Origin of the sequence: Streptomyces sp. WI03-4A, assembly GCF_033792105.1 — a bacterium.
Lineage (GTDB): Bacteria > Actinomycetota > Actinomycetes > Streptomycetales > Streptomycetaceae > Streptomyces > Streptomyces collinus_A.
The window spans coordinates 57,209-114,070 of sequence record NZ_JARAUO010000004.1; the positions used below are offsets into that span (position 1 = coordinate 57,209).

The window sequence follows — 56,862 nt, forward strand, 5'->3', positions numbered from 1 at the left end:
GACGGTCACGTACACGTGAGCGTCGAGGTCGGGCCGGTTATCGGCGCCAGTGCGCACAGTGCGTTGCCGCGGCCGCAGGACCGGCAGCGTCTGCGCTCTGCGCGGCTGCGCTTCGCGGCGCGCTGGGATCCGCTGTCGCGGCGGGTCTGACCCATCACCGCTGCTCAGCGCGGATCCGGGTGCCGCGTCTGGTGTGCGGCTGGTCCATGGGGCGGGGTCTCCGTTCGGGGCCGCAAGGCACCCAACGCCACTCGCCGAACGCGGTTTACGGACCAACGGTGACGGGCGCGACGGACGGCATGACGCAGCCGGCCCCGCCTTCTCTGGTCGCAGAAGGCGGGGCCGTGGGATGAGGGTGGCCTGTCGGCAGCCGGTGTTCCGGGCCTGGCCCTCCGCTCCCGCCGGTCATGGGGTGGATGACAACTGCGCGCCGACCAGGTGGTCGACCGCAGTAAGCAGGTCGGTTGTCGGCATCGTTCCGTCGAGTACGAGATCGGCCCGATGCCGGGAGGGGGCGACGTGCGCTCGGCGGCGCTCCGAAGTGATCATGCAGGCATCGCCGGCGGCGGAGCAGGAGACACCGGTCCCCACCGCGGACTGACCGCACTGCCGCCAGCCGAGGATGATCTTGTCCTGTAACGAGGGTCGGCTCAGGTCCGGGACGGGCGCTTCGTAAAACGTTCAAAGTACAACGGTTCGATTTCTGTACGCGCCAGGGGCTGACACCGGGGTCCTGGTGCGCGATAACGTGCGCGCTCGGCCTGATCATCTTCTGTCCGGGGACTGTTATGCCTGATCCTTCCATGCCGCCGGACGACCGGCCGACGTCGCCCGTGAGGCCCTGTGTGACGGCCGAGTCGTCGGCCGGGTCCTTGAGACGGCGTCTGGTGCTGTCGTCCGTACTGCCGCCGAGCGTGGTCACCGTGACGGGTGCGGTGGCCACCGCGCTAGTCGGCGATGGCCGCCTTGACCAGGCGTACCAGGGCGCTGTGTTCGGTGGCGTCGTGCTCATCGGGACCATGGCGGCCGCGATCGCGGGCATGCGGGCTTCGGCGGAAGCACGAGCAGTCACCGAGCACTGGGCGGAGCTGTCCCGCGCAGCCGACCGAAACCGTGCCGAGCTGACCGAGTTGACCCGTGCCACAGCCGAGGGCAGAGCCGAGCTGGAGTCGCTGTGCCGTCGTCTGCGGGCCGGGGAGCGCCCTGTGCGGGGCCGGCCGCAACTCCCGCCGCAGACCGGCCCCGACCAACTCTCCCGCCTGGGATTCGAGATCGCCGTGGCCCGGCACGAGGCGGAGGCAGCCCTGCTGGAGACCGCCGCCTCCGCCATCGGCGCGGAACACCACTCCCGGCTGGAGCAGTTCGAGGTGTTCGCCAACCTGGCGCGCCGTCTGGAGTCCCTGGTGCACCGCGAGATCGGCTTGCTGGATGACCTGGAGAACGAGGTCGAGGACCCCGACCTGCTCAAGGGGCTGTTCCGGGTGGACCACCTGTCCACCCGGATCCGCCGCTACGCCGAGAACCTGGCCGTGCTCGGCGGCGCGAACACCAACCGCCAGTGGACCCGCCCCGTCAGCCTGACCGACGTACTGCGCTCCGCCGTCGCCGAGATCGACCAGTACGCCCGGGTCAAGCTGATCCCGCCCGTCGAGGGATCGGTCAGCGGCCACGCCGTAGTCGACGTCGTCCATCTGCTGGCCGAGCTGCTGGAGAACGCGACGGTCTTCTCACCGCCCCAGACCACCGTGCACGTACGGGTGGAGCCCGTCGCCGCGGGGGTGGCGATCGAGGTCGAGGACCGGGGCCTGGGCATGTCCCCGGCCGAGCGCGGTCAGATGAACACCGTCTTGAGCGCACCCGACAAGGTTGCGCTGGGCGAACTGCTGCAAGACGGCCGGATCGGCCTGTACGTGGTCTCCGTCCTGGCTCGGCGACACGACATCGCCGTGCAGTTGCAGAGCAACGTCTACGGGGGCACACAGGCCGTCATGGTGCTGCCCGAAGCACTGCTCGGTCCGCAACCGGCAGCTTCCGCGCCGGCGCCCCACACCGTCCCGGCCCCCGAGGCGGAGCCGCACGACCGGACGGAGACCGAGGCGGTGGACCTCCCGGCGACGGACAGGACCGTCGTCGCGGATCCGAGCGTGTCAGATTCCGCACCCGGGCCCGCCCCGGCCCCCTCCGACGGCGAGGACGACCGCCCGCGGCTGCCTCAGCGCCACCGTCAGGACCACGCCACCGAAGTGCCGCAACCGGTCCGCGGCGCCGGTGCTGCCCAGGACATCGAATACGACCCCGGCCTCATGGCCGCATTCCAGACCGGACTACGCAAGGCCGAGGAAGCGGAGACGCCCTGATGGCCGCAGCCGCCCTGAAGGCCCAGGGTCCGTACAGCGAAACGTTTCCTTCTGCCGAATAGGAGTACACGATCGTGGCGAGCGAAGACCTTTCCTGGCTGTTGGCGGGTCTGGTGAACCGGGTGCCGCACACCCGAAGCGCGTTGTTGCTGTCCTCGGACGGGCTGGTGAAGGCAGCGGAGGGGCTCGATAAGGACGCCGCGGACCAGTTGGCCGCGCTCGCCAGTGGCCTGTACTCGTTGGCGCGCAGCGCGGGCCGGCACTTCGACGACGGCGGTGACGTGCGACAGATCGTGACGGAGCTCAGCACCTCGCTGCTGTTCGTCTCGTCCGCCGGGCACGGCGCGGTGCTGGCGGTGCTGGCCGGACGCGATGCGGACGCGGCGGTACTGGGCTACGAGATGGGCATGATGGTGAAGAGCGTACGTCCGCACCTGGCCACACCGTCCCGGCGCCCGGTGGGGTGACCGATGACGCCGGTCCTCCCAGACGGACCGCAGCTCGACGAAGCGGCCGGGCGGCTGGTCCGTCCCTACACGGTGAGCGACGGCCGGACCAGGGCCACGTCCCACTTCACACTGGTGACCACGGTGCGGGCCACCGGCGCCCAGACGCAGGGCGTTTTCGGCCTGGAGCACGCGCAGGTGCTGGCGCTGTGCGAACAGCCCGTGAGCGTTGCCGAGGTCGCGGCCCGGATGCAGGTGCCAGCCGCCGTGGTCAAGGTACTGCTGTCCGATCTGGCCGAGGGAGGCGCGGTGGTCGCGGGTGATACCCGCCCGGCGCCCACGGGCCACTCCCCACGACATGATCGAGACCTCCTGGAAGCGATACGCGATGGCCTCCTCAAACGACTGTGACCCGCTGCCCGCCGACGTCCTGCCGGTGGGCGTCAAGGTGCTGATCGCCGGCGGGTTTGGCGTGGGAAAGACCACCTTCGTCAACGCGCTCAGCGAGATCGAGCCGCTGAGCACCGAGGAGATGCTGACCGCCGTCAGCGCGGCCACGGACCGGCTGGACGGAGTGGAGAACAAGGCCACCACCACGGTGGCCTTGGACTTCGGCCGGATCACGCTCAGTCCGTCCCACATCCTGTACCTGTTCGGCACGCCCGGGCAGGAGCGCTTCTGGTTCATGTGGGACGAACTCTCCGAGGGAGCGCTCGGGGCGGTGGTTCTCGCCGACACCCGCAGGCTGGAGCACTCCTTCGCGGCGGTGGACTTCTTCGAGCGGCGCGGCATCCCCTTCGTCGTCGCCGTGAACGAGTTCGACGGGGCTCACCGCTACCGCGGGGAGGAGGTGCGGACCGCACTCGACCTCAGGCAGGAGGTGCCGGTGGTGCTGTGCGACGCCCGCGTAAAGAACTCGGGCATACGCGTGCTGCTCGATCTGGTTCAGCATCTGATCACGACAAGGAGTTCCCATGGCAGCGACACAGACCAACCCACCGTCCGGGCCTGAGTCCGGGATCGCCCTGCGCCATCTGCTCCTCCCCCCGGAGGACCCACAGGTGAGCGCCCGTTCCGAGCGGCTGCGCGAGCTGGGCATCGATGCTCGTCCGGACGCCGAACTCGACGCCTTCGCACGGGAGCTGGCACAACGCACCGGCGGCTGCTACGCCGGGGTCAACTTCTTCCTCGACGCAGACCGCCAGTACTTCGCGGGGCTGTACAGCGCCGCGCAGGACACCACGGCTCATGTGGGGCCGCCGTTGCTGGAGGAACCGGTACCCGGCCGCGTCATGCCCCGCGACATCGACATGGGCATCTGCCCGCACGTGGTCAAGCGCCGCCGGGCGCTGGTGCTGGAGGACATTCGGGACTTCCCCCGGTTCGCCGGCAACCCGGTGGTCGACGCGATCGGCGTCCACTCCTACCTGGGCGCACCGCTGATAGACAGTACCGGCGTGGTGTTGGGCACCATCTGCGTGGTCGACCAGGACCCACAGCCGTGGGGGCGCGAAGGGCTGGAAACCATCAAGGCCATGGCTGCCGAACTGGTCGGGCGCCTGGAGGAGTCGGCGAACCACCGCGGCTGACCGGCGCACTGCCGGACGCGCACGTGGCGCCCAAGCCGGTGACGGTTGCCCGGCGCCACGAACCTCCGCCGGACATCGAGCGTCTACAGGTGCGTGGGTGCGCACTGACCTCGCGCACCGAGTCGTATTCGAGGGGAACCGAACACGTCATGAAGACCAAAATGGCCACCGTGGCCCTTGCGGCGATCGTCGCCGCCGGCACCGCCGTCGCTGCCGTCCCGGCCTCGGCCGCCACCGCCAAGGCCGCGCCGACGCGTTGCCACACCGCCGATCTGAAGGCCGGTTTCGCCACCGGGGACGACGCGAAGCCGGATATGGGGCGGACCGGGAAGCAGACGCAGGCGTTCATCTGGTTCACCAACAAGAGCAACCGCACCTGCACCCTGTCCGGCTTCGCCGGTGTCGACATGGTCGGCGCCCAGAGGACCGACGGCACCTGGTCCCTGGTGCGCTCCTCCAAGAGGCCCACGAAGATCACCCTGGGGCGGGGGGACACGACGGACTTCAGCATCAACCTGCTCCCCGTTGCCAGGTCCACGCCGCAGAAGGAGAAGTTCGTGCCCGCAACGTTCCTGGTCACCCCGCCGAACGAGACAAAGCACTTCACCCTGAAGTGGCCGTTCGGCGGCCAGATCCTGAAGCAGGACGGCGCCACCCACCCGGGCACCTACCTCAACCCGGTCGGACAGTAATCCCCCGCGGCCGCGCGGTCGGGGCTCCAGGAGGGCTTTGACCGCGCGGCGCTTGTCCATCACCCGGTAGCCCTCGGCGACCTGTTCAGGAGCAGGGTGAGGTCGAAGACCCTGCCCGGCTGGATCCGGCCGGGCAGGACGCGGTCGATCAGGTCGGGCAGGAAGCGGCGGACGGGTGCCGGGCCGCCGCGCAGGCCGACCTGGGAGAAGAACAGCTCGTGTCCGTCGACGGCCACGTCGTGCGGGACGCCGACGTTGCCGCCGGGGCGGGACGAGTGCGGGGCCTGCCGCGCGGACTCGGCTGTGCCGACGCACTCCAGGGCCGAGTCCGCGACGATACCGCCGGTCAGGGCTCCAACCCTTCGGGCGAGCGGCTCGGGTCGGCGAGGTGCTCCTTCCCCCTCCCCCAGGACTGCCTCGGCCACTGCTTTGGCGCTGACGGACGCCCGCCCGCGCCGGCGCGGGTACCGACGGGGCGGCCGTCGTGTACCCCGGCCGCCGTGCCAAGGCCGCGGAACAGGACGGCATGTCCAGGGTGGGCTGGGGGGACGTTTCGGTTGCTCACCGGAACGCACGATTGCCGGTGTGCCGTCATGGGTGAGGTGACCGGACGGAGGCGTCGATCGACCTCGTGGTAGCTTCGCGGCGGAGGCTCTCAAGTGCCGGCCCCGGACGAGATGTGCGCCGTACCCGGTCTGCCAAGACGACGCACTCAGGAGACGTCATGTCCGCAGACACACCCTTCATGGATTTCGACCGCCCGGTTAGCCAGCTTCGCGAGTTGGACGTCCGCTGGATCCACGGCTCACCATCGTCCAAGCACAACACCGACCCGGACATCCAGGTCTACGCCTACGACGAGCACACCGTCATCCTGCGGCAGAACATGGCGATCGACTACGAGGCACCGTTCCTGTTCCTTCTGTTCGGCACCACACAGGCGGTGCTGATCGACACCGGAGCCACCGCGTCCGCCGAGTTCTTCCCCCTGCGCCGAGTGGTCGACGAGCTGGTCGACGGCTGGCTCGCCCGCCACCCGCAACGGGACTACCACCTGCTGGTGCTGCACACCCACGCCCACGACGATCACATCGCGGGCGACCGCCAGTTCGCCGACCGTCCTCAGACCACGGTGGTCGACGCAGACCTCACCACGGCCTGGAGACACTTCGGATTCGATAAGGACCCCAACGCCGTGGCGCGGGTCGATCTGGGAGGCCGCGTGCTCGAGTGCCTGGCCACCCCCGGGCACCACGAGGCAGCGGTCACGTTCTACGACCCATGGACCGGATTCCTGCTCACCGGCGACACGGTCTACCCCGGCCGGCTCTACGTCCAGGACTGGTCCGCCTACGCCCAGACCATCGACCGCCTGATCGAGTTCAGTGAACACAGACCGGTCACCCACGTGCTGGGCTGCCACATCGAGATGACCACCGAACCAGGCATCGACTACCCGGTCCGCACCACCTACCAGCCCCACGAACCCCCGCTCCAGATGACCACCGGCCACCTGCACGACATCCGCGCCGCGCTCAACGAGATCGGCGACCAACCCCGCCGACTCCCCTACCCGCTCTTCATCATCTGCCCAGGCGACTGAGCCACTGGCCCGACCCGGGGCCGGTCATGGAGACGGGGCCGGCGCCCGTCCTCGACGGGTGGACTGTCCGGATGGCCTCCCGGAGGAGCGAAGCCGATACTTGCGACAGGGCCGTGATCGTCGCCGTGGGCGCGTTCTTGATGACGCTGATCGGCGGCGTCGTCGCGCAGCGTATCGGCGACCGCCGACACCTCGTGCTGGGGCTGGCCGCCGGGCTGATGCTCGGCGTGGTCGTCTTCGACCTGCTGCCGGAGGCGCTCAGCGCCCAGCCGCATCAGATCTTCCATGTGCCCACCGCACTGGTCCTGATGGCCTGCGGCTTCCTCGCCATTCACGTCGTGGAGCGGTCGGTCGCGATACACCGTGCGCATGAGGGTGAGTACGCCAGCCACGAGCACGCTCACGCCGTCGGCCGCCGCCACGGCCACGACACGCCCAGCCCTTGGCGTGGCGGCGGCCGGCGCGCTCATCGTGCACAGCCTGCTCGACGGCTTCGCCATCGGCGCCGCCTTCCAGGCCGGCTCCGGGCTCGGCGCGGTGGTAGCCGTCGCCGTCATCGCGCATGACTTCGCGAACGGTTTCAACACCTATACCCTCACCCGGCTGTACGGGAACGAGCGACGCAAGGCGATCGCCCTGCTGGCCTGCGACGCCGCCGCACCGGTGGTCGGTGCGGCACTCACCTTGGCTATCACCATCCCCACCGGGGTGCTCGGCCTGACCGGCTGATCGTCGGGTCGGCTATGCCTGAAGGAACTCGAGGATGACGGGGTTGAGGACGTCCGGGTGGACGGACAGCATCCCGTGCGGATACCCCTCGTAGGTCTTCAAGGTCGCGTTCTGCAGGATCTCGGCGCTCTTCGGTCCCGCGTCCGCGTAGGGCACGACCTGGTCGTCGGTGCCGTGCATGACGAGCACCGGGACATCGATCTTCTCCAGGTCCTCGGTGAAGTCCGTCTCGGAGAACGCCTTGATGCACTCATAGTGCGCGTTCGCGGCGCCCATCATTCCCTGCGCCCACCACCGGTCGATGAGTCCCTGGTTCATCTCGGCGCCGGGCCGGTTGTAGCCGTAGAAGGGCCCGGACGCCACGTCGATGTAGAAACACCTCCACCGGGGTCCCCTCGGGGTTGCTCTCCTTCTTGACCATGACGGGCGGCACCGCCGACGCGATCACCGCCCTGGAGACGCGACCGGGCTCGGCCCGCGCCACGTAGTGGACCACTTCGCCGCCTCCGGTGGAGTGTCCGATGTGCACGGCGTCCCGCAGATCCAGCGCGTCGGTCACAGCGGCCAAGTCCGCGGCGTAGGTGTCCATTTCGTGGCCCGACGACGGCTGGCTGGAGCGCCCGTGACCACGACGGTCGTGCGCGATGACCCGGTAGCCCTTGGAGAGGAAGTACAGCAGCTGGTTGTCCCAGTCCACACAACTCAGGGGCCAGCCGTGGTGGAAGACGAGCGGTGTCGCATCTCTCGGCCCCCAGTCGACGTAGAAGATGCTCGTACCGTCCGCGGTGGTGACCGTGCTCATGGAGTATCCCTTCCGAGGGGTTGGTTCGGTTTCGTCCGCGTGTCTGCCGTACGCCTCGCGCTCTGCCGGTGGGCAGGCAGGTGTCCGGAGCCCGGACCGGTGCAGCCTGGGTACGGGAAGGCGCGCCGCGTGTCGTCTTCATCCGCCGAGCTCGTGACCCGAGTGCGCCGTGACCTGACCCAGGCCGGGTACCGCCTGGCCGATGACGACGACTACCACTCCGGGTGTGCGGATCATCACGAACGGTGTGCTGATCACCTGGGCGAAATCGGACGGCTTCACCGCCATGGCCGCCGAGCAGCACATGCTTACGAGTCCGTGAGATCCTCTCCCGGCCCGCGATGATCGCCAGCCGAGTAGCCAAGGTGCCGTGCCGCGCGGCGCACATCCCTTGCAGGTGCCGCACGGTGCGGCGACGCCAAGTCAGCGCCCTCCGTGGCCGCCTCCGTAGCCTGCTCTGCCTCCGTGGCCGCCGTAGCCGCCGTTATCGCCGTAGCCGTCGTGGCCGCCGCAGTCATCCCAGCCGCCCCAGTTGTCGCAGCTGCGGCTGTGATGGCTGTCGCTGTGAGAGTCGCCGGCCGAAGCACTTCCTGCAACGCCGATCACGGAGCCGCCGGCAATGAAGATGCCCGCCGCCGTGAGGACGCACAGACGCTTCCCGCGTTGTGCTCGCATGAGTAAACCCTTCCGTGCGGCCGCTGTGACTTCGGAGAGTCCACGGCAGGTCCTCTTAGCCGCCTACCTCGCGCGCACACGAACCGGACGCTGAGGATCATGAGGAAGAAGACGAACCCCAGCCGACTCCGCCTACGTACTGCGGCCTTTGTTATTCGACTCCGTACGTCATTCGTCTTCCGCCGTGCCAGTGGATGCATCCCAGTCGTCGACGAATCCTCCAGCCGGCTGCTCAGTGCTCGGCGACCCCGAGAAGATCACCGCCGCTCGACACAGCGGCGGCTCGCGCACGGGCCGGCCGTGCCGCGGCAAATCCGCAGGCGGGGCGCGAGCCGCGAGCTGGTGAGACCGTGGACGGGGGCGGCGCCGACGGGGCTCCGCCCACGGTGTCGTCGGCACCGTTTGACGACCCCAGATGTAACAATTATGGTTACTTCCAAGGAGGTGGTGATGTGGCGGGCAACAGTCAGCTCACCGTGGCGGCGCACGCGCTGACCTGGATCGAGCTGCACCGTCGGATCGGGGACGGAAACGCAACGTCCGAGGGGATCGCGGGCAGCGTGAACACCAACCCCGTCGTGATCCGCCGACTGCTTGGCCGGATGCGCGATGCCGGACTGGTGCAGTCCCGACGAGGCGCCGAGGCGGGGTGGGTGCTCGCCAGACCGCTGGAGAACATCACCCTGCGGGACGTGTACGAGGCGATCGAGCCGCCACCGCTGTTCGCCATGCACCGCTCGGACCCCAACCTCGGCTGTCCGGTCGGTTCCGGCATCCAGCCCGCAATGCGCCCGGTGTACGCCCGCGTCGAAGAAGCCGTCCGCACCGAATTGGACCGGATCACGCTGGCCGACGTCCTGCGGGACGTCCTGGCGTCGCGGTAACCCTCGGAAATCCCTTCCCCCCTTCGAGACGGCTCAGCACCCCGCCGGCGAACCCTCCCGCGTCGGGCCCTGCCGGACTGCGACGTATTCGACCTTCGAGGTCAGCCATGGCCCTTATAGAACTGGAGTTCCTATCATGGGACAGCTTGACGGAAAGACCGCCGTGGTCACCGGCGGCAACAGCGGCATCGGACTGGCCAGCGCCAAGCGCTTCGCCGCCGAGGGCGCGCACGTGTTCATCACCGGCCGACGGCAGGAGGCACTGGACGCCGCACTGGCCGAGATCGGCCCGAACGCCACCGCCGTCCGCAGCGACGTCTCCGATCCGGCCGACATCGACCGGCTCTACGCCGCCGTCGCCGACCAGGGACGGCACGTGGACGTGCTGTTCGCCAACGCGGGCGGCGGTGAGTTCTCCACCCTGGAGCAGGTCACGGAGCAGCACTTCGACACCACCTTCGGCATCAACGTGCGCGGCACGCTCTTCACCGTCCAGAAGGCGCTGCCGCTGCTCAACGACGGTGCGTCGGTGATCCTCACCGGGTCCACCGCGGCGACCTCCGGTGGCGAGGCGTTCGGCGTCTACGCCGCGTCCAAGGCCGCCATCCGCTCGTTCTCCCGTACTTGGGCCAACGAGCTCAAGCACCGGGGGATCCGCGTCAATACCCTCGTTCCCGGCCCCATCGAGACACCCGGGAACGCCGGCCTCGCCCCCGACGCCGACGATGCCGCCAAATTGTGGGGCTTCTTCGCCAGCCAGGTGCCACTGGGCCGCATGGGCCGCCCGGACGAGGTGGCCGCCGCGGCCCTCTTCCTCGCCAGCGACCAGAGCAGCTTCGTCACCGGCACGGAACTCTTCGTCGACGGCGGCCTCAACCAGATCTGAAGCAGATACACGATCTCGGTGCGCCAGTAAGTCCATACCCCGACCGGCCACCGCGCCTGTGCCACCCGAGTGACCGCCACGGCCGAAGGACGTCCTGCGCATGCGGGTGCGCTGAAGGTGGCGACCGCGACGCAGGCCGGATTGCTCCCCCACACCCGGAGACGGCCCCCGCATACTCACCGTCGCACCGGGCCCGGACCGGACCTGACCGCCCACCATCGCACACAGCGTCCCCGCCCCGGATCCGTCCGGCCGCTATCCAGGCGCTGGTACTGAGGGAACCCACGTAGCCGGACAGGTGAGTCGCTTCGAAACGGACGCTGGTGTCGGTGAGGCAGTTCGAGAGGCTCTGCATGCTGCGGCTGGCTTCGGCGCGCGCTTCATGGCCGGTGCCCACCAGGCACATACAGACGGCGTTCTCCGGTCTCGCCTGCCGCTCGCCTTCCTTGTGGTGCCGTGTCCGACAGTGGCCGGGACGGTCTACCGTGTCGCGTCATGACGGTCTTGGTCATCGGCGGCAGTGGCTTCCTGGGCACCGAGTTGATCCGGCAGGCGGCAACGGCCGGGCACGCTACGGCCGCGACCTTCGCGACCAGGCCCGGCACCGCTTCCCACGCCGCGTGGTACCCACTTGACCTGCGGGATCCTGGACGCGTGGAGGCCGTCATGGCCGAAGTCGGGGCAAATCTTGTCGTCAACGCATCGAGCGGCGACGCCGACTGGGCGGTAACGGCGCAGGGGCCCGTCCGGCTGGCGATGGCAGCGGCGAAGTACGGAAGCCGCCTGGTCCACGTGTCCAGCGACGCGGTGTTCTCCGGCGCCCGAGTCCACTACGACGAGTCGTGCCTCCCTGACCCCGTCACCCCCTATGGTGCGGCGAAGGCGGCAGCGGAGACCGGGATCCTCCTCGTGCATCCGCAGGCCGTCGTCGCCCGCACGTCCCTGATCATCGGCGACGGGGATTCCGAGCATGAGCGCCTCGTGCATGAACTGGCCGCCGGTACCCGCGACGGCGCCCTGTTCACCGACGACATCCGCTGCCCGGTACACGTCGCCGACCTGGCCGCCGCCCTTCTGGAACTGGCATGCGGCGACGCGGCCGGCGTCCACCATCTCGCAGGGCCCGACGCCGTGAGCCGTCACGAACTCGGCATCCTCGTCGCCAGACGTGACGGCCTGGATGCCTCCCGGCTGCCCACGGGCCTGCGGGCCCACAGCACACTGCCCGGCGCCCTCGACGTGCGCCTCGACAGCCGAGCCACCCAGCGGAACCTACGCACCACACTGCGCGGCGCCCACCAGTTCTGCACCACACCAGCGTGACCCCTCAGCCGGCACACGTGCACGTCCGCGTGCCGGAGCGCGGCACGCCGGTGCCGTCCGGCACCGGCGTGCCTTGCCGGGAAGGGTTTTTGTTCCACGACCGCGGAGACGGCGGTCAGCGAGACAAACTCGGGAGCATGGATCAGCAACCAAAGATCCAGAACCGCGACACTCACGGCGCCGTGCGCGGTCTGCAGGCGTTGGTGACCATGCGCCGTGCGGCATGTCGTCGAGAGTGACCGTCAGCTCCGGGGTGGAGAGTGCAACCACCCAGCTGACCCTGCTGTCCTAGGAGATATGACTCCCCCCTGGCCGCCGCCCTGGGATCACTGCGACGTAGCGACGCCGGACCCGTGCTCTGGCGCGCGGATCGGCAGTCACACGAAGTGCCTGGCCCACCTCGCACCCGCCGACCGTGCCACCTACCTGGCCGGCCTCGTCCCCGGCGCCGACATCAACCTCTGTGGCACTCGTATCACCGCCGCGCTTCTTGGCCAACTTCTTGCCGCGGTCCGCCTTGACGGGCGTCCCCGGTTAGGGGAAGTCGACTTCAGCCATGCTGACTTCCCCGACGGTGCGGACTTCATCAACGTCGACTTCACGGGAAGCAACGCGAACTTCTATCTGGCTTCCTTCGCAGGCTTAGCCTGCTTCAACGGCTCCCTCTTCACCCGCGGCGTCAACTTCCACGACACGACGTTCTCTGAGGCTGTCTTCCTCGGCATGATCGTCAACGGAACCGCCTCCTTCGTGGGCGCGCGATTCAGTGGCGACGCCCGCCTTGAGAGCGTGACGTGCAGACATGTCCTAGCCCTCTCGACCGCGAAGTTCGAGGGACCGGCACGAATCGATGCGGCTGCGGAGCGCGTGACGTGCCAACAGACACGGTGGGATGCGACCGCCTCGCTGACTTTGCGATACGCGGATCTCGACCTCACCGGCGCCATCATCACCCAGCCCTTCGCCGTCTCGGTCAGTCCCTTCGCCCGCCCCGCAGAAACCGCCTGGTTCAGCACAAGAACTCCGAAGGTCCGTGTCGTATCCCTGGCCGGTACCGATACGACGCACGTGCTCCTGACCGGAATGGACCTACGAAGCTGCCGATTCGCCGGTGCGATGCATTTGGACCTGTTGCGCCTGGAAGGGAGCACACTTTTCGCCCTCCCGCCGACCGGCGTCCACTGGCGACGTGGGGTGCCGCGATGGTGGTCCCAGCGCCGCGTACTTGCCGAAGAACACGCGTGGCGCGCCCTCCAGCAGCCGCCCGTCAACCCGGATGCTCCCACGACCCACGAGTGGCAGCCAGGACCACGCCACACCACGCATCCAGCGCGCACGCCCAACCCCGACGTCTTGGCCCCCCTGTACCGGGCGCTGCGCAAGGGCTCCGAGGACGCGAAGAACGAACCGGACGCGGCCGACTTCTACTACGGCGAAATGGAGATGCGCCGTAACGACCCCACGCGCCCCCGCGGAGAACACATCCTGCTCATCCTGTACTGGGCGCTGTCCGGCTACGCGCTCCGTGCCTCGCGCGCCCTGTTCTGGCTCATTCTCGCCATGACCTGCAGCTTCTTCGCCCTCATCCTGTGGGGCCTGCCCAATGCTGACCCCAAGCCGCAGATCACCGGCAGACAGACCGCCGTCGGCCAAGATGTCCAGCTCACCGTCGACAACCCCGACCCGACGCTCACCACCGGTTACAGCGACCGCATCACCTGGAAACGCGCCGAGAAAGCCCAACGCGTCCTCCTCAACAGCGTCATCTTCCGCTCCAGCGGCCAGAACCTCACCACCGCCGGAACCTATGTCGAAATGGGCTCGCGAATCGCCGAGCCCGTCCTCCTCGGCTTCGCCCTCTTCGCCTTGCGCGGCCGCATCAAGCGATGACGTGTGGTGGCAGCGACTTCGGCCCGGGGGGTGCCCCGATCCGCGCGACCGTGTCCGGCACCCGGCATGATCGTTACCATCACGGCCCGAGCACACCGGTGCCGTCGCTCTTCGCCTTCGTCAGCTAGCCGACGGCCTCCCTAGTGCTGTGACCGAAAACGATCACCGGCTCAGGATGGTGCCCCCGGTGACAGCCCGCAGTGGGGCGACGGCACAATGACGCTGTGGATTCGACCAGCCAGATCATCGTCGCCTTGGACTGCGACAACCGCGCAACCGCCGAAGCCGTCGTCAAGCGGCTGGGCGACGAGTGCCGTTTCTACAAGGTCGGCCTGGAGCTGCTCACGGCTGTCGGCCCGGACATCGTCGAGTGCCTCGTAGCGCAGGGCAAGGAGGTCTTCTTGGACCTCAAACTCTTCGAAATCCCGAACTCGGTTGCTGGTGCGGTGCGCGCCGCGGGAGCACTGGGCGTGTCCATGGTGACCGTGCACGCCATGGGCGGCAGGGGCATCCTGTCCGCCGCGGTCGAGGCCGCACGAGACTTCCCCGGACTGCGCGTTCTTGCCTTGACCGTGGTCACCAGCATGACCGACGCGGATCTTGCCGACATCGGCATCGACGATGCGACGGATGGGCAGGTGCTGCGGCTGGCCCGTCTGGCGCAGAGGGCCGGTTGTCACGGGGTGATCGCCTCGCCGCTGGACGTCACCGCGCTGCGGAGCGTCCTGGGTCCCGATGCCCTGATCGTCACTCCGGGCGTCACGTTGTCCGGCGAATCCCCGGCCGAGCATGCCCGGCCCGACACACCACGTGCCGCCATCACGGCCGGGGCCTCACATGTCGTCGTCGGCCGGTCGGTCACACGCGCCGTGGACCCGGCATCGGCATTTCGTCGCATCCGCGCTGACCTCGTACCGTAACCGGAGACACTCCAGGAAGAATCAGGCCGGAGTGGCGAGGGGGCGGCCACCCCAGCGGATGCCTTTCTCACTGCGGACGCGGGCGCGTTCACGTCGCTGGCGGCCAGCACATCCGGGTGACGGGCATTCTTGTTGCGCCAGCGCAGATAGTGGTGCAACTGACCTGTCTGGACGGTGTGGTTGGGGTGGTTGGAGTTGGCGAGGGTGAACTGACGTAGAAGCCCGAAGTGCGCCTCGATCGGGTTCGCCCAGGACGCGTTGGTCGGCGTGCAGCACAGTTCGACCTTGTTCCTCGCCGCCCAGCGCACGATGCGCCGGTTCTTGTGGGCGGACAGGTTGTCCAGGATCACGTAGATCGGGGCGCCGTCCGGACGGGCCGCGCGGAGCGACTTCAGGGCGGCCCAGGTGGGACGGATGCCCTTGCGACGCCGCACCACGCCCCAGAGGGTGTCGTCACCGACCGAATAGCATCCGTGGAAGTAGCGGGTCCCGTGGGTGCGGTGATACGTGGCCGGCAGCCGCTCGGGGCGGCCCTGCTCAGCCCAGCACGATCCGGTGGTCGAACGGATACCGAGCGGCCCGAACTCATCGAAGGCGAAGGTCCGGTCGGGCCGCTCGTTGATGGCGTACTCGATCCGGTCGAGCTTGGCGTCGAAGTCGGCATCGGATGATTCCTTCCAGGTCTTTGTGCGTTGGAAGGTCACTCCGCGGCGGGCCAGCAGGCATCGCAGGGCCTCGCGTCCGATCTGTATCGGGCGTGCCATGTTGCGGCGCAGATGGTTGGTGAGTTTGCGTATCGACCAGCCGGTGAAGGGTTTGCCGAGCTTTGTCGGGCGGGTGGTGGCCGTCTGGATGACGAAGTCTTCGTCGTCAGTGCTGAGCAGGCGGGGACGGCCTCCCGCCCACCGAGGGTCCAGACAGGCCAGGCCGATCTCGTTGAAGCGGTGAATCACATCGCGGACGGTGTCCTCATCGGCCTGCACCTGCTGCGCGATCACCGGCACCCGGTTCCCGCCCGCCGGGGCCAGCAGCATCATCGCGCGCCGATATCGCACCGAACTCGTACTGCCGCGACGCACGATCCGCTGCAACTTCTGCCCCTCCTGCTCGGTTAGCCCGCGCACCCTGACCGGCTGTGCCATCCCGCCCCCCGCGACGATCGGACGTGTCGTTACATCCAACCGAGGCGGTGTGGATCGGCACCAACAACCGGTGATCGTTTTCGGTCACAGCACTAGCCGGTGACCGCGATGCCACAGCAGGCGGCCTCTGTGGACTTTCCCCCACGGCCTCGGAGGCCGCCCGCCCCAGAGCAGCCCGCCCCCTTGAGCGAGCAGACACCAGCGCAGATGGCGCCCGCCCGGGATGACCCGGCGCAGCGTGGGCAGGTACGACGTAGCCCAGCGAACCCCCGCCCACCGCCCAAGCACCCCTCAGATGGCTTCCCAGACCGCTCGTCGAAGCCCCGCAACAGCCAGCGGCACCCGACCGTGCCGAGCCGCGACGAACATCTGACGCAGCTTGAAGAGGAAGTCACTCGACTCCGCCAGGCCGTCGCTCCCACGCCATCACCGATCAAGCCATCGGCGTCCTCGTCTGCCTGCACCAGCTCAACCCCGCCGACGGCTTCACCGTCCTGCGCGTGACCTCGCGGCTCGCCAACACCAAACTCCACACCGACGCCGAAGCCGTCATCACCTAGGCCCACAACCCTTGCCCACACCCCTCAAAGAAGCCCTCGACGAGGCCCTCAAGGCATAGCCGAGCGCGACACTCCCGAGAACTGATCCCTCCACCCGCCCGGGAGGGCGAGCCCGATCCCCCCTCCGCCCCGACAGGCTCCGTGCTGGCCGACCGGACTGGACTGGCGGGCGCAGCAGGCGTTCTCCGGGTCTGCGCGCTGACGGCAACCAGCGCCATGGGTGCGGACGCCCTTGAAGGCGGCCAGGGCGCGGCGTAGCTCTGCCTCGCGGTCGCCATTCAGCAGGTGGCCCGGTCGGTGGCCGGGCGGCTCGCCGACACCGTGCAGCCGGCCCTTGGCCAGCGGTCCCCGCGCGGCTAGTCCGCGTTCACCTGACGCCGCTGTTTCCAGAAGTGCTTCTGGGCCAGCAGCGTCAGTGTTCCTGCGACGACGATGCCCAGCAGGTTCAGCAGGAGCTGGTTGGTCGAGCCCAGGGTCTGGCTCGTGTCGCCGTAGGCCAGGGCCACCGCCGCGTTGGCGGCGGCCGGTACCGTCGTCACCGAGATGGCCACCCCCACCAACGCGCCCGACTTCGCGGAGGTCAGGGAGAGGGTGCCGGCGATGCCGGCCAGCACTGCCACGATGAACGAGAAGGCGTCGGGGGCGTACACGAAGGCGGTGTTGGGCCTCGCGCCCTCCAGGCCGGATTTGTGGAACAGTCCGGCGGCGTCCATGAACAGGCTGAATCCGACCGTCAGCGCCATGGCCGCCGCGAAGCCCACCAGCAAGGCGATGATGGAACGCCAGGCCAGCCGGGGATGACGCTGGACCAGGGCCGTGCAGATGCCCGCCAGCGGACCGAATTCCGGACCCACCGCCATCGCGCCCACGATGAGGATGGCGTTGTCCAGCACCACACCACAGGCCGCGATCATCGTGGCCAGGGTGATGAACGCGACGTAGGTTACCGACAACGTCGACTCCTCGTGTGTCGCGTCCGTCAGGCCCTCCCAGAGCACCGCGTCGGCGCCCTCGCCCGGTGCCTCCTCCTCAGCCTTGTCGGCGCGACGGGACAGCGAAAGGTCGACGTTCTCCACGGCGATCGACCCAGTCCTGTCCAGCTCCAGCTCGCGCAGTGAGGCGAGGAGTCCGTCTCCCGCCTCTCGCGCAACGTCGCACAGCACCAGGTCTCCGGCGGGATTGCGGGCGGCTCCCGGCAGGACCACGAGGTGGGCGGTGCCGACCGTGTTCTCGATCTTCCGCACCACCTCGTCCGTCTTCTCGGCCGGGGTGATCAGGCGCAGATGCAGCATGACGCCTTTCTAACAGACCGCCAGGTACACGTCACAGCTTGGCAGCCTCAGACGCTGGACCTTGTGGTCCGCGCCCTTGCGGACGATCAGGGTGGCCCGGCCGCGGGTGGGGGCGATGTTCTCCAGGGGCGCAGTTCGGCGGCGGTGACCACGTTCAACTCGCCGGTGACGGGCACCACGCGCGTGACGGGTGCCGGCTGACGGCGGCAAGCGCGGTCGGTGGCGCACGCCCGCGTACGGCCACGGTTCCAGCGAGTGGTGACGGCACCTACACGCTGACCCTCCACGACATCCATGTCCGTGTACGACCAACGGAGCGGACAACGGGGACATCGACGTGGAGCCCTTCTCGGTCGCGGCTTCCGGCTGCTGAACCTGCATCGGCTCGAGGAATGCGCGCCTGCGCGGCATTTGACCGGCCCGGATGCGCGCGCAGCAGCGGTTGATGATGCGGGAGACGTGCATCTGGGAAATGCCGAGTTGCTGGACGGAGATGTGCTCCGGGTGACGTTGGACCCTTCCTCGTTGGACGCAAGGCCTTGCTGCGGGCGCCGGCGGTCGACGTGGCACGCATGCGCGAGGTGCTGCCGCGCATCCTGACGTACGGGCGTCCAGGTGCCCGCCCGAGACTGATCAACCTGTAGCGAATACAGCAACCAAGCCAGGCTGCTCAACGACGACCAACGCGTACAAACGCCGATGGCTCCGCCTCTGATCAGAAACTCCCCCAACCTCAGTTACCGGAGGTCTGAGAGGCATCAAGTCGAAACGCCTGGGCAGCGTCGGGGCCCGACCCGATCACGTCCGCCGTCATGATGTAGCGCGCCCCGGTTCCCTTGGGTGTGATGGGCTCCCGCAGCCGGCTGAGCGGTATCCACATGACCTCGCCATCAGCGGGACCCCCTACCAGCTTGATCCTCACTTGGATCGTGCTGGGAGCCATCAGAGGAGTCGCTTCTGGTGTCGTGGTGCCAGCCCCCGATGGGCTCGAAAGCCGGGTGCCAGGCTCTTGCGTCGGGCCACCGCACGCACTGAGTGCGACGAGTACCGCGATGCCAACCAAGACCTGACGTGAGTACATGACCGAACTGTCTCAGCGCCGAGATACCCAGCCGAGGGCCTTGATCATCTTGTGACCAGGCAAAGCCGTGCCACTCTCGCGCCAGAACGGACGGGGGCTCACGGGGAACCATGGTTCGCAGGAGGAGTTCGCCAGCCTCAGCCCGAGGTAGCGATCAGCGGGTCACGGGCATGGTCGCCCAATCTCACTCCTGAAGCGGTGGTCCGGGTCAAGAGTGTGCCTGCGGCCTGCCAGTACGTTCGCAGCGCAGCAGTTTCCGGCATTGTGCCCCGTGGTTGAGCGCCGAGATCATCGTGGCGAGTGCCTGGGAGAGGGCACCGGGGAGGGTCGTGTGTCGTCCATCGTTCTTGCGATGATTGTCGTGATGGTGTTGCTCCTGAGCGTGACCGGTGTGTTGGCCATGACGACTGGGCGCATCGCGCTTCCTTGGGTGCGCAAGGGGGTGAAACGGCCTCGCCTATGGGGTGCTGGGGCGCTGCTGATCGCGGCGAGCCTCACGATGGCGTGGCTGGTGCCCTTCCGTGGCCAGAGCCTGCTCATGCTGGCTGGTCTCCTGCTGACTTGGCGGGCCCAAGGCTGGCGGCATCGGGAGACGCGCCCCCGGGAACTGATCCGTCAAGAACAGCGCCGACAAACCTGACGCCAACGGCTGACACCAACAGCGGCGAACACGACCGCACGAGAGCCACTCTCAGCGGTTGGTGAACCGTCTTGGGGCTGGGATCCATCCAGCCCTCAGGCCTTCCGTGATCGACCTGAAAAGGATGAGACCAGACCTCAAAGCATTGGCCTCCGGGCGCCGGCCACACCATCGGCCGGCGCCCGTCGCGTTGTCCCGGTCGTTGAGGCTTTCGATCAGGTTTCGCCGTCCTGCTCGGGATGGTGTCCGTCGTCAGTTGGCCAGTGGGCGGGAGCTGACACGAGCGCTTCCTACGAGACGCTTGCCCGCAGTGCTAACTGTGCTGCCGGTGCGGGGGCGGACGGCGAGGGCATGGACGAACAACGCGAGCGCGGCGCAGGCGAGGGTGACCAGGCCCGCGAGGGAGGGCGGTCGCGGCGCCGCCGAGGCCGACGAGCGGGGCAGCGATCCCGCCGAACGCGAAGCGCGCCATGCCCAGCAGCGACGAAGCGGTGCCCGCGATCCCGGGGTAGTCGGCGAGAGCCAGCGAGGTGGAAGGCGGGGTGGTGGTGGCCACGCCGCCGACCATGACAGCAGCATCCCGAGGACGGTCGTGACCAGCTCCACCGCCTGGTTTTCGACGAGCTCGGTGCCCGCGGCGATCTGACTCGTGTTGTGCGGTTGCTGCGGCCGGTTATCACCACGCTCCCTGCGTGAAGATCGCTCCGCCCGTCTCGGCCCAACGAAAGCCACCTTTCGACGGCAGCATGGGCCGGGCTGCATCCATGAGCGCATCGAAACCCGAAGAGGTACGCAGCTGAACTAGCAAGCCATAGACATGGGCGGAGCTGGCCGGGTTCTTCATCTCGTCCCCTTCTGACGCGCTCCCATCAACGCGCGCCTCCATTCGGTGACTGTGGGACATGCCGGTGGGCTCGCCGAAGTCAAAAGGACAGCACAGCAACGCAGTTGGAAGGATTTACTCATGCGAGCACAACGTGGGAAGCGTCTGTATGCCATTACCGCGGCTTGCATCGTCATTGCCGGCGGCGCCTCGATCGGCGTGGCAGGTAGCGCCTCGGCCAGCGAGTCTCACAGCGACAACCATCACAGCCGGAGCTGCGGTGACTGGGGTAGCTGGGACGACTGCGGCGGCCATGGGGGCTACGGCGGCTACGGAGACGGCGGCGGCCACGGGTATGGGGGCTACGGCGGCGGCCACGGCAACGGGGGGCACGGCGGCTACGGCGGCCACGGAAACGGAGGGTACGGCGGCGGCCACGGAGGGCGCTGAACAGGCATCGTCGCGCCGCGCGGCCTAGGGGCGTCGCGCGGTGCGACGGGTCGACGGGCCGACGGTGGATCAAGTGACGCAGAGGGTCAGCGCGGCCGTAGACGCTTGCGAGGGTGTCGGCAGGCGTCTTTCGCCAGCAACCGCATCTCACTGGCCCACCACAGCAGCTCACGTCGGGGAGGTGCCTCTCGCCGAATCACGGGCTCCGCTCCTGATGAGCCGAGCCTCCCATCGTCTCAACCCTGGAGATGGAACGATGACCGAGTCCCTGCGCCCTCCCGAAGAAACACCCCCGGTCGAAGGATCGATCGCAGAGGCCCATCCAGAACGACCGGACGGCGGGGTGTGGGAACACCCCGGGATCTGGCTGACCTTGATCGTACTGGGCTGTCTGATCATCGCTGCGTTCTTCGCGATGCGCATGGTCGACCTGTGAGCCGGCGGACCGAAGGGGAGTCGTTCCGTGCGGGGCACGAACAGTAACCGGAAGCGATTCGCCCAGTGCGGCCAGCGTCCGCAGTCGGCCTCTGTTCCTGGGCAGGCCCGCATCCGGCCCCGGGTGCGGAGGGGAAGTGCCTCAAAAGTCGACAGACAGAAAGAGGACGTAAGGTGCCCCGGACGACTGGAGGATGGACCTTCCTCACATGCCACGCCCGTGTGCTCCTGGCCATCGCCCGGGAACCCCATCTGAGACTCCGTGACATGGCAGCTCTCTGTCACATCTCCGACCGCACCGCGCAACGAGTCGTCGCCGACCTCGATGCGGCCGGCTACCTCAGCCGACAGCGCGAAGGACGCCGCACGCGTTACACCCTCCACCTTGACGGCACCCTCCGTCATCCAGCGGAGACTCACATATCGACACGAGATCTGGTGGCGGCCTTCACCGAGAACACAGTGAGCACTCCCCACCACGAGCAACCCGCAGGATGTTTCCGGCACGGCCAGTGTTGACCGGGGCCCAACCCTACGAGCTGTGGCGCCGGTCAGCGCCTGACGTGCGGCGCTGCCCGCGCAGCGTCTCCAGAAGGCGGAGCCAGATCTCACTCGCGGTGGGGTAACTCGGCACGACGTGCCAGAGGGTGGGCACGGGGACGCGGCCCACGATGGCGGTGGTCGCCGAGTGCACGAGTTCGGCGATGCCGGATCCGACGAACGTCACCCCCACCACCACGTCGCCACCGCGGTCGACGACGAGCTTCGCCCTCCCGCGGTAGCCCGAGCGCATGACGTACGTGCCGGCCAGCGCCGCGAGGTCGTACTCGACGGTCTCCACGTCCAGACCTGCCTCGCGCGCCTGCTGCTCGGTGGCACCGGCGCTGCCGACCTCCGGCGTGGTGAAGACGACCTGCGGTGCCCCGACGTGACCAGCCGCGGCGGACGGCAGGTCGGCGCGGCCGGCGGCGCGGGCCGCGATGGCGTCCCCGGCGATCCGCGCCTGATACTTGCCCATGTGCGTAAGGAGGGCGCGCCCGCACACATCCCCGATGGCGTAGAGCCAGGTGCCGTCCGCCGCCCGTACGCACTGTTGGTCGTCGACGTCGAGGAAGCCGCCCGGGGGCAGCCCGACGGTTTCCAGGCCGATGTCGTCGGTGTTCGGGGTGCGCCCGGCGGCGACGACGACCTCGTCCGCCACGATGATCGTCCCGTCGTCCAGCGTCACGCTCAGCTCACCCCCGTGCACCCGCCCCTCGCCCGTGTCACGGGGGTCCGACCGCTTCACCTGGGCCATGCTCTGCCCTGGGAGCAGACGGACCCCCGCGCCCCGCAGTTCCTCGGCCACGAGCGTCCCCGCGAACGGCTCGTTGCGGGCCAGCAGCCGCTCGCCGCGATGGACGACCGTGACCTCGGCCCCCAGGGCGTGGAGCCAGGTGGCCGCCTCGCAAGCCACCACGCCCCCACCGAGGATGACCACCCGGTGCGGCACTTCGCTCATCGTGGTCACATCCCGAGAGGTCCAGGGAAGCGCTGCGCGCAGCCCCGGCACGTCCGGTGCGGCCGGACAGGAACCGGTGTCGATGACCACCGCGTGCCGGGCCGTCAGCGTTCTGGTCGAACCGTCGGGGCGGCTCACCACGACCAGGCGCTCACCGGCCAGTCGTCCATAGCCGCGCACCACGTCGATTCCGGTGCTCAGGGCCCATTCCACCTGGGACGTGTCGTCCAGTCCGTTGATCACGCGGTCTCGTCGGGCGAACACTCCGGCGGGATCCAGCCGTGCCGAGACGCCGGGCAGGTGGGCGGCGGCGTCGACCACCTCGGCCGGCCGAAGCAGGGCCTTGCTGGGCATGCAGGCCCAGTACGAGCATTCACCGCCGAGCAGGCGGTCCTCCACGAGCACCGAGGACAGGTCGGAGAACTGGCTTGCGTACTGTGCGGCGTTCTCACCCGCCGCGGCGCCGCCGAGGACGATCACGTCCCACTCCGACCGATCCGGGTCCACCGCTGCCGTCCTGGGAGACATTCGATTGTCCTTCCGCCGAGAAGGTCCGCCTGCGGGGCAGGCAGGTGTCATAGATCCAGGACGACGTCCTGCGCGGGTCTGCTGCAGCAGATGAGGATGTTGCCCTCGGCCGGTGGCTCGACCGGGTCCGGGGCATAGTCGACCGCCCCGGACATCATGGCGAGCTCGCAGGTGTGGCAGACGCCGGTGCGACACGACCACTGCACCGGGACGTCGCACGCTTCCGCGAGTTCCAGCAAAGAGCCCTGGTCATCGTTCCAGGCGACGGTCAGTCCGCTGCGCGCGAAGGAGACGGAGGGACCGGCGCCCGGGGCGCCTTCCGGCTGGTGCGGCGCCCTCACCGCGGACGTGCCCTTGATCCCTGGGGTCAGGGAGGGGCCGCCGCTGAAGTTTTCGGTGTGCACGCGGGACGGCCGCAGGCCGGCCTTGACCAGCGCGTCGGTCATGCCGTCCATGAAGGCCGCCGGCCCGCAGACGTAGGCGTCCGCATCGGTGGGCAGGCCCAGACCAAGGATCCGCTCGCCGGAGATGCGGCCCACTTCCGAGTAGTCCTTGCCGCGCTCGTCGGCAGGGTCGGGTCTGCTGTAGTAGACGACGGACCGTGCGTCGGCCAGGAGTGCGACCAGGTCATGGGCCTCCTGGGCGAAGGCATGCTCACGGCCGTTGCGGGCGGCGTGCAGCCACCACACCTGTCTGCCGGATGAGGCGTCCGCCAGTGAGTGCAGCATGGCCAGCACGGGAGTCGCCCCGATGCCGGCGGACACCAGCACGACCGGTGTGTCACCACTGGGCAGGTAGAAGGTGCCGCGCGGCGCGGCGAACTCCAGGCTGTCCCCGGGCCGGACGTGCGCGCGCACGTAGGTGCTCGCCAGGCCGTGTGGTTCCACCTTCACGCTGATTCGGTAGGTGCCCGTGCCGGGCCGGCCCGACAGCGAGTAGCTGCGGATCAACGTCGTCCCGCCTTCGGCCGTGCGCATTTTCACGGTCAAGAACTGTCCCGGCAGCGCGGCGGGCAGGGCAGATCCGTCAGCAGCGGCCAGACTCAGGGAGATGACGTTCTCGCTCTCGGGGCGGACGTCTGTGACCGTCAGAGGACGGAAGCCGCGCCATGCCGGGGGTGGGACGCCGGCCGCGACGGTGAGGGCCGCGCTGCCGGACGACGCGGTCGAGCCTTTGTCGGCTTGTTCGAGCAGGTCGCGCATCGAGCCCTGCCACCCCGGACTGAGAGCGGGTATGCGCAGGGCACGGCGTACCTGGTCCGGCGTGTGACCGGAGAGGTAGAGGAGAGAATCGATCTCTGCGACGGTCATGGCTTCCGGGCCGGTGGAGACCTTGACGATCTCCTGCCCGGCCTCCACCTCACCCTCCTCGATGACACGCAGGTAGAAGCCGGGCCGATGGTGGGCCACCAGCAGCGCCGCCATCTGCGGCTCCTTCAAGCGCATGCCGACCCGGTAGCAGGTCACCCGCGGCTGCGAGACCTCCAGAAGGGCTCCGCCGACCCGGTACCGGTCGCCGATGCACACTTCGTCGTCGGGAAGCCCGTCGACCGTGAAGTTCTCCCCGAAGCTGCCCGGCGTCAGGTCGCCCCGGCCCAGCTTCTCGGACCAGAAGTGGTACGAGTCGAGCTGGTAGACCAGCACGGCCCGCATTTCCCCGCCGTGTCCGCCCAGGTCACCCTGACCGTCTCCGTCGATGTTCAGCCGCCTCACCATCCGCGGCCCGGACACGGGCTGCTTGTACACCCCGGTGTACACGGTCCTGCCGTGCCAGGAGACGTCTTTCGGTGTCCCCACGTTCACTGAGATCAAGGTGGCCACCGCTCACCCTCCTCGTACGCCCTCAGCCGGTCACTCGGCCGAGGAATCCGTGGATGTAACCGCTTATGGCGCCCAGGTGCGTTTCAAGGGCGAAATGACCGGCTGGGAGCAGATGGACTTCGGCCTCGAGAAGATGTTGCGAGAAGGCGCGAGCTCCGTCCGGCCCGAAGATTTCGTCGCGGTCGCCCCAGACGGCCAGAAGTGGCACCTGACTGGTGCGGAAGTACTCATGGAGCTGCGGGTACCCCTCGATGGTCGTCGGGTAGCCCCGGAACAGCGCCGGCTCTGCGGTCCGGTGGTGGGGTAGGGAAGACGGTGACCTCCAGTGGTCACCCTGAGTGATGATTAACTGCTTAACGTTAGATCCGGATGTGACGCCGGGGAGATCCATGCATGCCAATCGCTCCCGTTCGGGTTCCGGGCATCCCTCGGCCGGCAGGCGTCGGCGACGTCCAGCCGGTGAACCGTGCTCTTCCACAGTGAGGACCACAGCCATCCGTCACAAATTGGCGTGGACGTCGTCGGGCACGACCTCGAGACAGCCGTCGGCATGGCCCGGCTGCGCAACATGCTCCACTCCTAGGCCTGATCCCAACGGCATGCCGTCCTCATCCTCGTCCGGCGTGACCCAGGACAGCGAGGCCACTGGTAGCTGTCCTGGACGACGCCGGCCACTTCAACCCCGGCTCATCGCACGGGACGGACTGGCTCCTCACATCGCCGACGGCCACGGCATCCTGCTCGGCGCCGGCGCGCGCATCCCAGAGGCGGAAACCACTCCAAAGGCGGCCCGCAACCGCCTGTAGGCAGCCTGGCATGATCGACGGGTGTCCAATGAACCTGCGCGGCCGGGCCGCATGAAGTGAGTCCTGTGCGACGTCGATGGCACGTTGATGAAGACGGACCCTAGTCGACGATCAGGCGTGCGCCGGTGTATCCGAGGATGTAGTTGATCTCCTGGTACCAGCTGACGTTCTCCAGACCGTACTTGGACAGACACAGCCAGGGTGAGTGGTCGTTGTCCCTCCGGGTCGTCGCCGCTGTCGCAACGCCCTGCGCTTGTCCGCCTGAGAAGTACGGGCCGCCGGAGTCGCCCGGCTCCTGGCAGGAGGTGTTGCGCGTCATGCCATAGAGGATCTTGCCGTTGTCCAGAGGAACCGTCTCATTGCGCCCTCGGATGATTCCGCACGTCACCTTCGTCGTGATGCCCGACTTGCACACGCTGGTGCCGAGGGGCGCCTGAAATGAGCCGTGCACCAGGTAGACGCTGTCGTCCGGCGTGTGACGCGAGATCCACGGCCCCTGCTGCCATTGAGCCGTGTCGACCGCGGTGATGCCCCAGTCGTAGGTGCGGTCGGCGAACCACCAGGGCCCGATCTGTCGGCCGTTGAAGCCGACGACGGGACCGCCGCCGTCGGCGCAGTGGCCTGCAGTGATCATGACGGGGCTGTTGGTGTACATGCGGGCGTTGAACCCCACCGAGCAGGTGCTGAGGTTCGGCATGATCATCGTCTCTCCACCGTCCAGGTATGCGGAGGTGAGACGGGGCAGGTCGTCGCCGACGTTCTCCACGTGCACTGCCGCGCCGTGAGTCCGTGCGGCCTTCAGCACCGCACCGGCCGGGCGACCCTCGATTGCCCTGACGACCACGGTGTTGGTCGGCTCGTCGACCCGCCAACCCGCGAGGCCGGCGGCCGCACGGGGGTCACGGCGCGACAGGTCGTCCAGCTCTGTCTGCACGGCGACGAGCTTCGCGCGGTTGCGCTTCACCACCTTCGCCCGCGCGCCCGCCTCCTCGACGAGCGGTGCCAGTGCCGAATCCGTAAGGGCGACCGTGAGCCTCCTGGTTCCACGGTCGAACCACGCCCCGCCGTACGAGGAGCCGAGCCGCGGAACGAGCCTCCGCTGGATGGCCGCCGCGGCCTCCTCGTCTGCCAGCAGGCGCTCGACACCTGCTCGGTCGAGGCCCAGGTCGCGGCTGAGTTCAGCGATCGGCGCCGCAGCGACCTTGTGGGCCTTCGGCTCCGGGGTTGGCTCGGCCGATGCCGATGCCTGCGGCAGCACGACGAGGCCGGCGAGCAGTAGGGCGAGTGCGGACCGGATGGAATGCGAGTGCCGGAAAGGCTTCCCCATGGGTCTCCAATGAGAAGGTGCCGGTGCGAGGACAGGAAGACGCAGGAAGGGGACGGGCGAAGGGCCGCCGGAAGAAGCTCGTCTCGCGTTCGGTACGTCCCCCCTCCCCCACCTACGCGGTCACGGATAGGGGTAGACATAACCCTCGACACGGACGTACTTGTAGCCGGCCGCGTTCGCGTCGCGGATGCCGGCGGGCGTGGCGGTGAGGAAGTTGTCCCCTCGTTCGGCGCTCCAGTACTGGTAGAGGGCCTGGGTCCCGGGCGCATAGGTGCCCCTGACCCACCCTTGGACGCCGATGTACTGGTATCCGGCGCTTATCGCGGAGTCGACTCCTTCTCGAGTGGCGGTGCTGAAGTTGTCCTGTCGGACGGGATCCCAGAAGAGGTAGAGCTCCACGTACGTGTTGTCGCCGGGGCCCGGCCACAGCCATGCCTCGGTGCGCAGTTCACGGTAACCGGCTGACCGGGCGCTGGCCTCCTGGTCGGGCGTCCCGGTGGCGAAGTTGTCACCGCGGTCCTGGCTCCACCAGCTACGCAGGCGTTGGAGTTGCAGGGCATGGGCTGGCGGCGCCTGGACGCTCACGCCGGTGAGGGTCGCGGCGGTGAGCAGGAGTGCCGCCAGGAGGAAGCGTCGTCGGGACGGGAGATGAAAGCGCGTCATGCGCCACCTTCCTTTGCTGTCGACGGACGGCGGCGTCCAGGAAGGCGCGCCGTAATCGACTGTGGCGGTTCCGCGTCGGCCGCGACAACGGCGTGCGGGAGCACGGAAGGGGGTGTACGGGGATACCCGGCTCATAGCCAGGGTCCGTCAAGCCAACCCGAAGCAGGTGGAGAGTCGGCCACGCGTACCCAGCCGTCAGGCACTGGGGGGTCTCGCTACTCTTACACACGGAACCCCGTTGGAATGTCACTTGTCCGGAGTCGAGCCCCGGTTCAGACGTGACCTGATGGCGGCGGCTGGCCGCATGGAGCAAGGTCCGACCACCCGCGCACCCCCGCAGAGCCCGTCAGGGCCCCATCTCGCGTGGCGTCGGTTGACGTTCCCCAGCCGCCCCCCAGACCGTCTTCGGAAGTCAGCTTCTCGGCGGAGATGATCGTATCGGGCGGCCCAGTACCTCACTCGTCGTACGTGCACCCGGTGCGGTAGGCGACGTCCGGCAGCTTGTCGCGCCAGGTGTCGCGAGACAGCGGTTCGTCGTACCGGGCGCAGATGGTCTGTGCTGGGTCGGTCAGTGCGGATACATCCCACACGCGCAACCGGGAGCCGCCGCCTGCCAGCAGCGTTCCATCGCGGTTGAACGTCAGGGCGTGTACGGCGACACCCCCTTCGCTGAGCAACGGGTCGCTGATCTGGTGTCCCGTGCCGACGTCCCACAGTCGGACGCGGCCGTCGTCGCCGCCGCTAGCCACGAATCCTCCTTTCGGGTTGTAGACCACAGCATCGATCGCGGTGTTGGGCCCGGTCAGGGGCTTGGCATCTTGGCGACGGGTGTGCACATTCCACAGTCGTACCGTGCCGTCGGTTGCGCCGCTGACCAGCGTCCTGCCGTCCGGACTGAAAGACAGCGAAGTAACGTCACCGGAGTTGTCGGTCATCGGCTTCCCGACGGCGCGGCGTCGGGCCATGTCCCACAGTTGGATCTCGCCGAACCCGGCTCCCGATGCGAGGAACTTGCCGTCGGGAGAGAAGGCGAGTGCGTGGACGCTGCCGTGGTGGCCGAGTGGGTAGGTACTTCCGTCGGGGCGCCGGGCCGGCAGGAGCGGTGGAAGTCGACGGTGCGTCGCGGTGTCGTAGAGCCGTACGTCGCCCTGGACATCGAACTGGTTGAGGGTGATGTCCCCGGTGGCCAGCAGCCTTCCGTCCGGGCTGAAGGCGACCGCGCCGATCGCACCTTCCAGCGGCGGACCGGTTGGCTGCCAGGTTTTGGTGTCCCACAGCCAGGCCGGTCCCACGTCGCCGGTGGCTGCGAGCGTCGAGCCGTCCCGGCTGAAGGTGACGGAGAAGTTCTTACCCATCCTGCCGGTCAGCGGGGAGTGGAAGGCCCGGCCTGTGCGCGGGTCCCACAGTCGCACCGAGGTCGACGCACCCGTGCTGGCCAGTACTTTTCCGTCAGGGCTGAAGGCGGCCGACAACAGTTGCCCCGTTCCGTCGTCCATGGGCGCTCCGCGCGGGCGCAGTGCCACAGGGTCCCACAGGCGTACGGTGCCGTCGTCGGACGCCGAGGCGAGGGTCCGGCCATCGGACGAGAAGGCGAGGCTGTTGATGCCTCCGACATGCCCGCTCAAAGACTCGCTGATCGGCAGCCCGGTGCCATCGGCATCGAGGAGTTCCACCCGGTGGTCCCTGGATCCGGTGGCCACGACGGCACCGTCGGGGCTGAAGGCCAGCGCGGTGACGACATCGGAGTGCCGGGTGAGCAGTTGACCCGAGAGCCGGAGCGTGGTGACGTCCCAGAGTTCCACCCGGGGGTTCTCGCGGCCTCCCCGGACGACGGCGAGGCGGTGGCCGTCAGGGCTGAAGGCGAGCAGTTGGGCCCGCTTCCGTCCAGCGGCGGGCAGTCTGGCCTTGGGACGGCCCGTGTGCGTGTCCCACAGCTGGGTTCCGCCGTGGGCGTCGGCCACAGCCAGAAGCCGTCCGTCACGGGTAAACGCCACTGGTCCATGCAGTTCACCCAGATCCCGGTACGAGGTGACGGACGGGGCCTTGCGCAGCTCCCACTGGACGAGCATGCCGTCGGAGGAGACAGCGACCAGACTGCGGTCGTGCGCGCCAAAGGCCAGGGAGAGGACGTACCGGTGACCGTCGGGTATGGGGCGGGCCGGGGAGGGCCAAGGCACGATCAGGGTCTCGCCGACTTGGACGCGGTTCTCCGTGTCCCAGAGGCGCACTGTGCCCTCGTCGTCACCCGACGCCAGTAGACGGCCGTCCGAACTGACGGCCAGGACATTCGGGCTGGACCGGTCGTACGAGAGCTGTGGTCCGGTGATCCGCCGGCCCGCCAGCCCCCAGAACCGGATCCGGTTGTCGTTCCCGCCGGTCACGAGCGTGTCGCTGTCCGGTGAAAAGGCGAGCGCCGACACTCCGTAACGGCCGGCGCGGAGGATGCCTCGACCCCGGTCGGCGGCCGCCCGCAGCAATGCCTCCCGGGTTCTGGGCTCCGTGGGCTGCATCCGCCAAGCGGCGACCGCGAGTTGCTGGGAGATGATCGGGTCGACGTCGGCGAGGTCGCTGCTCAATTCGGCGATCTTGAGGGCGTCTTTGGCGTCACGCTGATCCGCTGCCTCCTGGAGTAGGAGGAACACGACCAGGCCCACGACAGCCGCCATGCAGAAGGCCCACGCCAACCACGAACCGATCCTTTTGCGCTGCCTTCTGACCGCTGTGGCGATGAACTTCTCTTCTGCCCCAGACATATAGGGCTCGTAGTTCTGTCGGGCCTTTCTGTGCCTCCTGAGCGCCGCACCACGGGGCAGGAGGCCGTGGGCATCCCACGCGGCCCGTTCCCGTCTGAGGTCGGAGCGCCACTGGACCAGGTCGCGGTGGGCCTGCAGGTGCTCGCGTGCCGACGGCCAGTTAGCCAGCAGCGAATCATGAGCCAACTCGGCCATGCCCGTGCCATGCGGCCCCGCGCTCACTACAACAAGCCGGTTCTGCTCGTGTGCGAGCATCCTGGCAGCTTGCCAGTCCCGTTCGTCGAGATCGGCTCGAGAGGCGAAATGGCGCAGATAGGCACCATCCCGCCGCCCGGCAGGTTCCACCAAGTGCAGCAGTAGACGTCGCGCCGCGTCTCGCTCGCCCCGGGTCAGGCGAGCCCAGATCAGCTCGACCCGGGCGGTCTGCCAACCGTCCGGCAGGTTCAGTTCGTTGTAATGCGCCGCGCGCAACCAGCCGTCGTCGGACTGCCCCTCCCAGAGGCGGGTCAGCATCGCCTGAAGATCGGGAAGGGTAAGTCGCTGCTGCCCGAAATCGTGCAGGATCCGGTCGAGAAGTCCATCTTGGAAGCGGACGAAACCATCGTGAAGTGGGCCCTCGACCGCGGCACGCAGATGCTCTCCCTGCAAGGGACCCACCCGGACGATCTCTGCGGCCTCCCGCCAACCGGGCAGTTCCAGCACGTCCTGAAGCAGATCGTCGGTCACCACCACGATGACTCGGGCGGCCGGGGTGCCGTCTCCGCCCAGATTGGCCCCGGTGGCGAGTCGATGGAGCAGAGAAGTGACTTGTACCGCTCTTTCCTGGTCGGCCTTGCCTACCCCGGCGCGGCCGAGCAGCGCCTCGAATTGATCTGCCACGAGGATCAGACGCTCTCGACCCAATCGGCTGAGGACCGTGCGCGCCCGAGCCGCGGGCTCCAGGTCGGACAACTCGTGGACGAGGGCGTTCCGCAGGGTGGGCCGACTTCCGGCAGGCGTGGGAGTGCGGTCCAGCACCGCGTCGGCGAGGGCGTGCCACAGAGTTTCGTGCAGGTGGGGGCGGATACTGACTACGGCCGTCCTGTCGTCCGCGGCGAGGCGGGGTAGGACGGCGGCCTGGAGCAGGGAAGTCTTGCCGGCGCCCGACGTTCCCGTGATCACGGTGATCTCACTACGGGCGGCGACGTGCGCAATCCTCTCGGCCAGTTCCTTTCGGCCGAAGAAAACAGCGCTGTCGTCCGTTGTGAACGGTCGGAACTCCCGGTAGGGGCAGGCCCGTTGATATTCGGCTCGAAGGGCCGGCCAACAAGCGAGGATCGCTTTGCCCGTGATGGCGTTCGCATACCACGTCTCCGGGCGCGCGGCCCGGTTGACCAGCCCGATCACACGGCCCGTGACGGCGTCCCAAACAGGGGAACCGCTGAACCCTTCCTGGATCCACAGTTTGTCGATGCGCTCGGACATACCAATGTGGAGCCACTCATCGGTCGCGGATCCGTCAATGGTGGCGGAAACCCAGCCGGCTGCACCCTTCAATTGCCATTGGTAGCCGTAGACAGATACCGGATGGTCGCCGACGGCGTCATCCTGGGCAAGGACGTGTGGCGCCGCTCCGTCGGGCAAGAAGCCCTCGAGGAGGAGGCCGACCACGTCTCCTTTTCCGCTTCCTTGCATGGGCACCCAGACGTCGACCTGGGCGGTGCAGTGCTCGCCGGGCGAGATCAAGGGGAAGTCGAGCAGGACTGGCCGCTTAGGCGGTTCAATCAATGTCTGCGGTTCACGCAGCGCGGTAGCCACCACATGCGCGCACGTGACGATCTTCGTGCGGCTCGCGAGAAGCCCAAAACCGACCGGTCTCTTATCGACTCGATCCAAGATGCGTACCAGCGCGGGACGTAACGCGTCCGTCGACTCGCGCCTGCGGACGACGTCCTCGCTTGTCATCCCGTCGGCTCGGGCTCTGCGTCCGGCGCAGGCTCACCAGCGGGCTCGTCCGCGATATCGGGGGAGGAACGCTGCCACTGGAGTGTCACCGCCAGATGAGCCTCACCGTTCGACTCGGCGACGATCACACCTGTCTTGGCCGACAGCTTCACCCCGAACTGCACTTGGACCAAGTCCGGCGGGCGGCTGCCGGAGCGAAGCCGGGTCAGCACCTCGTCGGAGAAGGAACGGATCCGGTCCAGTCCCTCCGACAGCCGTTCGGGAAGCGCTGCGACTCCGTCCGATCGACGGCTGACGGGCCCGATGGTGTCCCAGTCATCCTGCGAGGTCACCTCCACGTACATGATCTGACCATTGCTGAGCGGGACTTCCAAAGAATGTTCCATGCGCCGCCCTCCCCGTGCCCGGCAATAGCGACCCAACGCCCGACGTCGTGGTGGCCGCCGGGTCGCATCCTATGGGGCGGCCACCCGTCACGCAGCGAAAACAGGCGACCACGGTTTTGCAAGCGCTGTCCCGTGACTGCCGGCCCACTGCTGAGATGATCTTGCGATGCCATGTGTGATCACGGCGTCGGAGTCGTCCTGGATAGCCTCGATCACCGGGCTGAGCCCGCGTGTGTACGCCAAGTTGATGCGCCACCTGCGGCGCCAGGACGAGGACGTACCCAGTCGGGGCCGGCCGTGAACCCCTGCCGATGCCGCTGGAGAACCGGGTGCTGCTTGTCGCGGCTCACGGGGCCGTATCGCGGGGAGGTGAACCCGCGCTGGTGCGTGCGGCGCTCGAAGGCCCCGAGGTGCTCCGCGGAGACCTGCGTCGGATCCTGCTCGACTCGCTGCCCGATTTGAGAGCGTTGCCGGCCACCACTAGAGGTCGCTGGCTGATCAGCGGGCCCGGTGAGCACGCCTCACCCGTACAGTCCGTGTTCGGCGGCACAGCGGAATCGGCGGTCGTCAGGTGGCTGGGGTGAGTTCGGCCTGGCCGAAGAGAAGGGCGTAGCCGGCCGGGAGTTGCTGCAAGATGCGGGCGAGGAGGTCGGGGCCGGCGAAGGCGGCCACGGCGGCGAGGACGGATCCGGTGTCCCAGCGGGTGGTGGCCAGTGAGGCCTCCGCGCGTGCGGCGAGGTCCTTGACGAAGGCCCAGCCGGTCAGCTGACCGTCTGGAATCTGCGCCGTGAGGATGCGGGCGGCCTCGAAGGGGAGGCGGGCGGCGAGCTCCACGCGTTCGTCGCCCGTCAGCTGGCGCCCGAGACCCGCGAGGACGAGGTGGACGGCTTCCTCGGCTCTTTCGCGGGTGGGGTAGGCGCCTTCGTAGCGGACCTTCTGGAGCATCTCGTCGTACGTGCCGGTGCGGAGGTGCTGCAGCGGTGCACGCAGATCGGACGTCACTGCCGTTAATGCCTTTCTGTTGTTGTCGCGGATGCCCGCGATCCGCTCCGGGTGCGTGGGCACCCCGGTATGCCGGCGGATCGGCGGGCCCCGCCAGTGGAAGTGGTCAGTCGGGTTGTGGACGGCCGAAGAGGAGGTCGTAGCCGGCGGGGAGTTGGAGCAGGATCTGCGCCATCAACTCGTCGTCGGCCGCGTCGGCGACCGTGCTGAGAACGGCGCTGACGTCCCAGGCAGCGGTCTGCTCGGTGGCTCCTTCGATCCATGCTGCTGTCGCCCTGACGAACCGCTCCGGTGAGAGGGGTTCCGTCGCCTGGAGCGGGTTGAGGAGGATCAGGGCGAAGCCGTCCGGCAGGCCCGCCGCCAGCTGGGCGCGCACCTCGCCCACCAGGTGCGCGCCCAGCAGCGCGAGGACGACGCGGGCCGCACGGTCCGCCTCTTGTTGGTTGGTGTACTCACCGCGTTCCTTGACCCGGTCGAGGAAGGCTTCCATTCGCAAGGTCACGTCGGCTGCCACCTCTTCTTTCGCCTTTTGAGGCGGAGGACGGGAGAAGGGGAGGGTGCCCCGCCCTCTACCGGTGCTCGGCTTGGCGTCTCCGGCTCAGCCGGAGATCTCGTTGCGGTCCGATCCTTCGCCGATGGAGATCTTGCGGGGCTTGGCACGCTCGGTGATCGGGATGCGCAGGGTGAGCACGCCGGCGTCGTAGTCGGCCTGGATGCGCTCGGTGTCGAGGGTGTCCGCGAGCACGATCTGGCGGGAGAAGACGCCCAGGGGCCGCTCGGACAGTTCCATCTGCACGTCGTCGGCCTTAGCCATCGGTCGGCGCTCAGCCCTGACGGTCAGCATGTTGCGTTCGACGTCGATGTCGATCGCCTCCGCGCTCACGCCGGGGAGATCGAAGGCCACCACGTAGGTGTCGCCCTCGCGGTAGGCGTCCATCGGCATGGCCGACGGCCGCGACCAGGTACCCGGGCCCATCAGCTGCTGGGCCAGCCGGTCCAGCTCACGGAAGGGGTCAGTGCGCATCAACATCGGAAAACACCTCCAGCAGGTTCAGGCAGAAGCTGCCAATGCGCCTCACAGAACCCGTTGTAACATGTCATCCATTGGATGACAAGAAAGAGGTCGTCCATGCGATGACATGAGGGGCCCTTGGTGACAGTCGACCGACCGAACGCGCTCACCGCGGGGGATGATGTCCCGAGCCCGGGCGTCCTTCATCGCGGCTTCGGCAGCCCTAGAGGCCATCGACGACGCCCTGCAGGCCGCCCAAGAGCAAGCCGCACCCACCGACACGGCCCGCATCGGACCGGAGCGGGCGCTGGCGTCCTTGCTGCTGCTGCGGCAGGTTCGCGAGGAGCTCGCCGGCTGGGAGACCAGCCTGATCGAAACCGCCCGTGATGCCGGCGCAAGATGGGCCGACCTCGCCCACCCCCTCGGCGTCGCCGGCCGACAGGCCGCCGAACGCCGATATCTGCGCGGTAGGCCCGGCGCAGCGGGCAGCACCGGAGAGCAGCGCGTACAAGCCACCCGCGAACGCCGCGCAGCCCAGCGCGGCACCAGCGCCTGGGCCCGCCGCAACGCCGCCGACCTGCGCCGCCTCGCGGGCCAGATCACCGCACTCACCGACCTTCCCGCTGGTGCCCGTCAGCCCCTGCGCCAGCTCGACCAAGCCCTCGGCCAGGACGACCCGACCGCTCTCCTCCCACCCCTCAGGGCCACACGGTCACACCTCACTGCCCACCCCGACCTCGCCGCCCGACTCGACACCCTCACGACATCCGCCGTGGCCGCGAAACATCCCGACTGACGCCCCACGAGGCCGGTGTGCCGACGCCAGGAGCGGGGGGCTCCCCCGGATATGGCTGGGGCAACCAGCAAGGCGGCAGCCGCGCTCAACGCGACCGCCGGGATGCTGCCGTGGTCACCGCCCTCGCAGAACTCAGGCGAGCCGGCGGGTACCAGCGCGGCCTCGCCGCCCAGCTCGCGCGCAAGCACGACGGCAGCGAACGCGCCTGGCGACGCGCCATGAGCGAAAGCCACATCGGGTGCGGAGCGGTGCCGGGTAGAGCCCCTGGATGATCTAGAGTTCCGGCGGCGGCAGTCGATCCGCCGATCAGATACTCGACTCAGGGGTGGGGATTGATCACTGCAAAGTCTGCTGCTGCGCAGCGGAGATTGCCGGCGACCGTGCGGCGGGCGGCTGCCTCGTTGGTGGCCGGGGGCATGGCGCTGGTGGGCGTGGGGCTCACGGCTCCGGCGGCACACGCGGCCGAAGGCGACATCTCGTTCTCGAACGTCGTTCTCAACGACGGTAAGCCCATAGTCGTCGGCCTCAGTGCCGAAGTCGAGGCTCCGCTGACCTACACGGTCAAGAGCAGCGTGTCACTCGACGACTGGTGGGTCGAGGCGTACCGCACCAACGGGTCCACCAGGTACCTGCTCGCGATCTCCACGACTCAGTGGGGCTGCGGAACATCCTCCGCGGGGGGCTACACCTTCCGCGACTGCGACGAGACGATGACCATCGACCCGGACGGCATGCCGGGCGGTAACGGCAACCATCTCGTCAACAGTGACGCCGCGGCGTGGAAGACCCTCGGAACAGCCATCAAGAAGAACGGCGGTTACGACACCGACCTGCTCTCCGCGACAGTCCGCCTCCAGCGCGCCTCGCGCATCCAGAACACGAACGCGTCCCCGGAACCCGTCGCGAAGGGCAAGCCGATCACCGTCACCGGCACCGTGCAGCGCGCCAACTGGAGCCGGCACCGCTACGACAACTACGGTGACCGGCTGGTGAAACTGCAGTTCAAGCCCGCCGGTTCCAGCAGCTACTCTACGGTCAAGACGGTCACCGCCAGCAGTACCGGCTACCTGAAAACCAGCGTGACAGCCTCCCAGGACGGCACCTGGCGCTGGAGGTACAGCGGCAACACAACCACCGGTGCCAGCAACTCCTCCGGCGACTACGTCGACGTGACCTAAGACCCGTGCCGCGGTCACCGCGTCGGACCGCACAGTGAAGACCCCGCTCCGGCGGGGTCTTCGCCGTCCCCGGCGCCGCCTTCGCTGGTGACAGGGCACCTCGGTGGCGCCCTTGGTCCACTGGGCGCGGCCCCGCCTCCCGGCTCACAGGTCGTCGATCGTGGAGCCCGGGCTGACAGGCGCGAGCGGACACGGGGCTCCGCCGTCGGGTGGCCCCTACGCGCCGACGCTGCGGCCGGCTGGGCGATGCCGGCGGCCAGCCACAACATCATGCCGATCAGGGTGGCGCCCTGTTTCATTGGTCTGCTCACCATGCTCGGGCGGCCGGCAGAGGGTCACCGTGCGGAGGTCGAGGGGTTGGGAAACCGCCGCTACGAACGCAAGGCCGAGCGCTTCCTCGCCTTCGCCGGTATCGCTTCCGCTCTCATCTGCTACCGGCGACTCGCTGTCGGCACAGGTCATCAGACCTCGACGTGATCTGGACGTGCATCCTCCCGACCGTAAGCCAGCACCCGGGGCAGGACCTCACGGAACCTGGCAATGTCCTCGGCTGGCGCTTCCAGCACCGCTCCGACCTCTGTGTCCTCCAAGCCCAGGGCCGGCAGTGCCGAAGGCTCCAGGGAGACTCGCAGGACGTTCCCGCTCAACACCGCCGCTCGCACGCATCCGTACGCCGTGCCCTGACTGGCCGTGACCAGGCAATGAGTGTCCATCCCGAGGGACACCTCCTGGTCGTCCGGCTCCTTACCGTCGCACATGAACAGCATGACGAAGCCGCTGCCGCCTTCGCCTTCTGCAACACCGGCCTCGATGATCGCACAGGCGCCGCAGGGGCACCCAAACGGCAGATCTAGAAGCGCGCAACGGAGCCAACCTCTCACCGTCGTCGACCGCGGGTTGGCGGACACCCGTGACGAGTGGCCTCACCTGGGTGTATACCATCCCCGGCCATGAAGCGTTCGATGATCGCGCTGGTCAGCGCAGGAGCAATCACAGTCGCCCTGGGCGGATATGCCGTCGGGGCGACCCAGCACAACGGCGCATCCGAACGGTCGACCAGGTGCGAGCAGACGAACCAGGACTTCGAGGCGCGGGCCAGCCAGTTCCGGAAGCAGCAGCAGCGGATCAACCAAGGGGGAGACACCCTAAAGCAGTACGAGATCGCCACGGCACGGTTGAGGATCCTCAGCATGATCGTGGGACAGAATCCGACCTGCTTCGACGCCGGGACCCGCGCGACAGCGGCGTATCTCCAGCAACACCCATCCGAGAGCCAGGAAGATGCGGCTGCGTGTGAACTCGCTGGCATCCCTTCCAAAGACTGCACGATCTCGGTTGGCTGACATGAGCGTCTGCCGTTCGAAGGCTCCGGGAGGCGCCCAGTGAACACCCTCGTTTTCATGCTGCGGAGCGTGCTGGGCCTGGGCGGCGGTCTGGTGTTCCTGTGGGAGACGAACCGCCAGGCTTCGGGACCGGGCTGGAGAAAGCCGCGAGTCTTCTCGGCGGCCGCCCTGGTGCTGCTCGCCGTGCTGCTAGGCGTTTAGCGACTGCCCGACGACGTGCTGCTCCCATGCCCTTTCGGTCAGAATCCAGCGGGGGTGGCAGTCGCCAGCGAACAATGCCCACGAGAACGGTCCGTGGCGGCTCATGACGGGGCGTCCGCGATGATCGGCTCGCGGACCCCTGCCGAAGGCAGCGGCCGTCCGCAGTACCCGAGCCCCGGCCGAATCCGGGATTCCCGTAATCAACCTCGCATGCCGTGATCAGCACCGCATCTCGGATGAGCCGTGCGTAGCCGGGCCGCGCGGCTCTCGCACGAAGCCCACTGCCGTTCCATTGACCGCGCGTACACTGCCGCTCGCAACCACAAAGCAAGGCATGGAGGACGACGGTATGGCGGATGTGTCCAGGTTCCCTGGGCGAGCGGGGCGCGTCGTAGTGCTCGCCTTGGTGTCTTGCGGTTGGGTGGCCGCCCCGATCTCCACGTTCATGGAGGTGCCCCACGTCACTTGGCCCGGGTCGGTCCTGTTTCTCGTGGTCGGCGTGTTTCTTGCCCGGGAGTGGCGACGGGTCTGGCATCGAAAGGCCCCGTACGACGTGCAGCGGCGAGCCCTGGAGCTTCCGAACTGGGGCCGGTCACCCGCGGGGCCGGGCCGATGAGTCGCCGCAGAGGGGCTCGTAAGGTCGCCGCAGCCGTGACTGCGACGGTGCGTGAGTGGAGGGACGAAGAGGGCTGGGGTGTCCTCGACTCGCCCGAGACTCCCGGAGGGTGCTTCGGCCACTACGCCGACATTCAGGCGCCCGGCTTTCGCACGCTGTCACCAGGGCAACAGGTCGATCTCGTCTGGGAAGCGCCCGGCTTCAAGCAGGACGGGTACGACTACCGGGCGGTGAGCATCGTTCCCCGCCCTGTCTGACATCCATGGCTGACATCGACGAGCCCGGACGGCGGCAGAAGTCAGCTCCCCCACACGAACACCGGACCGGACGACGGCGCCAGGGGCGGGTATGGATCGCACTCCGAAAGCGGCAGGTAGGTCTCCAACACCGCTGACACTCCTCCTCATCATGGCCCGTCATCGGGGGTGGAACGCCTATGGCGGTGACCACCTCCGTCAACAAGCATCCGGCAATCTGGACTCACGTGTGATCTGCTGAGGGCATTGATTTGACCTCCGGGGGTTGGCACCCTGAACCAGATGATCAGGCGAATAGTGGTGGTGGGGGGCTGCCGGGTCCGGCAAGACCACGTTGGGCAGGACCCTGGGGACGGTCCTGCAGACACCGGTCACAGATTTGGACTTGCTGTTCCGGGGGCCAGGTTGGAGTGGTGTCGACCTCGATGTGTTCCGTGCGCGGACGCAGAAGGTGGTTGCTGCCGAGCGTCGGGTCATCGCGGGTAGCCACTTCAGGCAGCTCGCCGATCTCGTCTGGGCTCAAGCCGACACCGTGGTTTGGCTTGACCTGCCGCGACGAGTGTCCTACTCGCGTGTGTTCAGAAGGACCGCCCGGCAGGTGGTGCGACGCGAGGACGTCTTCCCCGGTTACCGGCAATCGCTGTGGGCGGCCTGGCGCGACCGGCTGTTCCACTCGGCCTGGCGCGAACCCGGGAAAACCGCTCGCTGATTCCCGAACTGCTCGATCAGCCTGTGTGCGGCCACGTCAACTGCGGGGCGTGGGTGGTCGAAGGTACCTAGGGTCGAGTTGGTGCCTGGCCGAACGCTGCCGGGGGGCCACGTGCACGTCGCAGGCGCTGACCACGCCTGCGTACGACCGCCGCACGGGAACATGACCGGGGGCGGGCGGATGTCCAGGCATCTGCCTACCCGCAGCCGCCGCCATGGGGTCGGTGCATCTGGGGCGGCGGATATTCGCGTGCCCCGAGGGATGCGGGACGCTACCGTCACCGTTATGAACGTCACCGGCACCAGCACCATCGCGACCGCGCGAGCGACCAGCTCGCCGGTTGCCGCCGCCTGACCTTCCCCCTTTTCCCACCGGCGACCGGAAACGGCCCGTCGGTGGTTCCGTGGCGTTCGCAACTCTCCGCCCCGGTGTGACGATCGCACGGTCCCGTTGTCCGGTGTGCCTCCCCGCTTCGGCGCGAAGGAGCCACCCCATGAAGACCGAGCAGCTCATCCGCACATTCGTCGAGTACTTCGAGGAGCGCGGCCACCCTCGGATCACCGGCTCGACGCTTCTGCCACCGCCCGGCGACCCCATTCTGTTCATCACCGCCGGCATGCATCCGCTCACCGAATACCTGGAGGGGCGGCCCCATCCGCTGGGCGGACGGCTGGTCAACGTGCAGCGCTGTCTGCGTACCACGGACCTGGAGGAGGTCGGCGACACCACCCACCTGACCGTCTTCGAGATGCTCGGCACCTGGTCTCTCGGCGACTACGAGGGCCGCGCCAGTCTCGACTGGGGGTACGGCCTGCTCACCGAGGGGTTGGGCATCGATCCCGGTCTGCTGCACGCCACTGTCCACGGGGGCGACGAGCGGACGGGGCCGGACACCGCCTCGCAGCGGCTGTGGCAGGAGCGCGGCGTTCCCGTCGAGCTCACCGGGGAGGACAACTGGTGGTCCAACGGACCGGTCGGCCCGTGCGGTCCGGACTCGGAGGTCTTCCTGTGGACCGGTGACACCCCGCCCATCTCGACGCCCACCCGCGACCATCGCTGGGTGGAGGTGTGGAACCACGTGATGATGCGGCACCGCCGCCTCCCGGACGGCTCCCTCGTGCCGCTGCCCCAGCGCAATATCGACACCGGACTCGGCGTGGAGCGGCTCGCCTCGCTCCTCCAGGGCGGCTCGTCCGTGTTCGACTGCGACGTCTTCGACCCCTGGCGCCGCCATGTGCCGTCCCTGTGGCCGCTGGACGAACCGTCGCTGCGGCTGGTCATGGACCATCTGCGCTCCGCCGTCGTGGTCATCGGTGACGGGGTGCGCCCGGCCGGCACCGGGCGGGGCTATGTGCTGCGCCGCCTGTTGCGGCGGGTGCTCACGGTGCTGTGGCGGGACGACCCCTCGCGCAGCCTGGGCGACCTGCCCGACGAGCCGGTCACTCACGCCCTGGACCACTTCCGGCAGCGGCGGGACACAGCCGACGTACGACGGGTGCTGCTGGAGGAGGAGCACCGGTTCGGCCGGCTCCTAAGGCGCGGCCAGCAGGTCCTCGCCCGCCCCCGCTTCCGGGGCCCGCTGTCGGACGAGGACCTCCACTACCTCCACGACACCCACGGCTTGCCCCGCGACCTCGTGTCGACGATCCTTCGGCGGGAGTGACGTGCGACGGAGTCCTGTCCGCGGGCGACGAAGTCCGCACACCACCGCGGCCGGGCGGGAGGGCCGCACGGCCGTGCGCGCCGCTGAGCATCCTGTCCCGCTCGGACACGATGAACGCACCAGCGGGGAGGTCGAGGATTGTCCAGGGGACGTGGGCGTGCGCGCTACTGGTGCAGGGATGGTGCTGCCGGTTGTTGCGCAGTGCGTACAGGTTGTGGGAGTGCGGAACTGCCCGGCGGCCGCGAGCGCGCTCGGGGCATCGGTGAGGTTCTGCCACAGGACGTCGGTCCCGGTGGCGGCCGGGCCGATGGCGGCCGGGTCGGGAATGGTCATGACAGGGCCTGCCTGAACGGTGAGTGATGCCTACTCGGAGGCGCGGCGGGTCACACGGTCGAGGGCTGGAGTGTGGGCGCGGCACACGGCGCCGGGCGCACCTCGGTGCCGGTCTCCGATCGCAGGGCGGAGGCGGAGGCCGTGGCGGTCCATCGGGCGGGGCCGGGCTGAATGCCGGGGGTGCGGTAGTACGTGCGGCGACTGAGTGAGGACGACGGATAGCGGTCGTCGACGAAATGCCCGGGCCTTCCGGACGATCACCGTGCGTGCCATCTAGGGAAAACGTGAGAGTTGACTCTCACAATGTGTGAGAGGACACTCTCACACCATGGACTCGACCAACCGGTACGGCGACCTCGAGATCAACGACCCCAAGGCCATGCGTGCGTTGGCCCACCCCGTGCGGCTCGCCATCCTGGAACGGCTGCAGCGGCACGGTCCCGCCACTGCCACCCAGCTCGCCCCGCACGTCGGGGCCACCCCATCGGTGACCAGCTGGCATCTGCGCCACCTCGCGGGGTTCGGGCTGATCCGGGACGCGGAAGGGGCCACCGACCGTCGGGAGCGGCGCTGGGCCGCGCTCGCCCGGGGTTTCCGCTTCGACATGCCGGAGGACGAGGACGGCCGGGCGGCGGCCCGCGTGCTGTCCGGCGAGATGTTCGCCCGCTCCGCCGAACTTCCGCTGCGCTGGCTGACCGAGACCGAGCCGCTGCTCGACGCCGAGTGGGCGCGGTCCGTGGGCGCCGCCAACACGCGGATCGTCGTGTCGGCCGAGGAACTGGCCACACTGCGCGACGCCATGGAGGAACTCCTGGCCCCCTACGTCACCCGCGACCGTGCCGACCGGCCGGCGGGCAGCCGGGGCGTACGCATGCTGCTGTACGCACTGCCCGAGGGGTCGGAGGGTACCGAGGGAAGCCCTGGCTCTGAAGGCTCCGGAGGCGAGGAGGACGCGGAAGGCGCGGAAGGCGTGAGCCAGCCGGACGGCGGGACGGGGGCGGAACGGTGACGACATCGTTGTGGCGCGACTCCCGATTCCGGGCTTTCTGGTCCGGCCAAGCGGTCTCACAAATGGGAGACCGAATAAGCGAGTTGGCCTTACCACTCATCGCCGTGGGCACCCTGCACGCCTCGGCCGCCCAGGTGTCCTGGCTTACCGCGCTGGTCTGGGCCCCGAACCTGCTCGCCGTCCTCCTCGGAGCCTGGGTCGACCGCCGGGTCGGTAAACGCGCACTCATGGTCGCGGCCGACGTGGTCCGCGCGGTGCTCCTGCTGACGGTCCCCGCCGCCGCGCTCCTCGGCGTGCTCTCCCTCGGTCAGCTCTACGCGGTCGCGCTGCTGACCGGCCTGGCCGGAGTGGTGTTCACCACCGCCTACCCCTCGTTCTTCACCCGCCTCGTGCCCGCGTCCTCGTACGTCGACGCCAACAGCAAGCTGAGTGCCAGCCGTTCACTGTCCTTCGTCGCCGGACCGGCGCTCGGCGGTGGTCTCGTGCAACTCCTGACCGCCCCGGTCGCCCTGGTCGCCGACGCGCTGTCCTTCCTGGCCTCGGCGTTGTTCATCGGTCCCATCCGCATCCCGGAACCCCCGGCTTCCCGCACCGGTCACCCGCGGCTGATGAGCGGCGCCCGCGAGGGTCTCGCCCACGTGCTGCGGCACCCGGTCCTGCGGGCGGGGCTCGGCTGCGCCACCACCGTCAACTTCTTCACGTTCCTCACCGGCACCGGCCTTCTGGTGCTGTTCGCCGACCGGGACCTGGGGCTCTCACCCGGCCTGATCGGCTCGGTGTTCGGCCTCGGCGCCGTCGGCGGCCTCCTCGGCGCGGTGGGGGCGCCCACGATCTCCCGGCTCATCGGGGTGGGCCGCAGCATCGTCGTGGGAGCCGTCCTGTTCCCTGCACCCCTCGCTCTCGTCTGGGCGGCGCAAGGCCCGGTGTGGTTGCGAGCCGGGGTACTGGCGGCCGCCTGCGCGCTGTCCTCCTTCGGCGTCATGCTCTTCGACGTCAACCTCAACTCCGTGCAGGTCGGCGCCACCCCGGACGCCCTGCGCAGCCGCGTTGCCGGCGCCTACACCACCGTCAACTACGGCATACGACCCCTCGGCGCCCTGGCCGGCGGAGGCCTCGCCACCGCCATCGGACTGCGCGGCACCCTCACCGTCGCCGCCATCGGCGGAGCCCTGTCCGTCCTGTGGCTGCTGCCCTCCCCCATCCCCCGCACCCGCACCCTGCAGACCGCCACCCCGGCAGCAAAGACGGCAGCCACGACCGCCTAGGAGGTGAGGGCGTGAGCCACGCCGCTCCGGATCGCCGGCGGCGAAGTCACGGTTGTAGTCGTACGGGGCCATGGCGGCACCGATCGCCTCGGGCACGTCGCCCGGGGCCCACCGGGGGGACGCAGACGGTGACTCGTTCCTTCGCCATGGCCCTTGCGGTTCTCTCTCCTCGTTCGTTGCCTCAGCCTCCCTGCGGCGGGGAGACGTGGGGCTTGGGGTGAACGGCCCGCAGTTGACGGCCGTCTGGCGACCACCGCATGCCGACCCCGCCCGGTGCGCCGCACACGCTACGGAACAGCGACGTGACGGCGTAATTCCGTGCCATGCCGACGTTCGCGCCGACGTCGACGCGTGCGACCGGGAGTTCGGCCTGGCCTAGGATCAGACGGTGATGGAGAGTGCAACGCTGGCCGGAGCGTTCGACGAACTGGCCGAGAGCTACGACCACCCGCACCACGAAGAGATCGCCCGGGCGCTGATCGAGCGGATGGCCCCCTGGAGGGCAGATGCGATAGCGGACGTGGCGTGCGGAGCGGGCGCCGTCGCCCTGCAACTCGCCCGGGCCCGACCCGCCACCGCCCGGGCCGTTCTCGCCGTCGACCTGTCCGCGGGAATGGTGGCGGCGGGCCGGGCCCGCGCCGCCGACCAGGGACTCGCTTCGGCGATCGACTGGCGGGTCGCCGACGCCGTACCGCTGCCGGTCGCCGATCACTCCCTGGACGCCGTGCTCTGCGCCTCCTCGCTGCACTTCCTGGGGCGCCGGGCGCCGGCCGACTGGCTGCGCGCCCTTCGGCCGGGCGGCCGGGTGGGGTTCACGCTGCCGCTGGCCACGCACTTCCGCCCGTCGGGGCGCTTCGCGACGCACGTCGCCCGTGATGTGCCACTGCCCCGCACCGCGGACGAGGCAACTGCCTGGGCGACGGAATGCGGCTTCACCGAGGCCGACTCACGCGTCCTCGTACTCGGGACGCGACGCGTGGTGGTGACCTCGGCGACGAGCCCGGACGCACGCTGACCTCGTAGTCCGGCACGGAGTCACCGCCTGGGAGGCACCGGGCGGGTCAGATAGCTCGTCCGGCGGTCGTCCCTGGAACGGCGCAGCGGGTCCCGCACGACCCGCAGGCACAGTCCCGCCGGCGTGACCACCGCGAAGTACAGCACGGCCAGCCCCATCCGCCCCAGCCGCTCAGTCCATCGGGATCGCGGCACGCCAGTCGTCCTCCTCCCGCCATTCGGGCTGGTCGCGCTTGTCCAGCAGGAAGTCGCCGAGCACCAGCAAATCGATCCGCGTGCGCATGAAGCAGGCGTATGCCTCAGCGGCGTCGCGCACGATCGGCTCCCCGCGCACGTTGAACGAGGTGTTCACCAGCACCGGGCAGCCCGTGCGCGCCCGGAAGGCGGTGAGCAGCGCGTGGAACCGCTCGTTGTGCCCGGCCGTTACCGTCTGCACCCGGGCGGAGCCGTCGACATGGGTGACCGCTGGGATCGTCGAGCGCGGCACCCGCAACAGCTCCAGACCCGTCGCGCCCTCGGCCTCGGCTCCGCACTCGCGCCGGCGGGCCGCGGCGACCTGCGCGGTCAGCAACATGTAAGGACTCTCCTGCGCCAGGTCGAACCAGTCTTTGGCGTCCTCGGCGAGGACCGCCGGCGCGAACGGCCGGAAGGACTCGCGGAATTTGGTCCTCAGGTTGAGCGTGGACTGCATGGCCGGATCGCGGGGGTCCGCCAGGATGGATCGGTTGCCCAGCGCCCGTGGCCCGAACTCCATCCGCCCCTGGAACCAGCCCACCACGCGGCCCGCCGCGAGCTCCGCCGCGACACGCTCCACCAGCTCGCGCTCCGGCAGCCGTACGGCGGGGAGTTTGCCCCGGGCCAGGAACTCCTCGATCTCCCGGTCCGAGCAGGCGGGGCCGAGGAGCGCCCCCGCCATCGCGTCCACTCCCCGTGTCACATGGGCGCGGGGGGCTCCCCGGCGGTGCGACTCGGCCAGGGCGGCGCCGAGCGCCCCACCCGCGTCCCCGGCCGCCGGCTGGACCCACAACTCCTCGCAGACCCCATCCGCCAGGAGCCGGCCGTTGGCCACGCAGTTGAGCGCCACGCCACCGGCCAGGCACAGCCGTCGCTCCCCGGTGCGCTCCAGGGCCGTCCGGGCCAGCCGGGCCATCACCTCCTCGGTCACCTGCTGCACGGAGGCCGCCAGGTCGAACTCCCGCTCCGTGAGGGGACCTTCGGGGGCCCTGCGCGGTCCCCCGAACAGCTCCTCGAAGGCCCGGCCGACCATGGTCCGCCCGTACTGGAACGTGAAGTGCCGCAGATCGAGCCGGAACGAGCCGTCCGGCTTGACGTCGATCAGCCGCTCCCGAATGAGCGGCACGTAGCGCGGCGTCCCGTAGGGCGCGAGGCCCATCAGCTTGTACTCGCCCGAGTCGACCTTGAAGCCGCAGAAGTACGTGAACGCCGAGTACAGCATGCCGAGCGAGTGCGGGAAGCGCAGTTGCGCCAGCGGGACCAGCTTGGTGCCCCGACCATGCCACAGCGTCGTCGTCTCCCACTCCCCCACTCCGTCGACGCACAGCACCGCCGCCGAGGGGTAGGGGCTCGGGAAGAACGCCGAGGCGGCGTGCGAGGTGTGGTGCCGGTGCGCCACCACCGGCGGCAGCGGGCGCCCCTTCGCCAAGTCGCCGAGCCGTGCCCGTACGTCGTCCAGGGCGCGCCGCTTCCATCCGGCCCACTGCGGGAACGCCCGGCGGAACACCGGGAACCCGTGCGGGGCCGTGGCCAGCCAGGTCGCCACGACGCGGCGGAACTTCAGCGCCGGGTCCTCGTAGAACGCCACCGCCGCCAGCTCGTCGAGGCGCAGCCCGGCCTCGCGCAGGCAGAAGCCGACGGCGTGCGCGGGGAAGCCCGGGTCGTGGCGGCGCCGGGTGAACCGCTCCTCCTGCGCCGCCGCGAGCGGGGTGCCGCCCGCCACCAGGGCGGCCGCGCTGTCGTGGTAGTAGGCGGAGATGCCGAGGACCGGTCCGTCCGAGCCGCCGGCCGGGCTGATCCCCATGTCAGAACAGCGGGTAGACGGACGCGTCGTCCTCGGGCTGCGGCCGCAGCCGGGACGGCGGGACGGCGGGCGGGTCCGGCGGGGCGCTGTGGGAGGGTTCGGTTCGGCTCCGGTGCCGCAGCCAGGAGGCCAGGCGTCGGACGGCCGAGGCGGGTGCCGGGCCTCGGTCGTCGTGCTTCGGGTCACGCATCGAGGGGCTCCTCACGCCAGGTCGAGGCGGTCCGCGAGCTGCCGGGCCACGAGGTCGTAGCCCAGGTCGGTGCAGTGCACGCGGTCGATGAACAGCCAGTCCTCCGGCCCCGCGGCGTCGGCCATGGCCACGTTCATGTCCAGGAACGGCACGTCCAGTCCGGCGCACCCGGCGGCCAGCCGTTCCGCGTAGGCGCGACCCACTGCCATGGTGGAGATGTCGTTGTGGAAACGGCGGAAGTTGGAGACCTCGTCCAGCTCCTCGAAGAGCAGCTTCTCCCGGGGCAGCGGCTTCTCGCGCACCCACGGCGCAAGCGGCTGGAGCACGAAGGTCAGCCGGGCACCGAGCCCGTCCGCCAGGGTCTTCCACCCGCCGAGGTGCCGCAGGGTCAACTGGGCCGCGTGCGTGACCCTCTGGTCGGCGGGCGGTACGACGTCGGGGGCGGGACCGCAGTCGAAGAAGGCGCCGTGCCGGCCCTGTTTCTCCTCCGGCAGCCGACTGAGCACCAGGTTGTTGACGCCGGAGAGCAGCACGATGTCCTCGATGGGCGGGAGTTCGTGGAGGAACAGGGTGAACAACATCAGTTCCTGCGCCGAGTTGTGGCTCTGCCCGGCGATGTTCAGCCACGGCAGCCGGGGCGCGTGGGTCTGCCACAGCCGCGCGCTGATCGTGGCCGTGTCGTCGGTGGCGCCTACGCCGAAGACCGCCGAACTGCCCGCGAGCACCCGTGCTGGGCCGTCGGGGCGGTCGTCGCCGACCGTCGCCCGCAGCCCACCGGGGCCCGGTGTCACCCGGAAGCCGTGCCGGTCGGTGGTGTAGACGGGGGTCTTCTCGTTGCCGTACTGGAAGTACCCCAGGTAGGGCTGGTCCTCGAGGAAGAAGGTGTAGTGCTCCATGTGCGGGGTGAACTCGGCGCGGGGTGAGGTCATCGCGAAGGGGCTCCCGTGGCGTGGGTGAGTGGGCGGCGGGCGCTCAGCGAGCCGGCGCCGGGGGCGGCGGCTCGGGCAGCGAGCCGGGGCGGTCCTCCCGGATCAGGTCGGCATTGACGGCCATGGCCGCGAGTCCGCCGCTGGCGGCGGCCATCGCGGCCTGCTGCATGTTCCGGCCGAGATCGCCGGCCACGTACAGCCGGGGCAGACTGGTGCGGCCGCGCTCGTCGGTCTGCACGGACTCCAGGTCCGGGGCCTGCAGCCAGGGACGCAGCGGGGCGACCCGGGGCTCGATGTCCAGGTGCAGGAACATGGCTCCGTAGCTCGTGGACCGGCCGTCCGCGAACACCACCTCGACCCCCTCGGGGTGCGGCCTCAGCTCCCTGACCTGGTCGGCGACGACGGGCACGCCGGCCTTGACGAGCCGGTCCCGCTCGTCCTGCGGCAGCTCGCGCCGATCGGTGAGATAGGTGATGGTGTCGGACCACACCGTCAGCGTCGCGGCCAGACACTCGCTGGGCACGTTGCCCCCGTACACGGCGAAGGTGCGCTCACGCACCTCCCAGGCGTGGCAGTACGGGCACTCGAAGACCGACCTGCCCCACAGGTCCGCGAGGCCCGGGACCGGCGGCAGCACCGAGCGCACACCGGCCGCGTACAGCAGGGTGCGGGCGCGGAAGGTGCCGGACTCCTTGGTGCCGACCACCACACGGTCCCCGTCGGGTTCGGCGGAGACGACCTCGTCATCCCGGAACGTCACGTCGTACGAGGCGAGCTGGGCGCGGGACCGGGCACGGAAGTCAGCGATCGTCGACCCGTCGTTGGTGAGGACGTTGTGCATGACCCCGGCGGCCATGTTGCGGGCGTCGCCCGAGTCGATCAGCAGTACACGGCGGCGCGAACGTCCCAGATACAGCGCCGCGTTGAGGCCGGCCGGGCCGCCTCCGACGATCACCGTGTCGTAGAGCTGTGTGTCCAATGGTCACCCCTTGTCGAGTAGGTCGCTGTTCGCGGGCGGATCGGCGAGCGGGGACGGGTCCTCGCGCAGCGGCGCGAGCAGCAACAGCGCGCCGACGGCCAGGACGGTCCCGCACACCTCGAACACGGCGGGCACGGAGAGGGCTTCGGCGAGCAGGCCGCCGAGGGTGGCACCGATCGGCATGGAGCCCCAGGAGCAGAGCCGGGACACGCTCATCACCCGGCCCTGCAGGTCCTCCGGTGTCAGCCGCTGGCGCAGCGACATCACGGGGATGTTCCAGCCCATCATGAAGACGCCGTTGGCGGCCAGCGCCAGTGCCGCCAGGACCGGTTGGCGTCCCAGCCCCAGCGCGACGTACGCGGCCCCGGATGCCACCAGGGACCACCGGGCCAGCCGTACGGTGGACAGCCGGTCGGCGGCCCGGGGCGCCAGCCAGCTGCCCGCGACGGCGCCCAGCGACCCGGCGGCGAGCAACAGCCCGTACCCGGTCCCGCTCAGCCCGAGGGCGCGCGCGCTCAACAGCACCAGCATCGAGAAGGTCGCCGAGAACACCAGGCCGTACAGGGCGCTCGCGGCCAGCGTGAGCCGCAGGGTGTGATGGCCGAGGACGAAGCGGAGGCCCTGCCGGATGTCGCGCAGCACGCCGCCGTGCGCCCTGGCCGAAGCGGACCGGTGGCGGGCGCGGGCGAGCGGGGAGAGGCCGACGAGCAGCAGCGCGGCCAGCGCGTACAGCATCCCGCCGGTGGCCAGCGCCGCGGCGGCGGCCAGGCCGGCGAGCAGACCTGCGACGGGCGGCCCAACCATCTCGTTGAGCAGGATCTGGGCCGCCGACAGCCGCCCGTTGGCACGCTCCAGCTGCCGCTCGTCCACCAGGCGCGGCAGCATCGCGGGCGCCGCCGTGTCGGCGAGGGTCTCGGCGATGCCGAGCACGAACGCCAGCGCGTACAGGAGCGGAAGCGGTCGGTGGGCGGCGAGCACCGGCATCGCGCCGAGCAGGGCCGCCGCGCGCACCAGGTTGCTGCCCAGCACGATCCGGCGCCGGTCCACTCGGTCCACCAGGACGCCGGCGGGGAGCGCGAACAGCAGCCAGGGCAGCATGTTGACGGTGGTCAGCCCGGCGACCGCCGCCGGTTCGGGATGGTGCGCGACGACCAGCAGCGGCAGCAGGGTACGGGTGATGCCGTCGCCCGCGTTGGAGGCGGCGGCCGAGCCCCACAGCCACCGGAACGGTCGGCCCAGGTCCGCCCGGCGGTCGTGACCGGTCCCTTGTCTGGCGGTGTCAGCCAACAATGCTCCCCTCGGACCACGTGCGCAGGCCCAGCAGTCGCTCGCCGAGTTCGCTCAGCGCCGCCCGTCCGTACAGCTCGGACTCGTCCTTGCGCATCCCGCCCTCGGGCGGATGCGGCGGGATCCGGTCCCGCCAGAACCGCACCCGCGCCTCGCGCAGTTCGGCGTTCTCCTCCCAGGCGGGCGCCATGGTCAGGTACTGGGCCATGCGCACGCGGGACTCGGACACATTCGGGTGCACGCCGTGCGGCAGCAGGCTGTTGAATATGATCAGGTCACCCGGCGCCACCCGGGGTGTGGTGACCGAGTAGCCGGTGATGTCCGGTGTGAAGGGGTCGCGGTCGGCGGGCTGGCCGCTGACCCACTTCTCCCACTCGGTGAAGATCTCCGGCACGCACTGGAAGCCGCCGATTTCCTCGTCACCGTGGGTGAGGGACAGCACCGCCTGGCAGCTCACCGGCAGCGGGTCGGCCGAGGTGTCCACGTCCCAGTGGACGAACCCGTCGAAAGCGCGCGATCCCCGGTTGGGCGGATTGACGTTCGCGAAGTCGATGGTGACCCACAGGTCCGTGCGGTCCCAGACGTCGGCGAACGCCTCGTAGACGCGCGGGGTCTGCCGGACGTCCCACTGCGCCTGGTGGTTGTACATCTCGACCAGTCCGCTGTGGCCCGGCAACCGGTCGTTGCCCGTGTGCGGCGAGGTCCAGGTCGAGGGGTCGTCGGGGCGCATGTCGAGGAAGGAGCTCAGGCCGTCGACGAGGGCCGCCACCGCCTCCGGCGGCACCGCCTGACGGACGATCACATAACCCTGGGTGACCCACTGTTTCCAGTCCGCGGGGGACAGGACGCGCAGCGGCTCCTTCTTGTGGATGTCTCGCAGTTGGATGGCGGCCACAAACACTCTCCAGGGTGCTGTACGGGATCGGGTTTCACTCGGCGATCAGGCGGTGTTCGGGCAGCACCACGGCGTCCAGCTCGGTCTCCAGGAGCAACTCGACCGCCTCGTCGAGGCGGTTGAGAATGGGGCGTCCGCCGCCGTTGGCGCTGGTGTTGATCAGCACCGGCAGCTCGGTGCGGGCGCCGACCGCGTGACACAGCCGGTGCAGCAGGGGGTGCTCGACGGGCCGTACGGTCTGCAGCCGGGCCGTGCCGTCGATGTGCCGTGCCTCGGCGAGCTGCCGAGCCCGGTCGGGCCGCACCCGAACCGCGAACAGCATGGCCTCGGTGTGGTCCAGGGGCCCGGTGAAGTACTGGTCGGCCACCTCTTCCGGGCAGATCGGCGCGACCGGCCGGAACCACTCCCGCTGCTTGATCGTCTGCGAGACGTACCTGCGGGCGCCGCTCCAGTGGGCCGAGACCAGCAGCGAGCGATGACCCAGCGCGCGCGGCCCGGTCTCCATACCGCCTTCCAGCCACGCCACACAGCGCCGGCCGGCCAGCAACTCGGCGACGCTCTCCAGGAACTTCTCCTCGTCGTCGGTGCGGCGCACGGCCAGCCCGAGCTCGGTCAGCCGCCGTGCGAGGTCGTCGGCCCGGGGCCTGCGACCGCCGTCGGCTTCGTCCAGGCCCTGCAGCGGTGGTCCGGCGTAGGCCAGCGGCGCCCACCCCGAGCGGCCCAGCAGGGCCGGCCGGTCGGAGGGGTCGGCCACGGCCAGCGCCGCGCCCAGCGCGATCCCCGAGTCGTCGCAGCAGGTCGGGATGGACACCCGTGTGAACTGGCCCGACTCCGCGAGCAGGCTGTTGGCGGTGATGTTGAGCGCGCAACCGCCGGCGTAGCAGAGCGTGGCGTAGCTGGGAAAGCGCCGGCTGATGCCGATGACCAGCCGGGTCAGGTCCCGTTCCACGGCGGTCTGCAGGGTGGCCGCGAGGTCCCGGCACACCCGCTCGTCGGGGGAGGTGCCGACCGGCGTGGTGCGGCCGTCCGCGGTACGGATCTCGTCGGGGAAGACCGACCCAAAAGAGTGCACGACGTCGTCGTCCGAGGAGTCGGCCAGGCCGGCGTCCAGATATCCGCCGCTGACCGGGTCGTACTCCCACCAGGTGTCGGCGTAGCGCAGCGCTGTCCCGGTCAGCAGGTCCTCGTCGAGCCGCTCGTACAGGTCCGGCGAGGCCCGCCGGGTGGACTGCGGGACGAGCATGGCGCGCAGGACCGGCAGCAGAGAGAGGTCTGTGTCCCCGGTGGCCGTCAGGCCGAGCAGTTTGCCGGTGTCGAACTGGCTGCCGTGGATGCGCCGGGCGAGCGCCTCGTAGACCAGGCCGAAGCGGGGCCCGGTGCGGTTCGTGAAGGACATCACCGGGGTGAGCTGGTCGCCGTCGCCGAGGCAGACCATGCCGCACTCGGCGTAGTTGCCGGTCCCGTCCAGGGCGAGCACCAGCGCCTGGCGGGCCCCGGAGGTGTAGTAGGCCAGGGCGGCGTGCGCGTAATGGTGGCGCACCGCGGTCAGGGTGACGTCGTCGAACTCCTCGGCCAGCGGCCAGTCCAGGGTCTTGATCACCCGGGTCACCGCGTCGGCGAGACCCGTGCCGCCGGTGGCCGTCCAGCGGGCGTCCTCGTTGACCAGCTCGACCAGGGCCGGCGGGAGCACCTCGCACCTGGGCGTGTACCAGTCCGCCACGGCGATCCGGGTCACCGGACCCGCCGCCCGCGCCCTCAGCTCCGCCAGCCATTCGCCGGCGGCCCGGGGGAAGTCGCCGTTGCCGCCGCACACATGGCGGAGGCCGAGGCGGCGCTCGGCCTCGATGACGTGGTACCCGCCCTCCTCGGTGAGCGCGGCACCGGCGTCGTGGCCGAAGTGCATACCGATCGTTGCCATGGAACCAGTCACCCTTCCTCGGCCCGGACCGAGGTCGCGGGGGCCGGGTCGTGGCTTGGCGGGCCGCCGCGCGGGGCGGCCCGGTGCGGGGAGCGTCGGGGCCGGGTCAGGAAAGGGTGGCGAGGCTCTGCGTGTGATGGCGCTCCAGGAGGCCCTGCACCACCTCGCGCATGTAGGCGCAGTAGCCGGGCGACATCAGCTGGATGGAGCCGTTCTCCTCCTCCAGCGCGCCGGCGGAACCGCCCGAGCAGGTGCCCTGCAGCTCACAGCCCTGACAGCCGGGACCGTTGGTGTAGGCCCGCATGCCGTAATCCTGGTAGGCGGCGGAGGAGAAGATGGCGCGCCAGTCGTCGATCGTGCCCAGCTTGCGGGCGGTCGCCTTGCATGCGAAGACACTGCCGTTGGGCTCGATGGAGAGCTGGCGGCCGACCGCCGGGCAGGTCTTGTAGTCGGCCTGCTCGGCCCACTTGGCCTCGTCGATGATCATCTGGAAGGTCTGGTACCAGTAGCCGCTCAGCTGTACGCCGCGCTCGCGGCCGTAGTCCACGGCGGCCAGCAGCCGCTGCGCCACATCGTGCGGGCTGTGCTTCTGGAAGAACTCCTTGGCCTGGAACGACACGATGACGTCCAGGCTGTCGAGTCCGGCCTCGGCGACGAAGTCGATGAGCGGGGTGCCCCACTTGTCCCATGTGTACTGGGAGAGCACCGAGGTGATGCTCACCGGGACGCCCGCCGCCTTCATGTCGAGGATCGCCTTGCGGACGACGGCCCACGGAGTGCGCTGCTGCTGCCCGCCGCGGAACTCGCCGGTCTCCGGGACCAGGTAGTCGATGGAGACGGTGGTGTCCACGCGGTGCTCGGCGAGGGCCGCCAGGAGTTCCTCGTCGATGCGGGAGCCGTTGCTGGTCAGGTCGTAGGAGAGGGTGACCCCGTCGTGGCTGTCGCCGAAGGTGCGCAACACGTGCAGGATGGTGCCGCGCGCCAGGGTGGGTTCGCCGCCGAAGAACGACACCGTCAGGTGGCCGCCGCCGTTGGCCTTGCGCAGTCTGATGGCCTCCTCGACGGTCTTCTCGGCCACCTCGCGGGACATGTGCATCGAGGGGTTGCGGCCCTCGTCCGAGCCGTGGTTCCAGTCGCCCTTGGCGAGGGTCGGGCCCGAGTCCTGACGGACGGGGGCCGTGTCCTCGCGCGAGCGTCGCAGTTCGACCAGGACCGGACCCGGCTTCACCGACTCCCCTGAGGTGTTGCGCTCCTCGACACCACCGTCGAAGTTGTACGCGAAACACCCCTGACAAGAGAAGTTGCAGGCGTTGGTGAGGACGAGCTGGATGGAGGAGTGGAACACGCCGGTGCTGAGCGCGCCCTGCCTGCTCTCCAGCAGCGCGTCGATCTCCCTGGCCTCGTCGTGGCCCGCCTCGACCAGGAATCGGGCCTCGACGAGGTCCCGCAGTGACGCGTCGTCGACCCGCTCCCGCAGCCGGTCCCAGCTCATGCCCTGGGAGGCCTCCTTGAGGAGGTCCACGATGTCCCGGTCGATCAGCCGCGCATTTCCGAAGAGTGAATGAAAGGCCATGGTTCGCTCGTCGTCCGCGTATGAATCGAGTCGGCCTCCGAATGACGCGAAATCCCGGTCGTCCACGGCGCGCAGGGTGCGGACGTAGCGCGAGGACTGGTACATCGAATTCTGCATGGCTGAAGACTTCTCCCTGCGTGTCACGAATTCCGGCGCGGCGCGCATCGCGGCTCGGTGCGCGGCGAACGGCAAGGCGTCGGCGAAAAACACCCCGGCGCGCAGTCGTTGGCCACGGACCGCTCCCGCTCCCGGCACGGCCCGCGCGACAGACCGGGGCCCGGCCAGCGGGCGGGCCCCGGGGTACCTCAGCCCTTAGGCCGGTTCGCACTCTTTCCGCTGCTCAGCGGTGGCCGTGACGGTCTCCACTTGCTTGCGGACCGGAGTGATGGTCGGAGCGTTGCCCTTGTCCGGTGACACGAACGCGCACGGACGGGACGACGCGGTGACCGCAGGACGGACCACCTTCTTGACTTCGGCCATGTGACCTCCTCAGTGGGTGTGATTCACAATGCGCTCCACTGAAGCAGATGCAGGCAACATCCAATAAGGCTTCAATCGGTCATGATTGAGAGATCGTTTCCGTCGGACCGCCCGACGGAATCGATCTTTACGTTTTCGGCGTGCGCCGCACTTGTGCTCCGATTCACCTGCATTCCCCGCATGACGCCACGTGTTCGGGCGCATATCCATGCGCCAGGGTGATTCCCGCGCGCCGGATCCATTCCGGCCACTCCGGCCCGACCGGCCGAGGGCCAGGCGCATGATCGCCAGGTCGAGCCGACGGTCGAATCGCTTGGACAACTACTTCGGCCGGCACGCCTGCGTTCGGCCGCGAGGGCCGCACCATCAACGACCTGCGCCCTTACCAGCTCAACGGCACCACCCACAGCCTCCGCAACGATGACGCGGGCGAGTTCGTCGAGGAGGCGCGGCCGTTTCCGGTGGCGGAGCGGTTGATGCCAATGTGGCCGTGCAGGAAGTCGGTCACCGCTACGGGACGGAACGCGAGATCGGCGGAGGCCGTCAGCGTCTCGAGGATGCCCTGGACGGATTGATGGGGTGACCCGGGCTGTCGTCGGCCGACTACGCGAGGCGCATGCGACGCGCACGCGTGTGCAGTTCGGCTGTGAGTTCGCCCTGGAATCGGGTTCCGTCGTGGCGGTCGTGGGCAAGGCACGCGGCGCGTCGGCCTTCACGGTGGAGTTGGAGTGCTAGGAGCGGACCGCACCGTGACGTTTGCCGCGGACAGTTGGGAAGTCCTAGCGCACGTGGAGTTCGCTCCACGAAGTCGGCACGCCGCGGTTGTTTCCCTCTTCTCGTGCGGTCACTGGCAAGCGGTCACTGGCAAGACAACGGGTTGGCGCCTTCGATGACCTGCCGTCCGGAGGCCAGGGTGCCCGATGCGAGGTGCTGGACGCCTTCTTCTCGAAGCAGCACGAGGGCGGTGACGCCTGCAGCGCACGTGGACGGTGGCCTGTTCGAGGGAGGCAACGATGACCCGCTCGATCTGTACTTCCACGCTGCTACGACAACCGCCCGAGCTTGCGATCTCACCCACGCGGCCGCCCCTCCCGCTCGATCAGGACGCCGTTCTCGAACCGGACACCCTCACGTGGATCAGGCTAACTGCCGCCTTCGTCGTGGAGGCCGCCGACCACAACTGCCGCACCTGGACCTGGCGGGTGCGCCTGAAACCTCGGGGGCCTTG

At 69.2% G+C, this 56,862-nt stretch carries 51 protein-coding genes, 6 pseudogenes and 1 riboswitch; of the genes and pseudogenes, 32 read left to right on the forward strand and 25 right to left on the reverse strand.

All coding sequences use genetic code 11. The features are described from left to right. The first annotated feature begins 15 nt into the window (after positions 1 to 15). The 7 genes from PV343_RS06705 to PV343_RS06735 all read left to right on the forward strand — a co-directional run bounded on the left by PV343_RS06705 (position 16) and on the right by PV343_RS06735 (position 5,084). The gene (locus PV343_RS06705; RefSeq protein ID WP_319145841.1) at positions 16 to 150 is read left to right on the forward strand and encodes a hypothetical protein; all 135 of its coding nucleotides are present in this window, start codon (positions 16 to 18) and stop codon (positions 148 to 150) included. A 737-nt stretch (positions 151 to 887) separates the two neighbouring features. Continuing rightward, positions 888 to 2,357 (forward strand): sensor histidine kinase, encoded by a 1,470-nt coding sequence (locus PV343_RS06710; RefSeq protein ID WP_319145842.1) that lies wholly within the window; start codon positions 888 to 890, stop codon positions 2,355 to 2,357. Positions 2,358 to 2,431: 74 nt separating this feature from the next. Further along, positions 2,432 to 2,824, forward strand: coding sequence for a roadblock/LC7 domain-containing protein (locus tag PV343_RS06715; protein ID WP_319145843.1), 393 nt, complete (start codon positions 2,432 to 2,434; stop codon positions 2,822 to 2,824). Positions 2,825 to 2,827: 3 nt separating this feature from the next. Next, positions 2,828 to 3,214, forward strand: coding sequence for a DUF742 domain-containing protein (locus PV343_RS06720; RefSeq protein WP_319145844.1), 387 nt, complete (start codon positions 2,828 to 2,830; stop codon positions 3,212 to 3,214). After that, positions 3,192 to 3,815 carry a GTP-binding protein gene (locus tag PV343_RS06725; protein WP_319146027.1) on the forward strand — a complete coding sequence of 208 codons (624 nt, stop codon included), beginning with the start codon at positions 3,192 to 3,194 and terminating at the stop codon, positions 3,813 to 3,815. The genes PV343_RS06720 and PV343_RS06725 overlap by 23 nt, the downstream gene beginning before the upstream one ends. Next, positions 3,778 to 4,392: a GAF domain-containing protein gene (locus PV343_RS06730; RefSeq protein ID WP_319145845.1), complete on the forward strand. Its 615-nt coding sequence runs from the start codon at positions 3,778 to 3,780 to the stop codon at positions 4,390 to 4,392. The genes PV343_RS06725 and PV343_RS06730 overlap by 38 nt, the downstream gene beginning before the upstream one ends. Positions 4,393 to 4,541: 149 nt before the next feature. After that, on the forward strand, positions 4,542 to 5,084 hold the full coding sequence (locus tag PV343_RS06735) for a DUF4232 domain-containing protein (RefSeq protein ID WP_319145846.1): 543 nt from the start codon (positions 4,542 to 4,544) through the stop codon (positions 5,082 to 5,084). Between the two features lie 21 nt (positions 5,085 to 5,105). Here PV343_RS06735 and PV343_RS06740 read toward each other — a convergent pair. Continuing rightward, positions 5,106 to 5,446 (reverse strand): annotated as a pseudogene (locus tag PV343_RS06740) (IMP dehydrogenase); the annotation flags it as partial. A gap of 283 nt (positions 5,447 to 5,729) precedes the next feature. Beyond that, a riboswitch (guanidine-III (ykkC-III) riboswitch) is annotated at positions 5,730 to 5,797 on the forward strand. Between the two features lie 11 nt (positions 5,798 to 5,808). Between PV343_RS06740 and PV343_RS06745 the strand changes: the two are divergent. Together PV343_RS06745 and PV343_RS06750 are read left to right on the forward strand one after the other, a co-directional pair. Then, the gene (locus tag PV343_RS06745) at positions 5,809 to 6,687 is read left to right on the forward strand and encodes an MBL fold metallo-hydrolase (protein ID WP_319145847.1); all 879 of its coding nucleotides are present in this window, start codon (positions 5,809 to 5,811) and stop codon (positions 6,685 to 6,687) included. Positions 6,688 to 6,827: 140 nt separating this feature from the next. Further along, positions 6,828 to 7,404: pseudogene (locus tag PV343_RS06750) on the forward strand (ZIP family metal transporter); the annotation flags it as partial. A 24-nt stretch (positions 7,405 to 7,428) separates the two neighbouring features. Here the strand turns inward: PV343_RS06750 and PV343_RS06755 are convergent. Further along, positions 7,429 to 8,218 (reverse strand): annotated as a pseudogene (locus PV343_RS06755) (alpha/beta fold hydrolase). Between the two features lie 1,127 nt (positions 8,219 to 9,345). Here PV343_RS06755 and PV343_RS06760 point away from each other — a divergent pair. From PV343_RS06760 to pyrF, 5 genes are all read left to right on the forward strand, one after another. After that, on the forward strand, positions 9,346 to 9,777 hold the full coding sequence (locus PV343_RS06760; protein WP_319145848.1) for an Rrf2 family transcriptional regulator: 432 nt from the start codon (positions 9,346 to 9,348) through the stop codon (positions 9,775 to 9,777). 136 nt (positions 9,778 to 9,913) lie between these two features. After that, a complete protein-coding gene (locus tag PV343_RS06765; protein ID WP_319145849.1) occupies positions 9,914 to 10,663 on the forward strand; it encodes a glucose 1-dehydrogenase in 750 nt (249 codons plus the stop codon). Positions 10,664 to 11,158: 495 nt separating this feature from the next. Continuing rightward, complete coding sequence (locus PV343_RS06770) at positions 11,159 to 11,986, forward strand: SDR family oxidoreductase (protein ID WP_319146028.1); 828 nt, start codon at positions 11,159 to 11,161, stop codon at positions 11,984 to 11,986. A gap of 297 nt (positions 11,987 to 12,283) precedes the next feature. Beyond that, positions 12,284 to 13,876 (forward strand): pentapeptide repeat-containing protein, encoded by a 1,593-nt coding sequence (locus PV343_RS06775; protein ID WP_319145850.1) that lies wholly within the window; start codon positions 12,284 to 12,286, stop codon positions 13,874 to 13,876. Positions 13,877 to 14,100: 224 nt separating this feature from the next. Then, the gene (gene pyrF, locus PV343_RS06780) at positions 14,101 to 14,796 is read left to right on the forward strand and encodes an orotidine-5'-phosphate decarboxylase (protein ID WP_319145851.1); all 696 of its coding nucleotides are present in this window, start codon (positions 14,101 to 14,103) and stop codon (positions 14,794 to 14,796) included. A 21-nt stretch (positions 14,797 to 14,817) separates the two neighbouring features. Here pyrF and PV343_RS06785 read toward each other — a convergent pair. Beyond that, positions 14,818 to 15,938, reverse strand: a pseudogene (locus tag PV343_RS06785) (IS630 family transposase). Positions 15,939 to 16,363: 425 nt separating this feature from the next. Between PV343_RS06785 and PV343_RS40330 the strand changes: the two are divergent. After that, a complete protein-coding gene (locus PV343_RS40330) occupies positions 16,364 to 16,498 on the forward strand; it encodes an ANTAR domain-containing protein (RefSeq protein ID WP_415923465.1) in 135 nt (44 codons plus the stop codon). A gap of 356 nt (positions 16,499 to 16,854) precedes the next feature. On the opposite strand, the gene PV343_RS06790 is transcribed toward PV343_RS40330, so the two are convergent. Continuing rightward, positions 16,855 to 17,790, reverse strand: coding sequence for a DUF389 domain-containing protein (locus PV343_RS06790; protein WP_319145852.1), 936 nt, complete (start codon positions 17,788 to 17,790; stop codon positions 16,855 to 16,857). Positions 17,791 to 19,202: 1,412 nt separating this feature from the next. Here PV343_RS06790 and PV343_RS06795 point away from each other — a divergent pair. Beyond that, positions 19,203 to 19,511 carry a hypothetical protein gene (locus PV343_RS06795; protein ID WP_319145853.1) on the forward strand — a complete coding sequence of 103 codons (309 nt, stop codon included), beginning with the start codon at positions 19,203 to 19,205 and terminating at the stop codon, positions 19,509 to 19,511. 676 nt (positions 19,512 to 20,187) lie between these two features. On the opposite strand, the gene PV343_RS06800 is transcribed toward PV343_RS06795, so the two are convergent. Beyond that, complete coding sequence (locus PV343_RS06800) at positions 20,188 to 20,397, reverse strand: hypothetical protein (protein WP_319145854.1); 210 nt, start codon at positions 20,395 to 20,397, stop codon at positions 20,188 to 20,190. A 643-nt stretch (positions 20,398 to 21,040) separates the two neighbouring features. Here PV343_RS06800 and PV343_RS06805 point away from each other — a divergent pair. Beyond that, positions 21,041 to 21,220: a DUF6480 family protein gene (locus PV343_RS06805; RefSeq protein ID WP_319145855.1), complete on the forward strand. Its 180-nt coding sequence runs from the start codon at positions 21,041 to 21,043 to the stop codon at positions 21,218 to 21,220. 221 nt (positions 21,221 to 21,441) lie between these two features. Further along, positions 21,442 to 21,738 carry a helix-turn-helix domain-containing protein gene (locus tag PV343_RS06810; RefSeq protein ID WP_319145856.1) on the forward strand — a complete coding sequence of 99 codons (297 nt, stop codon included), beginning with the start codon at positions 21,442 to 21,444 and terminating at the stop codon, positions 21,736 to 21,738. Positions 21,739 to 21,751: 13 nt separating this feature from the next. On the opposite strand, the gene PV343_RS06815 is transcribed toward PV343_RS06810, so the two are convergent. Together PV343_RS06815 and PV343_RS06820 are read right to left on the reverse strand one after the other, a co-directional pair. Next, positions 21,752 to 23,248 (reverse strand): NAD(P)/FAD-dependent oxidoreductase, encoded by a 1,497-nt coding sequence (locus tag PV343_RS06815; protein WP_319145857.1) that lies wholly within the window; start codon positions 23,246 to 23,248, stop codon positions 21,752 to 21,754. Positions 23,249 to 23,295: 47 nt separating this feature from the next. Beyond that, the gene (locus tag PV343_RS06820) at positions 23,296 to 25,068 is read right to left on the reverse strand and encodes an MOSC and FAD-binding oxidoreductase domain-containing protein (protein ID WP_319145858.1); all 1,773 of its coding nucleotides are present in this window, start codon (positions 25,066 to 25,068) and stop codon (positions 23,296 to 23,298) included. Between the two features lie 49 nt (positions 25,069 to 25,117). On the opposite strand from PV343_RS06820, the gene PV343_RS40335 reads away from it, so the two are divergent. After that, positions 25,118 to 25,375: a hypothetical protein gene (locus PV343_RS40335; protein ID WP_415923460.1), complete on the forward strand. Its 258-nt coding sequence runs from the start codon at positions 25,118 to 25,120 to the stop codon at positions 25,373 to 25,375. Between the two features lie 599 nt (positions 25,376 to 25,974). Here the strand turns inward: PV343_RS40335 and PV343_RS06830 are convergent. The 4 genes from PV343_RS06830 to PV343_RS06845 form a co-directional block, all read right to left on the reverse strand. Further along, positions 25,975 to 27,201: a S1 family peptidase gene (locus PV343_RS06830; RefSeq protein WP_319145859.1), complete on the reverse strand. Its 1,227-nt coding sequence runs from the start codon at positions 27,199 to 27,201 to the stop codon at positions 25,975 to 25,977. 120 nt (positions 27,202 to 27,321) lie between these two features. After that, the gene (locus PV343_RS06835; protein ID WP_319145860.1) at positions 27,322 to 27,864 is read right to left on the reverse strand and encodes a hypothetical protein; all 543 of its coding nucleotides are present in this window, start codon (positions 27,862 to 27,864) and stop codon (positions 27,322 to 27,324) included. 455 nt (positions 27,865 to 28,319) lie between these two features. After that, complete coding sequence (locus PV343_RS06840; RefSeq protein WP_319145861.1) at positions 28,320 to 32,561, reverse strand: trypsin-like peptidase domain-containing protein; 4,242 nt, start codon at positions 32,559 to 32,561, stop codon at positions 28,320 to 28,322. Then, a complete protein-coding gene (locus PV343_RS06845; protein WP_319145862.1) occupies positions 32,558 to 32,947 on the reverse strand; it encodes a CU044_2847 family protein in 390 nt (129 codons plus the stop codon). The genes PV343_RS06840 and PV343_RS06845 overlap by 4 nt, the downstream gene beginning before the upstream one ends. A gap of 166 nt (positions 32,948 to 33,113) precedes the next feature. On the opposite strand from PV343_RS06845, the pseudogene PV343_RS06850 reads away from it, so the two are divergent. Continuing rightward, positions 33,114 to 33,297, forward strand: a pseudogene (locus tag PV343_RS06850) (IS5/IS1182 family transposase); the annotation flags it as partial. A gap of 217 nt (positions 33,298 to 33,514) precedes the next feature. On the opposite strand, the gene PV343_RS06855 reads toward PV343_RS06850, so the two are convergent. From PV343_RS06855 to PV343_RS06865, 3 genes are all read right to left on the reverse strand, one after another. Then, the gene (locus PV343_RS06855) at positions 33,515 to 33,892 is read right to left on the reverse strand and encodes a DUF2267 domain-containing protein (protein ID WP_388239053.1); all 378 of its coding nucleotides are present in this window, start codon (positions 33,890 to 33,892) and stop codon (positions 33,515 to 33,517) included. Positions 33,893 to 34,055: 163 nt separating this feature from the next. Next, positions 34,056 to 34,451, reverse strand: a complete 396-nt coding sequence (locus tag PV343_RS06860; RefSeq protein WP_319145863.1) for a DUF2267 domain-containing protein — start codon at positions 34,449 to 34,451, stop codon at positions 34,056 to 34,058. A 96-nt stretch (positions 34,452 to 34,547) separates the two neighbouring features. Beyond that, positions 34,548 to 34,979 (reverse strand): Hsp20/alpha crystallin family protein, encoded by a 432-nt coding sequence (locus PV343_RS06865; protein WP_319145864.1) that lies wholly within the window; start codon positions 34,977 to 34,979, stop codon positions 34,548 to 34,550. A gap of 163 nt (positions 34,980 to 35,142) precedes the next feature. Here PV343_RS06865 and PV343_RS06870 point away from each other — a divergent pair, with 163 nt between their 5' ends. The 3 genes from PV343_RS06870 to PV343_RS06880 all read left to right on the forward strand — a co-directional run bounded on the left by PV343_RS06870 (position 35,143) and on the right by PV343_RS06880 (position 37,412). Beyond that, positions 35,143 to 35,757, forward strand: coding sequence for a type III effector protein (locus tag PV343_RS06870; RefSeq protein WP_319145865.1), 615 nt, complete (start codon positions 35,143 to 35,145; stop codon positions 35,755 to 35,757). Between the two features lie 332 nt (positions 35,758 to 36,089). Continuing rightward, complete coding sequence (locus tag PV343_RS06875; protein ID WP_319145866.1) at positions 36,090 to 36,935, forward strand: hypothetical protein; 846 nt, start codon at positions 36,090 to 36,092, stop codon at positions 36,933 to 36,935. A 270-nt stretch (positions 36,936 to 37,205) separates the two neighbouring features. Next, the gene (locus PV343_RS06880; RefSeq protein WP_319145867.1) at positions 37,206 to 37,412 is read left to right on the forward strand and encodes a hypothetical protein; all 207 of its coding nucleotides are present in this window, start codon (positions 37,206 to 37,208) and stop codon (positions 37,410 to 37,412) included. Here the strand turns inward: PV343_RS06880 and PV343_RS06885 are convergent. Continuing rightward, positions 37,397 to 37,843, reverse strand: coding sequence for a hypothetical protein (locus PV343_RS06885; RefSeq protein ID WP_319145868.1), 447 nt, complete (start codon positions 37,841 to 37,843; stop codon positions 37,397 to 37,399). The genes PV343_RS06880 and PV343_RS06885 overlap by 16 nt on opposite strands. Positions 37,844 to 37,885: 42 nt before the next feature. Between PV343_RS06885 and PV343_RS06890 the strand changes: the two genes are divergently transcribed. From PV343_RS06890 to PV343_RS06925, 8 genes are all read left to right on the forward strand, one after another. Beyond that, complete coding sequence (locus PV343_RS06890; protein ID WP_319145869.1) at positions 37,886 to 38,278, forward strand: hypothetical protein; 393 nt, start codon at positions 37,886 to 37,888, stop codon at positions 38,276 to 38,278. A 39-nt stretch (positions 38,279 to 38,317) separates the two neighbouring features. Continuing rightward, entirely contained in the window at positions 38,318 to 38,479 is a 162-nt protein-coding gene (locus PV343_RS06895) for a hypothetical protein (RefSeq protein ID WP_319145870.1), read from the forward strand. Positions 38,480 to 39,091: 612 nt separating this feature from the next. Continuing rightward, positions 39,092 to 39,352, forward strand: coding sequence for a cold-shock protein (locus tag PV343_RS06900; protein ID WP_319145871.1), 261 nt, complete (start codon positions 39,092 to 39,094; stop codon positions 39,350 to 39,352). A 379-nt stretch (positions 39,353 to 39,731) separates the two neighbouring features. Continuing rightward, a complete protein-coding gene (locus PV343_RS06905) occupies positions 39,732 to 40,061 on the forward strand; it encodes a hypothetical protein (protein WP_319145872.1) in 330 nt (109 codons plus the stop codon). Positions 40,062 to 40,554: 493 nt separating this feature from the next. After that, positions 40,555 to 41,724, forward strand: a complete 1,170-nt coding sequence (locus PV343_RS06910) for an alanine--tRNA ligase-related protein (RefSeq protein ID WP_319145873.1) — start codon at positions 40,555 to 40,557, stop codon at positions 41,722 to 41,724. 661 nt (positions 41,725 to 42,385) lie between these two features. After that, a complete protein-coding gene (locus tag PV343_RS06915) occupies positions 42,386 to 43,066 on the forward strand; it encodes an ArsR/SmtB family transcription factor (protein ID WP_319145874.1) in 681 nt (226 codons plus the stop codon). Continuing rightward, complete coding sequence (locus PV343_RS06920; RefSeq protein WP_319145875.1) at positions 43,063 to 44,331, forward strand: MFS transporter; 1,269 nt, start codon at positions 43,063 to 43,065, stop codon at positions 44,329 to 44,331. The genes PV343_RS06915 and PV343_RS06920 overlap by 4 nt, the downstream gene beginning before the upstream one ends. Positions 44,332 to 44,722: 391 nt before the next feature. Beyond that, entirely contained in the window at positions 44,723 to 45,346 is a 624-nt protein-coding gene (locus PV343_RS06925; RefSeq protein WP_319146030.1) for a class I SAM-dependent methyltransferase, read from the forward strand. 20 nt (positions 45,347 to 45,366) lie between these two features. On the opposite strand, the gene PV343_RS06930 is transcribed toward PV343_RS06925, so the two are convergent. From PV343_RS06930 to PV343_RS06975, 10 genes are all read right to left on the reverse strand, one after another. Beyond that, positions 45,367 to 45,540 carry a hypothetical protein gene (locus PV343_RS06930; protein ID WP_319145876.1) on the reverse strand — a complete coding sequence of 58 codons (174 nt, stop codon included), beginning with the start codon at positions 45,538 to 45,540 and terminating at the stop codon, positions 45,367 to 45,369. Further along, positions 45,518 to 47,383, reverse strand: a complete 1,866-nt coding sequence (locus PV343_RS06935; RefSeq protein ID WP_319145877.1) for a carbamoyltransferase — start codon at positions 47,381 to 47,383, stop codon at positions 45,518 to 45,520. The genes PV343_RS06930 and PV343_RS06935 overlap by 23 nt, the downstream gene beginning before the upstream one ends. Position 47,384: 1 nt before the next feature. Further along, the gene (locus PV343_RS06940) at positions 47,385 to 47,573 is read right to left on the reverse strand and encodes a hypothetical protein (protein ID WP_319145878.1); all 189 of its coding nucleotides are present in this window, start codon (positions 47,571 to 47,573) and stop codon (positions 47,385 to 47,387) included. 11 nt (positions 47,574 to 47,584) lie between these two features. Next, entirely contained in the window at positions 47,585 to 48,502 is a 918-nt protein-coding gene (locus PV343_RS06945; RefSeq protein WP_319145879.1) for an Inducer of phenazine A, read from the reverse strand. Positions 48,503 to 48,545: 43 nt separating this feature from the next. Then, complete coding sequence (locus PV343_RS06950) at positions 48,546 to 49,481, reverse strand: NAD(P)/FAD-dependent oxidoreductase (protein ID WP_319145880.1); 936 nt, start codon at positions 49,479 to 49,481, stop codon at positions 48,546 to 48,548. Positions 49,482 to 49,484: 3 nt separating this feature from the next. Continuing rightward, on the reverse strand, positions 49,485 to 50,768 hold the full coding sequence (locus tag PV343_RS06955; protein ID WP_319145881.1) for an MFS transporter: 1,284 nt from the start codon (positions 50,766 to 50,768) through the stop codon (positions 49,485 to 49,487). Continuing rightward, positions 50,761 to 51,663, reverse strand: coding sequence for a phytanoyl-CoA dioxygenase family protein (locus PV343_RS06960; RefSeq protein ID WP_319145882.1), 903 nt, complete (start codon positions 51,661 to 51,663; stop codon positions 50,761 to 50,763). Before PV343_RS06960 ends, PV343_RS06955 begins: the two co-directional genes overlap by 8 nt. A gap of 34 nt (positions 51,664 to 51,697) precedes the next feature. Beyond that, positions 51,698 to 53,581: a carbamoyltransferase C-terminal domain-containing protein gene (locus PV343_RS06965; RefSeq protein ID WP_319145883.1), complete on the reverse strand. Its 1,884-nt coding sequence runs from the start codon at positions 53,579 to 53,581 to the stop codon at positions 51,698 to 51,700. Positions 53,582 to 53,687: 106 nt separating this feature from the next. After that, on the reverse strand, positions 53,688 to 55,271 hold the full coding sequence (locus PV343_RS06970; RefSeq protein WP_319145884.1) for a radical SAM/SPASM domain-containing protein: 1,584 nt from the start codon (positions 55,269 to 55,271) through the stop codon (positions 53,688 to 53,690). Positions 55,272 to 55,466: 195 nt separating this feature from the next. Then, entirely contained in the window at positions 55,467 to 55,634 is a 168-nt protein-coding gene (locus PV343_RS06975; protein WP_319145885.1) for a hypothetical protein, read from the reverse strand. A gap of 567 nt (positions 55,635 to 56,201) precedes the next feature. Between PV343_RS06975 and PV343_RS40340 the strand changes: the two are divergent. Continuing rightward, positions 56,202 to 56,369: pseudogene (locus tag PV343_RS40340) on the forward strand (CU044_2847 family protein); the annotation flags it as partial. Positions 56,370 to 56,862: the final 493 nt, after the last annotated feature.

Bases quoted from the DNA above. Each gene is read 5' to 3' on its own strand.
- PV343_RS06855 (WP_388239053.1), bottom strand. From the start codon at position 33,892: ATGCTCCAGAAGGTCCGCTACGAAGGCGCCTACCCCACCCGCGAAAGA.
- PV343_RS06865 (WP_319145864.1), bottom strand. From the start codon at position 34,979: ATGTTGATGCGCACTGACCCCTTCCGTGAGCTGGACCGGCTGGCCCAG.
- PV343_RS06925 (WP_319146030.1), top strand. From the start codon at position 44,723: ATGGAGAGTGCAACGCTGGCCGGAGCGTTCGACGAACTGGCCGAGAGC.
- PV343_RS06730 (WP_319145845.1), top strand. From the start codon at position 3,778: ATGGCAGCGACACAGACCAACCCACCGTCCGGGCCTGAGTCCGGGATC.
- PV343_RS06915 (WP_319145874.1), top strand. From the start codon at position 42,386: ATGGACTCGACCAACCGGTACGGCGACCTCGAGATCAACGACCCCAAG.
- PV343_RS06770 (WP_319146028.1), top strand. From the start codon at position 11,159: ATGACGGTCTTGGTCATCGGCGGCAGTGGCTTCCTGGGCACCGAGTTG.
- PV343_RS06880 (WP_319145867.1), top strand. From the start codon at position 37,206: ATGCCGATCAGGGTGGCGCCCTGTTTCATTGGTCTGCTCACCATGCTC.
- PV343_RS06900 (WP_319145871.1), top strand. From the start codon at position 39,092: ATGAGTCGCCGCAGAGGGGCTCGTAAGGTCGCCGCAGCCGTGACTGCG.
- PV343_RS06835 (WP_319145860.1), bottom strand. From the start codon at position 27,864: ATGACGCGCTTTCATCTCCCGTCCCGACGACGCTTCCTCCTGGCGGCA.
- PV343_RS06800 (WP_319145854.1), bottom strand. From the start codon at position 20,397: ATGGAGGCGCGCGTTGATGGGAGCGCGTCAGAAGGGGACGAGATGAAG.
- PV343_RS06775 (WP_319145850.1), top strand. From the start codon at position 12,284: ATGACTCCCCCCTGGCCGCCGCCCTGGGATCACTGCGACGTAGCGACG.
- PV343_RS06975 (WP_319145885.1), bottom strand. From the start codon at position 55,634: ATGGCCGAAGTCAAGAAGGTGGTCCGTCCTGCGGTCACCGCGTCGTCC.
- PV343_RS06765 (WP_319145849.1), top strand. From the start codon at position 9,914: ATGGGACAGCTTGACGGAAAGACCGCCGTGGTCACCGGCGGCAACAGC.
- PV343_RS06830 (WP_319145859.1), bottom strand. From the start codon at position 27,201: ATGGGGAAGCCTTTCCGGCACTCGCATTCCATCCGGTCCGCACTCGCC.
- PV343_RS06790 (WP_319145852.1), bottom strand. From the start codon at position 17,790: ATGCTGCATCTGCGCCTGATCACCCCGGCCGAGAAGACGGACGAGGTG.
- PV343_RS06815 (WP_319145857.1), bottom strand. From the start codon at position 23,248: ATGTCTCCCAGGACGGCAGCGGTGGACCCGGATCGGTCGGAGTGGGAC.
- PV343_RS06890 (WP_319145869.1), top strand. From the start codon at position 37,886: ATGAAGCGTTCGATGATCGCGCTGGTCAGCGCAGGAGCAATCACAGTC.
- PV343_RS06935 (WP_319145877.1), bottom strand. From the start codon at position 47,383: ATGGGGATCAGCCCGGCCGGCGGCTCGGACGGACCGGTCCTCGGCATC.
- PV343_RS06870 (WP_319145865.1), top strand. From the start codon at position 35,143: ATGTCCCGAGCCCGGGCGTCCTTCATCGCGGCTTCGGCAGCCCTAGAG.
- PV343_RS06720 (WP_319145844.1), top strand. From the start codon at position 2,828: ATGACGCCGGTCCTCCCAGACGGACCGCAGCTCGACGAAGCGGCCGGG.
- PV343_RS06805 (WP_319145855.1), top strand. From the start codon at position 21,041: ATGACCGAGTCCCTGCGCCCTCCCGAAGAAACACCCCCGGTCGAAGGA.
- PV343_RS06940 (WP_319145878.1), bottom strand. From the start codon at position 47,573: ATGCGTGACCCGAAGCACGACGACCGAGGCCCGGCACCCGCCTCGGCC.
- PV343_RS06840 (WP_319145861.1), bottom strand. From the start codon at position 32,561: ATGACAAGCGAGGACGTCGTCCGCAGGCGCGAGTCGACGGACGCGTTA.
- PV343_RS06970 (WP_319145884.1), bottom strand. From the start codon at position 55,271: ATGCAGAATTCGATGTACCAGTCCTCGCGCTACGTCCGCACCCTGCGC.
- PV343_RS06945 (WP_319145879.1), bottom strand. From the start codon at position 48,502: ATGACCTCACCCCGCGCCGAGTTCACCCCGCACATGGAGCACTACACC.
- PV343_RS06735 (WP_319145846.1), top strand. From the start codon at position 4,542: ATGAAGACCAAAATGGCCACCGTGGCCCTTGCGGCGATCGTCGCCGCC.
- PV343_RS06725 (WP_319146027.1), top strand. From the start codon at position 3,192: ATGGCCTCCTCAAACGACTGTGACCCGCTGCCCGCCGACGTCCTGCCG.
- PV343_RS06965 (WP_319145883.1), bottom strand. From the start codon at position 53,581: ATGGCAACGATCGGTATGCACTTCGGCCACGACGCCGGTGCCGCGCTC.
- PV343_RS06845 (WP_319145862.1), bottom strand. From the start codon at position 32,947: ATGGAACATTCTTTGGAAGTCCCGCTCAGCAATGGTCAGATCATGTAC.
- PV343_RS06910 (WP_319145873.1), top strand. From the start codon at position 40,555: ATGAAGACCGAGCAGCTCATCCGCACATTCGTCGAGTACTTCGAGGAG.
- PV343_RS06745 (WP_319145847.1), top strand. From the start codon at position 5,809: ATGTCCGCAGACACACCCTTCATGGATTTCGACCGCCCGGTTAGCCAG.